Annotated in this window: 51 protein-coding genes, 1 tRNA gene and 2 pseudogenes (1 of these 54 running past the window's edge); 22 read left to right on the top strand and 32 right to left on the bottom strand. The window is 71.1% G+C overall.

Going from position 1 to position 56,429, the window contains the following annotated elements:
* Window positions 1-613 carry the 5' portion of a carbon-nitrogen family hydrolase gene (locus tag AC07AZ_RS05240; protein ID WP_478843969.1) on the bottom strand. 200 nt of this gene lie to the left of the window's left edge, so only the first 613 of its 813 coding nucleotides appear in the window; its start codon is at window positions 611-613; its stop codon lies beyond the left edge, outside the window.
* A 181-nt stretch (window positions 614-794) separates the two neighbouring features.
* On the opposite strand from AC07AZ_RS05240, the gene AC07AZ_RS05235 reads away from it, so the two are divergent.
* Window positions 795-1,619 carry a maleylpyruvate isomerase family mycothiol-dependent enzyme gene (locus AC07AZ_RS05235; RefSeq protein WP_478843967.1) on the top strand — a complete coding sequence of 275 codons (825 nt, stop codon included), beginning with the start codon at window positions 795-797 and terminating at the stop codon, window positions 1,617-1,619.
* Window positions 1,620-1,801: 182 nt separating this feature from the next.
* Here AC07AZ_RS05235 and AC07AZ_RS05230 read toward each other — a convergent pair whose 3' ends face one another.
* Both AC07AZ_RS05230 and AC07AZ_RS05225 read right to left on the bottom strand, forming a co-directional pair.
* A complete protein-coding gene (locus tag AC07AZ_RS05230) occupies window positions 1,802-3,118 on the bottom strand; it encodes an MFS transporter (RefSeq protein WP_478843965.1) in 1,317 nt (438 codons plus the stop codon).
* Window positions 3,115-3,789, bottom strand: a complete 675-nt coding sequence (locus AC07AZ_RS05225) for a GntR family transcriptional regulator (protein WP_478843963.1) — start codon at window positions 3,787-3,789, stop codon at window positions 3,115-3,117. The genes AC07AZ_RS05230 and AC07AZ_RS05225 overlap by 4 nt, the downstream gene beginning before the upstream one ends.
* Before the next feature lie 211 nt (window positions 3,790-4,000).
* Between AC07AZ_RS05225 and AC07AZ_RS05220 the strand changes: the two genes are divergently transcribed.
* Window positions 4,001-4,903, top strand: a complete 903-nt coding sequence (locus AC07AZ_RS05220) for a D-alanyl-D-alanine carboxypeptidase family protein (protein WP_478843961.1) — start codon at window positions 4,001-4,003, stop codon at window positions 4,901-4,903.
* A gap of 185 nt (window positions 4,904-5,088) precedes the next feature.
* Window positions 5,089-5,604 (top strand): annotated as a pseudogene (locus tag AC07AZ_RS05215) (BRO-N domain-containing protein); the annotation flags it as partial.
* A gap of 122 nt (window positions 5,605-5,726) precedes the next feature.
* Here the strand turns inward: AC07AZ_RS05215 and AC07AZ_RS05210 are convergent.
* From AC07AZ_RS05210 to pdhA (AC07AZ_RS05200), 3 genes are read right to left on the bottom strand one after another with little or no spacing between them, the layout of a single operon-like run.
* Window positions 5,727-7,112, bottom strand: a complete 1,386-nt coding sequence (locus AC07AZ_RS05210) for a dihydrolipoamide acetyltransferase family protein (RefSeq protein ID WP_478843959.1) — start codon at window positions 7,110-7,112, stop codon at window positions 5,727-5,729.
* 10 nt (window positions 7,113-7,122) lie between these two features.
* Window positions 7,123-8,115, bottom strand: a complete 993-nt coding sequence (locus AC07AZ_RS05205; RefSeq protein ID WP_478843957.1) for an alpha-ketoacid dehydrogenase subunit beta — start codon at window positions 8,113-8,115, stop codon at window positions 7,123-7,125.
* A 1-nt stretch (window position 8,116) separates the two neighbouring features.
* A complete protein-coding gene (gene pdhA / locus AC07AZ_RS05200; RefSeq protein ID WP_478843955.1) occupies window positions 8,117-9,298 on the bottom strand; it encodes a pyruvate dehydrogenase (acetyl-transferring) E1 component subunit alpha in 1,182 nt (393 codons plus the stop codon).
* A gap of 379 nt (window positions 9,299-9,677) precedes the next feature.
* Here pdhA (AC07AZ_RS05200) and AC07AZ_RS05195 point away from each other — a divergent pair.
* Window positions 9,678-9,782, top strand: a pseudogene (locus tag AC07AZ_RS05195) (aminoglycoside phosphotransferase); the annotation flags it as partial.
* A 75-nt stretch (window positions 9,783-9,857) separates the two neighbouring features.
* On the opposite strand, the gene AC07AZ_RS05190 reads toward AC07AZ_RS05195, so the two are convergent.
* Window positions 9,858-11,456 carry a protein kinase domain-containing protein gene (locus AC07AZ_RS05190; protein WP_478843953.1) on the bottom strand — a complete coding sequence of 533 codons (1,599 nt, stop codon included), beginning with the start codon at window positions 11,454-11,456 and terminating at the stop codon, window positions 9,858-9,860.
* A 335-nt stretch (window positions 11,457-11,791) separates the two neighbouring features.
* Between AC07AZ_RS05190 and AC07AZ_RS05185 the strand changes: the two genes are divergently transcribed.
* On the top strand, window positions 11,792-13,432 hold the full coding sequence (locus AC07AZ_RS05185) for a protein kinase domain-containing protein (RefSeq protein WP_478843951.1): 1,641 nt from the start codon (window positions 11,792-11,794) through the stop codon (window positions 13,430-13,432).
* A 248-nt stretch (window positions 13,433-13,680) separates the two neighbouring features.
* Here AC07AZ_RS05185 and AC07AZ_RS05180 read toward each other — a convergent pair whose 3' ends face one another.
* On the bottom strand, window positions 13,681-14,223 hold the full coding sequence (locus AC07AZ_RS05180) for a bacterial proteasome activator family protein (protein ID WP_478843949.1): 543 nt from the start codon (window positions 14,221-14,223) through the stop codon (window positions 13,681-13,683).
* Between the two features lie 136 nt (window positions 14,224-14,359).
* Between AC07AZ_RS05180 and AC07AZ_RS05175 the strand changes: the two genes are divergently transcribed.
* The gene (locus tag AC07AZ_RS05175) at window positions 14,360-15,151 is read left to right on the top strand and encodes a hypothetical protein (protein WP_478843947.1); all 792 of its coding nucleotides are present in this window, start codon (window positions 14,360-14,362) and stop codon (window positions 15,149-15,151) included.
* Window positions 15,152-15,170: 19 nt separating this feature from the next.
* Here AC07AZ_RS05175 and AC07AZ_RS05170 read toward each other — a convergent pair whose 3' ends face one another.
* From AC07AZ_RS05170 to pdhA (AC07AZ_RS05140), 7 genes are all read right to left on the bottom strand, one after another.
* A complete protein-coding gene (locus tag AC07AZ_RS05170; RefSeq protein ID WP_478843945.1) occupies window positions 15,171-16,151 on the bottom strand; it encodes an NAD(P)H-quinone oxidoreductase in 981 nt (326 codons plus the stop codon).
* A 119-nt stretch (window positions 16,152-16,270) separates the two neighbouring features.
* On the bottom strand, window positions 16,271-17,368 hold the full coding sequence (locus tag AC07AZ_RS05165) for a potassium channel family protein (RefSeq protein WP_478843943.1): 1,098 nt from the start codon (window positions 17,366-17,368) through the stop codon (window positions 16,271-16,273).
* Entirely contained in the window at window positions 17,365-18,870 is a 1,506-nt protein-coding gene (locus AC07AZ_RS05160; protein WP_478843941.1) for a molybdopterin molybdotransferase MoeA, read from the bottom strand. Before AC07AZ_RS05160 ends, AC07AZ_RS05165 begins: the two co-directional genes overlap by 4 nt.
* Window positions 18,867-19,976 (bottom strand): NTP transferase domain-containing protein, encoded by a 1,110-nt coding sequence (locus AC07AZ_RS05155; protein ID WP_478843939.1) that lies wholly within the window; start codon window positions 19,974-19,976, stop codon window positions 18,867-18,869. Before AC07AZ_RS05155 ends, AC07AZ_RS05160 begins: the two co-directional genes overlap by 4 nt.
* 54 nt (window positions 19,977-20,030) lie before the next feature.
* Entirely contained in the window at window positions 20,031-21,521 is a 1,491-nt protein-coding gene (locus AC07AZ_RS05150; RefSeq protein WP_478843937.1) for a dihydrolipoamide acetyltransferase family protein, read from the bottom strand.
* A complete protein-coding gene (locus AC07AZ_RS05145; protein WP_478843935.1) occupies window positions 21,521-22,525 on the bottom strand; it encodes an alpha-ketoacid dehydrogenase subunit beta in 1,005 nt (334 codons plus the stop codon). The genes AC07AZ_RS05150 and AC07AZ_RS05145 overlap by 1 nt, the downstream gene beginning before the upstream one ends.
* Window positions 22,522-23,658 carry a pyruvate dehydrogenase (acetyl-transferring) E1 component subunit alpha gene (gene pdhA / locus AC07AZ_RS05140; RefSeq protein ID WP_478843933.1) on the bottom strand — a complete coding sequence of 379 codons (1,137 nt, stop codon included), beginning with the start codon at window positions 23,656-23,658 and terminating at the stop codon, window positions 22,522-22,524. Before pdhA (AC07AZ_RS05140) ends, AC07AZ_RS05145 begins: the two co-directional genes overlap by 4 nt.
* 174 nt (window positions 23,659-23,832) lie before the next feature.
* Between pdhA (AC07AZ_RS05140) and AC07AZ_RS05135 the strand changes: the two genes are divergently transcribed.
* On the top strand, window positions 23,833-24,342 hold the full coding sequence (locus AC07AZ_RS05135; RefSeq protein WP_478843931.1) for an Lrp/AsnC family transcriptional regulator: 510 nt from the start codon (window positions 23,833-23,835) through the stop codon (window positions 24,340-24,342).
* A gap of 10 nt (window positions 24,343-24,352) precedes the next feature.
* Here AC07AZ_RS05135 and AC07AZ_RS05130 read toward each other — a convergent pair whose 3' ends face one another.
* Window positions 24,353-24,943, bottom strand: a complete 591-nt coding sequence (locus AC07AZ_RS05130; RefSeq protein WP_478843929.1) for a TetR/AcrR family transcriptional regulator — start codon at window positions 24,941-24,943, stop codon at window positions 24,353-24,355.
* Entirely contained in the window at window positions 24,940-26,457 is a 1,518-nt protein-coding gene (locus AC07AZ_RS05125; protein ID WP_478843927.1) for a 3-hydroxyacyl-CoA dehydrogenase, read from the bottom strand. The genes AC07AZ_RS05130 and AC07AZ_RS05125 overlap by 4 nt, the downstream gene beginning before the upstream one ends.
* 148 nt (window positions 26,458-26,605) lie before the next feature.
* Here AC07AZ_RS05125 and paaN point away from each other — a divergent pair, with 148 nt between their 5' ends.
* Window positions 26,606-28,297, top strand: a complete 1,692-nt coding sequence (gene paaN, locus AC07AZ_RS05120; protein ID WP_478843925.1) for a phenylacetic acid degradation protein PaaN — start codon at window positions 26,606-26,608, stop codon at window positions 28,295-28,297.
* A 15-nt stretch (window positions 28,298-28,312) separates the two neighbouring features.
* Here paaN and AC07AZ_RS05115 read toward each other — a convergent pair whose 3' ends face one another.
* Genes AC07AZ_RS05115 through AC07AZ_RS05105 form a run of 3 tightly spaced genes read right to left on the bottom strand, consistent with a single transcriptional unit; the run spans window position 28,313 to window position 31,133 of the window.
* Window positions 28,313-29,089 (bottom strand): TrmH family RNA methyltransferase, encoded by a 777-nt coding sequence (locus tag AC07AZ_RS05115; protein ID WP_478843922.1) that lies wholly within the window; start codon window positions 29,087-29,089, stop codon window positions 28,313-28,315.
* Window positions 29,086-30,303, bottom strand: a complete 1,218-nt coding sequence (locus AC07AZ_RS05110; RefSeq protein WP_478843920.1) for an HTTM domain-containing protein — start codon at window positions 30,301-30,303, stop codon at window positions 29,086-29,088. Before AC07AZ_RS05110 ends, AC07AZ_RS05115 begins: the two co-directional genes overlap by 4 nt.
* Entirely contained in the window at window positions 30,300-31,133 is an 834-nt protein-coding gene (locus AC07AZ_RS05105; protein WP_478843918.1) for a DUF5819 family protein, read from the bottom strand. Before AC07AZ_RS05105 ends, AC07AZ_RS05110 begins: the two co-directional genes overlap by 4 nt.
* 301 nt (window positions 31,134-31,434) lie before the next feature.
* Between AC07AZ_RS05105 and paaA the strand changes: the two genes are divergently transcribed.
* From paaA to AC07AZ_RS05075, 6 genes are all read left to right on the top strand, one after another.
* The gene (paaA, locus tag AC07AZ_RS05100) at window positions 31,435-32,460 is read left to right on the top strand and encodes a 1,2-phenylacetyl-CoA epoxidase subunit PaaA (RefSeq protein ID WP_478843916.1); all 1,026 of its coding nucleotides are present in this window, start codon (window positions 31,435-31,437) and stop codon (window positions 32,458-32,460) included.
* Complete coding sequence (gene paaB, locus AC07AZ_RS05095) at window positions 32,457-32,744, top strand: 1,2-phenylacetyl-CoA epoxidase subunit PaaB (RefSeq protein ID WP_478843914.1); 288 nt, start codon at window positions 32,457-32,459, stop codon at window positions 32,742-32,744. The genes paaA and paaB overlap by 4 nt, the downstream gene beginning before the upstream one ends.
* Complete coding sequence (gene paaC / locus AC07AZ_RS05090) at window positions 32,741-33,469, top strand: 1,2-phenylacetyl-CoA epoxidase subunit PaaC (protein WP_478843912.1); 729 nt, start codon at window positions 32,741-32,743, stop codon at window positions 33,467-33,469. The genes paaB and paaC overlap by 4 nt, the downstream gene beginning before the upstream one ends.
* On the top strand, window positions 33,463-33,993 hold the full coding sequence (paaD, locus tag AC07AZ_RS05085) for a 1,2-phenylacetyl-CoA epoxidase subunit PaaD (RefSeq protein ID WP_478843910.1): 531 nt from the start codon (window positions 33,463-33,465) through the stop codon (window positions 33,991-33,993). The genes paaC and paaD overlap by 7 nt, the downstream gene beginning before the upstream one ends.
* Window positions 33,993-35,057: a 2Fe-2S iron-sulfur cluster-binding protein gene (locus tag AC07AZ_RS05080; RefSeq protein ID WP_478843908.1), complete on the top strand. Its 1,065-nt coding sequence runs from the start codon at window positions 33,993-33,995 to the stop codon at window positions 35,055-35,057. The genes paaD and AC07AZ_RS05080 overlap by 1 nt, the downstream gene beginning before the upstream one ends.
* A 214-nt stretch (window positions 35,058-35,271) precedes the next feature.
* Complete coding sequence (locus AC07AZ_RS05075) at window positions 35,272-36,474, top strand: acyl-CoA dehydrogenase family protein (RefSeq protein ID WP_478843906.1); 1,203 nt, start codon at window positions 35,272-35,274, stop codon at window positions 36,472-36,474.
* A 215-nt stretch (window positions 36,475-36,689) separates the two neighbouring features.
* On the opposite strand, the gene AC07AZ_RS05070 is transcribed toward AC07AZ_RS05075, so the two are convergent.
* The 4 genes from AC07AZ_RS05070 to AC07AZ_RS05055 form a co-directional block, all read right to left on the bottom strand.
* Window positions 36,690-37,019 (bottom strand): rhodanese-like domain-containing protein, encoded by a 330-nt coding sequence (locus tag AC07AZ_RS05070; protein WP_478844177.1) that lies wholly within the window; start codon window positions 37,017-37,019, stop codon window positions 36,690-36,692.
* Between the two features lie 93 nt (window positions 37,020-37,112).
* Window positions 37,113-38,000, bottom strand: a complete 888-nt coding sequence (locus AC07AZ_RS05065) for a J domain-containing protein (RefSeq protein WP_478843904.1) — start codon at window positions 37,998-38,000, stop codon at window positions 37,113-37,115.
* 177 nt (window positions 38,001-38,177) lie between these two features.
* Window positions 38,178-39,614 (bottom strand): DUF2252 domain-containing protein, encoded by a 1,437-nt coding sequence (locus AC07AZ_RS05060; protein ID WP_478843902.1) that lies wholly within the window; start codon window positions 39,612-39,614, stop codon window positions 38,178-38,180.
* A 332-nt stretch (window positions 39,615-39,946) separates the two neighbouring features.
* Window positions 39,947-40,030: transfer RNA gene (locus AC07AZ_RS05055), tRNA-Leu, on the bottom strand.
* Window positions 40,031-40,525: 495 nt separating this feature from the next.
* On the opposite strand from AC07AZ_RS05055, the gene AC07AZ_RS05050 reads away from it, so the two are divergent.
* The 6 genes from AC07AZ_RS05050 (at window position 40,526) to pknB (ending at window position 48,685) form a co-directional block, all read left to right on the top strand.
* Window positions 40,526-41,371, top strand: a complete 846-nt coding sequence (locus tag AC07AZ_RS05050; protein ID WP_478843900.1) for an FhaA domain-containing protein — start codon at window positions 40,526-40,528, stop codon at window positions 41,369-41,371.
* A gap of 10 nt (window positions 41,372-41,381) precedes the next feature.
* Window positions 41,382-41,903 carry an FHA domain-containing protein FhaB/FipA gene (locus AC07AZ_RS05045; RefSeq protein ID WP_356031730.1) on the top strand — a complete coding sequence of 174 codons (522 nt, stop codon included), beginning with the start codon at window positions 41,382-41,384 and terminating at the stop codon, window positions 41,901-41,903.
* A gap of 98 nt (window positions 41,904-42,001) precedes the next feature.
* Window positions 42,002-43,561 carry a Stp1/IreP family PP2C-type Ser/Thr phosphatase gene (locus AC07AZ_RS05040; RefSeq protein WP_478844175.1) on the top strand — a complete coding sequence of 520 codons (1,560 nt, stop codon included), beginning with the start codon at window positions 42,002-42,004 and terminating at the stop codon, window positions 43,559-43,561.
* Between the two features lie 27 nt (window positions 43,562-43,588).
* On the top strand, window positions 43,589-45,034 hold the full coding sequence (locus AC07AZ_RS05035) for an FtsW/RodA/SpoVE family cell cycle protein (protein WP_478843897.1): 1,446 nt from the start codon (window positions 43,589-43,591) through the stop codon (window positions 45,032-45,034).
* Window positions 45,031-46,497, top strand: a complete 1,467-nt coding sequence (locus AC07AZ_RS05030) for a peptidoglycan D,D-transpeptidase FtsI family protein (protein ID WP_478843895.1) — start codon at window positions 45,031-45,033, stop codon at window positions 46,495-46,497. The genes AC07AZ_RS05035 and AC07AZ_RS05030 overlap by 4 nt, the downstream gene beginning before the upstream one ends.
* 169 nt (window positions 46,498-46,666) lie before the next feature.
* Window positions 46,667-48,685, top strand: coding sequence for a Stk1 family PASTA domain-containing Ser/Thr kinase (pknB, locus tag AC07AZ_RS05025; RefSeq protein ID WP_478843893.1), 2,019 nt, complete (start codon window positions 46,667-46,669; stop codon window positions 48,683-48,685).
* Between the two features lie 109 nt (window positions 48,686-48,794).
* Here the strand turns inward: pknB and AC07AZ_RS05020 are convergent, their stop codons facing one another.
* From AC07AZ_RS05020 to AC07AZ_RS04995, 6 genes are read right to left on the bottom strand one after another with little or no spacing between them, the layout of a single operon-like run.
* Window positions 48,795-49,535, bottom strand: coding sequence for a class E sortase (locus AC07AZ_RS05020; protein WP_478844173.1), 741 nt, complete (start codon window positions 49,533-49,535; stop codon window positions 48,795-48,797).
* Between the two features lie 12 nt (window positions 49,536-49,547).
* Complete coding sequence (locus AC07AZ_RS05015; RefSeq protein ID WP_478843891.1) at window positions 49,548-50,621, bottom strand: class E sortase; 1,074 nt, start codon at window positions 50,619-50,621, stop codon at window positions 49,548-49,550.
* The gene (locus tag AC07AZ_RS05010; RefSeq protein ID WP_478843889.1) at window positions 50,618-51,256 is read right to left on the bottom strand and encodes an aminodeoxychorismate/anthranilate synthase component II; all 639 of its coding nucleotides are present in this window, start codon (window positions 51,254-51,256) and stop codon (window positions 50,618-50,620) included. The genes AC07AZ_RS05015 and AC07AZ_RS05010 overlap by 4 nt, the downstream gene beginning before the upstream one ends.
* The gene (locus AC07AZ_RS05005; protein ID WP_478844183.1) at window positions 51,253-51,450 is read right to left on the bottom strand and encodes a hypothetical protein; all 198 of its coding nucleotides are present in this window, start codon (window positions 51,448-51,450) and stop codon (window positions 51,253-51,255) included. The genes AC07AZ_RS05010 and AC07AZ_RS05005 overlap by 4 nt, the downstream gene beginning before the upstream one ends.
* 16 nt (window positions 51,451-51,466) lie before the next feature.
* Complete coding sequence (locus AC07AZ_RS05000) at window positions 51,467-52,174, bottom strand: class E sortase (RefSeq protein ID WP_478843887.1); 708 nt, start codon at window positions 52,172-52,174, stop codon at window positions 51,467-51,469.
* Between the two features lie 28 nt (window positions 52,175-52,202).
* Window positions 52,203-52,982, bottom strand: coding sequence for a DUF881 domain-containing protein (locus tag AC07AZ_RS04995; RefSeq protein WP_478843885.1), 780 nt, complete (start codon window positions 52,980-52,982; stop codon window positions 52,203-52,205).
* A 142-nt stretch (window positions 52,983-53,124) separates the two neighbouring features.
* Here AC07AZ_RS04995 and crgA point away from each other — a divergent pair, with 142 nt between their 5' ends.
* Window positions 53,125-53,379 (top strand): cell division protein CrgA, encoded by a 255-nt coding sequence (gene crgA / locus AC07AZ_RS04990; RefSeq protein ID WP_478843883.1) that lies wholly within the window; start codon window positions 53,125-53,127, stop codon window positions 53,377-53,379.
* A 267-nt stretch (window positions 53,380-53,646) separates the two neighbouring features.
* Here the strand turns inward: crgA and AC07AZ_RS04985 are convergent, their stop codons facing one another.
* Together AC07AZ_RS04985 and AC07AZ_RS04980 are read right to left on the bottom strand one after the other, a co-directional pair.
* Window positions 53,647-54,555, bottom strand: coding sequence for a rhomboid family intramembrane serine protease (locus tag AC07AZ_RS04985; protein ID WP_478843881.1), 909 nt, complete (start codon window positions 54,553-54,555; stop codon window positions 53,647-53,649).
* A 115-nt stretch (window positions 54,556-54,670) separates the two neighbouring features.
* Window positions 54,671-55,198 (bottom strand): peptidylprolyl isomerase, encoded by a 528-nt coding sequence (locus tag AC07AZ_RS04980; protein WP_478843879.1) that lies wholly within the window; start codon window positions 55,196-55,198, stop codon window positions 54,671-54,673.
* Between the two features lie 366 nt (window positions 55,199-55,564).
* Between AC07AZ_RS04980 and AC07AZ_RS04975 the strand changes: the two genes are divergently transcribed.
* Window positions 55,565-56,266, top strand: coding sequence for a DUF5324 family protein (locus AC07AZ_RS04975; protein ID WP_478843877.1), 702 nt, complete (start codon window positions 55,565-55,567; stop codon window positions 56,264-56,266).
* The last annotated feature ends 163 nt before the right edge of the window (window positions 56,267-56,429 follow it).

Here is a 56,429-nt window from a genome sequence, read left to right as displayed (position 1 = left end):
GGTTCTCCACCGCCCGCGCCTGGGCCAGCAGCGTCCAGTGCGACCGGCGGCGCTCCGGCCAGCCCGCCGAGACGACGAAGGTCTCGGCGCCGGCGTCGACGAGACCGCGGAAGAGTTCGGGGAAACGGAGGTCGTAACAGGTGGCCAGGCCAAGGATGGTGGCGGGCAGACGCACCGTCACCAGGTCCCGCCCCGCGCCCATCAGCACGGCCTCGCCCTGGTCGAAGCCGAAGCGGTGGATCTTGCGGTAGGCGGCGGCCAGTTCACCGGAGGGGGAGAAGACGAGAGACGTGTTGTAGAGCGTGCCCTCGCCCGCGGGTGAGCCGCCGGGAGACCCGTCGCCGTCCGGCGTCGCGCGTTCCGGGATGGAGCCCGCGTGCAGCCAGACGCCCGCGTCGCTCGCCGCCTTGGCCATCGCCTCGTAGGTGGCCCCTTCGAGCGGCTCGGCCTCGCGCCCGAACTCCTCGTACGCGAAGGCGCCGGTCGTCCACAGTTCCGGCAGGACGACGAGGTCGGCCCCGGCCTGATCCCGTACCAGGGAAGCCGCCCGCTGCCGCCGTTCGGCGACCGGTTCGGTCTCGTCCACGGTGATCTGGATCAAAGAGGCGCGCACACTACCACCGTCCTGGCATTCGAGTCGTTCACACGGGCCTACGATCGTCACACGAAAGCACTGCCGGGGTGCCTCACAGCAGCGTAACTTAGCGTTCCAAGACACCCGCCGACAGCAGCCGCCTCCCGCTGGCAACGCCGCCACAACCACCCGTGTACCGACCGCCGAGGGGTCCCGTTCCGTGAGTCTGCATCCCGCCCTCCAGCCCTACGCCGACGCCTGGACCCACTCCATCGAAGCGATATCCGCGCTGGTGCAGCCGCTCGCGGAGAACGAGTGGAACCGGCGCACCCCGTGCCCAAGCTGGTCGGTCCGGGACGTCGTCTCCCATGTCATCGGCCTGGACAACGAGATGCTCGGCGATCCGCGTCCCATCCACACGCTGCCGCGCGACCTGTTCCACGTCACCAACGACCACCAGCGCTACATGGAGATGCAGGTCGACGTCCGCCGTCATCACACGGCACCGGAGATGACGTCCGAGCTGGAGTACACGATCATTCGCCGCAACCGGCAGCTGCGCAACGACTCGAGGGACCCCGGTACCAAGGTGCGCGGCCCGCTGGGCACGGAGCTGACCCTCGAGGAGTCCATGCGCGCCCACGCGTTCAACGTGTGGGTGCACGAGCAGGATCTGCGCACCGCGCTCGGCAGCCCGGGCAACCTCGACTCCCCCGGCGCGCACGTCGCCCGTGACGTGCTGCTCGCCCGGCTCCCGCGGCTCATCGCGGAGGACGCGGGCGCCCCGCGCAGCTCGGCGATCATCATCGACGTGCACGGGCCCGTCGAGTTCCTGCGCACGGTCCGCGTCGACATCCAGGGGCGCGGCACCCTGGAGACGGCCCCGGCTCTCGGCCCGGCCGCGGTCTTCACGCTGCCCTGGGACACGTACGTCCGCCTGGCCTGCGGCCGCACCACGCCGGAGGCCGTGTCGGACCGGCTGAAGGCGGACGGGGACCCGGCTCTGGTCAAGTCGATCCTGGACAACTTCACGGTGACGAACTAGCGGCACCAGCGATCGGCCAGCGGAAGCAGGGGCTGTTCGGCCGGCGTACGCGCGAGCTGGGAGGAGAGCCGGCCGGGGTCGAAACGGGGTGCGGCGGGGCGGGCTTCCGGGGCGGAAGCCGGTCGGGCCGGCTCCCGTACGGTGCCGGGCCGTACGGGTCGGCACCCCCGGCACCGCTCCCGTCACGCCGGGACGTGCACCGTCTCCACCCGGCTGGCCACCAGCCGCTCGCGTTCCCGCCGGGCCGCGCGCCCGCGCAGGCGCAGGATCTGGCTGACGCCGACCGCCTGGAGCACGAACACCGCGGAGAACGCGACCGTGTAGTCGCCGCCTGTGGCGTCCAGCAGCACGCCGACGGCGAACAGGGTGGTCATGGAGGCCACGAAACCACCCATGTTGGTGATTCCCGACGCCGTCCCCTGACGCTCCGGCGGGTTCGCCGGCCGTGCGAAGTCGAAGCCGATCATCGAGGCGGGCCCGCAGGCGCCCAGCACCGTGCACAGCACGATCAGCAGCCACATGGGCACGTGCTCGGCGGAGGACACCACCGGATAGGCCAGCGTCACCGCCCACAGCGTCGCCGTCGCCACCACCGTGCCGAGCGCGAGCGGCAGCCGCGCCGCGTGGTGCCGGGCGATGACCTGGCCGTAGACCAGTCCGACCACCATGTTCGACAGCACCACCAGGGTGAGCAGTTCCCCGGCCGTGGCGCGGGACAGGCCCTGCGCCTCCACCAGGAAGGGCAGGCCCCACAGCAGCAGGAACACCATCGCCGGGAACTGGGTCGTGAAGTGCACCCACAGTCCGAGCCGCGTGCCCGGTTCCCGCCAGGAGGCGGCGATCTGGCGGCGGACGTAGGCGGCCCCCTGGTGCGGGAACGGCTCCGGTTCGTGGCCCTCGGGGTGGTCCTTGAGGAACAGCAGGAGCAGGACGAGCACCACGACGCCGGCGACCGCGCTGCCCGCGAACGCCGCCGTCCAGCCGACGCCGTGCAGCAGCCGGGCCAGCACCAGCGTGGAGACCAGGTTTCCGGCCATTCCGGCCAGCCCCGCGAACTGCGCGACCTGCGGACCGCGCCGGGCGGGGAACCAGCGGGTGCCCAGCCGCAGCACGCTGATGAACGTCATCGCGTCGCCGCAGCCCAGCAGCGCGCGCGAGGCGAGGGCGGTGCCGTACGACGGGGAGAAGGCGAAGCCCAGCTGCCCCGCGGTGAACAGCACGGCGCCGATGCCGAGGACCCTTTTCGTGCCGAGCCGGTCCACCAGCAGGCCCACGGGGATCTGCATGCCCGCGTAGACGAGCAGTTGGAGGATCGAGAAGGTCGACAGGGCGGAGGCGTTGACGTGGAAGCGGTCGGCCGCGTCGAGGCCGGCCACGCCCAGGGACGTACGGAAGATGACGGCGACGAAGTAGACGCAGACTCCGATGCCCCAGACGGCGACCGCGCGCCGGCCGCCCGGCGGATCACCCGGCAGTGTGACGGACGAGGAGCTGCTCATCGCACCTCTCCCCGCGCCAGGTGGGAGAACCAGCCGACGTGCCGGTGGACGACGGCGACGGCGGCCTCCGCGTCCCCGGAACGCAACGCGTCGAGGATCTCCCGGTGCTCGGTGAGCGTCTTGGCGATCCGATCGGGGTGCGAGTGCAGTACGGCGACGCCCATCCGCAACTGCCGGTCGCGCAGCTGGTCGTAGAGGCGGGAGAGGATCGCGTTGCCGCCGCTGCGGACGATCTCGGCGTGGAAGCAGCGGTCGGTGACGGCGGCCGCGGCCAGGTCACCGGCGGCGGCCTGCTCCTTCTGCCGGACGAGCAACTCCTCCAGCCGGTCGATGAGCCCGGCGGGCGCCGGTACGGCCTTGCGGGCGGCGTGCTCCTCGACCAGCAGGCGGGTCTCCACCACGTCCGCGATCTCCTGCGCGGAGACGGGCAGGACCAGCGCGCCCTTCTTCGGGTACAGCCTGATCAGGCCCTCGGCCTCCAGCCGCAGCAGCGCCTCGCGGACCGGCGTGCGGGAGACCCCCACGGCCTCGGCGAGTTCACCTTCGGTCAGCAGGGTCCCGCCCTCGTAGCGGCGGTCCAGGACACCCTGCTTGACGTGTCCGTAGACGCGGTCGGCGGCGGGGGGCTGCCTGACGGGGGCGGGAACGGCCGGCGGGGCGGAGGAGGGCATGCACACATCTTAGATACATCACGTACGCATGACCCGGCCCCGTCCACGATACGGACCGCACGCGGAGCCGCCGGCGAAAAAATTCAGACCCGCCTCAGCGGCCGCACAACCTTCTGTGCTACTTACGTGTCACACACATGCGGCCCCACCTAATGCGCCACCTCAACTCGGCCGCACCTCAGGGGCATTCAACGTATTCGGGGTATCTGACTTGATAAACGGCATTCAAGGCGTCCGCGTTCGCCGAGCCGCCGCCGTCGCCGTCACGACCGGCGCGATGCTCGCGACAGGCGCGCTCACCGCTGCGCCCGCGCAGGCCGTCACCACACCCACGATCGTGGCCAAGACCGGCTACGTGATGAACAACGCCAACGGCTCGTCGCTCTACACCAAGGGCGCGACCACCAAGATGTCCACCGGCTCCACCACGAAGATCATGACCGCCAAGGTCGTGCTGACGCAGTCGAACCTCAACCTCGACGCCAAGGTCACGATCCAGAAGGCCTACAGCGACTACATCGTCGCGAACACGGCCTCGTCGGCTCATCTGATCGTCGGCGACAAGGTGACCGTGCGTCAGCTGCTGTACGGGCTGATGCTGCCCTCGGGTTGCGACGCCGCGTACGCGCTGGCCGACAAGTACGGCACGGGCTCGACGCGGGCCGCGCGGGTGAAGTCGTTCATCGGCAAGATGAACACCAAGGCCGCGCAGCTCGGCCTGACCAACACCCACTTCGACTCGTTCGACGGCATCGGCAACGGCGCCAACTACTCGACGGCGAAGGACCTGACGAAGCTCGCCAGCAGTGCGATGAAGAGCTCCACGTTCAGGACGGTCGTCAAGACCAAGTCGTACACCGCGAAGACCATCACCAAGACGGGCAGCACCCGCACGATGGGTGCCTGGACCAACACCAACACGCTGCTCAGCAGTTACAGCGGCACGATCGGTGTGAAGACCGGTTCCGGCCCCGAGGCCAAGTACTGCCTGGTCTTCGCCGCGACCCGTAACGGCAAGACGGTCATCGGCACGGTGCTCGCCTCCACCTCGGTTCCCCAGCGCGAGACGGACGCGAAGAAGCTCCTCAACTACGGCTTCGCCAAGCTCGGCTGACACCCGACACCCGACACCTGAAAAGAGAAGGGGCCTGCCGCGGTGCACGCGGCAGGCCCCTTTGCCGTACCCGGGACCGCCTCGCAAGCCGAATCGAAGCCGTTACCCCGCAATGGTGAACATCATTGCGCTGGCTGGCATATTCGATTTCCTCCGCCCTACGTTCCGCTGCGGAGGTGGTTCACATGAACGAACCCAGCAGGATGCCCGACACGGGTGAGCGGCACGAGGCGATCGACGTCAGCGACTTCGTCTACGCGGCCACGGGAGACCGGGTCCGACGACTGACCATGCCGGACGGAGCGCACTGGTTCCCGGCGGTGGACGTGTGCAAGCGGTTGGGTCACAGCAACCCGCAGAAGGCGCTCTCCGACCACGTCCCGGAAGACCAACGAGACATTCTCGAGACCCTAACTGGAGGTTATGGTCTCAGCATTCCCGCAGGCAGGGAGTGGCGCCGAGACCTGAATGTCATCTCGCTCCAAGGTCTCATCCTCCTTGTCAACGCCTGCACCAAGCCCGCTTGTGCCCCCTTCAAACAGTGGGCAGCCGAGGTGATCGAGACCGTTCAGCGAGAGGGTTCCTACACCCTCCAGGAGGCCGAGGTGCAGCCCGTCGGCCCGGGTGCCCCCGTGGCGTACGCCATGCCTGATCAGGTGGCCGAGGCCATCGTCCGGCTGGAGGACACTCGCGTGGCGGCAGCGAGGAGGGGGCGCCGGTCTACGTGCTCAACCGGTCCTGACCGGATGACGAGAGGAAGGGGCGGCCGCAATCACAAGTTGCGGCCGACCCTTCGCCGGTCAACCTAGCGCCTCGCGAGCCGTCACGCCCACGTGATCAGCCTTTTGGGTTGTTCCAGGACCGCTGCCACGTCCGCGAGGACCCTGGAGCCCAGTTCTCCGTCGACCAGGCGGTGGTCGAAGGACAGGGCGAGGGTGGTGACCTGGCGTGGCTTCACCTTGCCCTTGTGGACCCACGGCTGGAGCCTGATCGCACCGACCGCGAGGATCGCGGCCTCGCCGGGGTTGAGGATCGGCGTGCCGGTGTCGACGCCGAAGACGCCGACGTTGGTGATCGTCACCGTGCCGCCCTGCATGTCGGCGGGAGACGTGCGACCCTCGCGTGCCGTGGAGACCAGCTCACCCAGGGACCGGGCCAGTTGCGGCAGCGTCTTGGCCTGCGCGTCCTTGATGTTCGGGACGATCAGACCGCGGGGGGTGGCAGCCGCGATGCCCAGGTTGACGTAGTGCTTGACCACGATCTCCTGGTTGGCCTCGTCCCAGGACGCGTTGACGTCGGGGTGCCGCTTGACCGCGACCAGCAGGGCCTTGGCGATCAGCAGCAGCGGGTTGACCCGCAGGCCCTGCATCTCCTTGTCCTGCTTGAGCTCCTCGACCAGCTTCAGCGTGCGGGTCACGTCGACCGTCACGAACTCCGTGACGTGCGGCGCGGTGAACGCCGAGCCGACCATCGCCGCCGCCGTCGCCTTGCGGACGCCCTTCACCGGGACGCGGGTCTCACGGCCCGTGTCCTGGGTGACAACCGGCGCCTGGGACGCGACGGGCACCGGGGCCACGACGGGCTCGGTGACCGGCGCGGGCGCGGGTGCCGCCGCCGCGTGGACGTCCTCGCGGGTGATGACGCCGTCCGGGCCGGAGGGCACCACCGCCGCCAGGTCGACGCCGAGGTCCTTCGCCAGCTTGCGCACCGGCGGCTTGGCCAGCGGGCGGGAGCGCACCCCCGTCGTCCCGTGACCGTTGAGCTCGGCCAGGACGGCCGCCGCCGCCTCCTGGACCGGGATCTCGGGGCCCTTGCGGGGACGGCGCCGGGTCGAGGACGCGGCGACTCCGTAGCCCACGAGGACCGGCTGGCGGGCCGGCGGCTTGGCCTCCTCCGCCTGCCGCTCGGCGGGCGCGGGAGCCGGTTCGGCGGCCGGAGCGATGCCCCCGCCGGCCACGGCCACCGCGATGATCGGCGTGCCCACGTCCACCGTGGTGCCCTCGGCGAAGTGCAGGTCGCGGACCACGCCGTCGTAGGGGATGGGCAGTTCCACCGCCGCCTTGGCCGTCTCGACCTCGCAGACGACCTGGCCGTCGGTGACGGTGTCGCCGGGCTTGACGTACCACTTGAGGATCTCGGCCTCGGTGAGCCCCTCGCCCACGTCGGGCATCTTGAACTCGCGTACGGACGCGTCAGTCATCGTCGTCACGACCCTCTCCTCAGTACGCCAGGGCACGGTCGACGGCGTCGAGCACCCGGTCCAGACCCGGCAGGTACTCCTCCTCCAGACGCGCCGGCGGGTACGGGGCGTGATAGCCGCCGACCCGCAGCACGGGGGCCTCCAGGTGGTAGAAGCAGCGCTCCGTGATCCGGGCGGCGATCTCCGCGCCCGAGCCGAAGAACACCGGGGCCTCGTGGACGACGACCAGGCGGCGGGTCTTCTCGACCGAGGTCTGGATGGAGTCGAAGTCGAGCGGGGAGATCGAGCGCAGGTCCAGGACCTCCAGCGACCTGCCCTCCTCGGCTGCCACGTCGGCGACCTCCAGGCACGTCTTCACCATCGGGCCGTAGGCGACGAGGGTGAGGTCGCCGCCCTCGCGGACGACACGGGCCTTGTGCAGGGGGCCGGGGATGGCCTCCGTGTTGACCTCGGCCTTGTCCCAGTAGCGCCGCTTGGGCTCGAAGAAGATCACCGGGTCGTCGCTCTGGATGGCCTGCTGCATCATCCAGTACGCGTCCGCCGCGTTCGACGGCGAGACGACCTTCAGGCCGGAGACGTGCGCGAAGAGCGACTCGGGGGACTCCGAGTGGTGCTCCACCGCGCCGATGCCACCGCCGTAGGGGATGCGGACGACGACCGGGAGCTTGACCTTGCCCAGCGAGCGGGCGTGCATCTTCGCCAGCTGGGTGACGATCTGGTCGTACGCCGGGAAGACGAACCCGTCGAACTGGATCTCGACGACCGGGCGGTAGCCGCGGAGGGCCAGGCCGATCGCCGTGCCGACGATGCCCGACTCGGCGAGCGGGGTGTCGATGACCCGGCTCTCCCCGAAGTCCTTCTGCAGGCCGTCCGTCACCCGGAAGACACCGCCGAGCTTGCCGACGTCCTCCCCCATGATCAGGACCTTGGGGTCGGCTTCCAGGGCGCGGCGCAGCGACTCGTTGATCGCCTTGGCCACGGCCATGCTGGTGGATGTCACGGGCGCCGCCATGTCACTTGCCCCCCTCTTCGTCCGCGAACGACGCCTGGTAGGCGGCGAACTGGGCTCGCTCCTCGTCGACGAGCGCGTGCCCGTCCGCGTACACGTTCTCGAAGATGGCGAATCGGTCCGGGTCCGGCATGGCGCGGACCGCTTCGCGCACTCGCCTGCCCAACGCTTCGCTCTCGGTCTCGAGTTCCGCGAAGAATCCCTCGTCCGCGTGGTTTGCGGACTCCAGGTAGGCACGCAGACGCAGGATCGGGTCCTTGGCCTCCCATGCCTCGCGCTCCTCGTCGGCCCGGTACTTGGTGGGGTCGTCGGAGGTGGTGTGCGCGCCCATACGGTAGGTGTACGCCTCGACCAGGGTCGGGCCCTCACCGCGGCGGGCTCGCTCCAGCGCCCACCGCGTCACCGCGAGGCAGGCCAGCACGTCGTTGCCGTCCACGCGCACACCGGGGAAGCCGTAGCCCTGCGCGCGCTGGTAGAGCGGGACGCGGGTCTGCCGCTCGGTCGGCTCGGAGATCGCCCACTGGTTGTTCTGGCAGAAGAACACCACCGGGGCGTTGTAGACCGCGGAGAAGGTGAACGACTCCGCGACGTCGCCCTGGCTGGAGGCGCCGTCGCCGAAGTAGGCGATCACCGCGCTGTCCGCGCCGTCCTTGGCCACGCCCATCGCGTAGCCGGTGGCGTGCAGGGTCTGCGCGCCGATGACGATCGTGTACAGGTGGAAGTTGTTGCCGTTGGGGTCCCAGCCGCCGTTGTTCACCCCGCGGAACATGCCGAGCAGGTTGGTCGGGTCGACCCCGCGGCACCAGGCGACGCCGTGCTCGCGGTAGGTCGGGAAGACGTAGTCGTCGTCGCGCAGGGCCCGGCCGGAGCCGATCTGGGCGGCCTCCTGGCCGAGCAGCGAGGCCCACAGGCCCAGTTCGCCCTGGCGCTGCAGGGCGGTGGCCTCGGCGTCGAAGCGGCGGGTGAGCACCATGTCGCGGTACAGGCCGCGGAGCTCATCGGGGGTGATGGCGGCGACGTACCCGTCGTACACCGCGTTCTTGACGCGCTTGCCCTCGGGCGTCAGCAGTTGTACGAGCTCGGGCTCGGTGCCCGGCGGCTTCTTCGCGGTCGTCCGCTTGCCGGCCGTGCTCTTGGTACTGGCGCTGCGTCGCGGTGTGCGCGCGGCAGTGCTCTCCACGGTCACGTGTGCTCCTCCGTCGGTCCGGCTACCCGGGTTCGCCGGGCGCCAGTGCGGCTCACCCATAGCCCCAGGGGCGCACAGGGTGGGCGCGCACGGTGGGGAAACAGGCGTGACAGGTGCCCCGGCGAGCATCCTGCACGAGGCACGTTACCCAGTGCTTCACATTTCTGTGAAACCCCTCCTGACCTGCGATTTTGCTTGGATTTCCAAGTAAATCGCGAAATCGGGAACAATTCCTGGTCACAGCCTTGCAGGGGGCCGGAACAACGGCACGTTATCCCGGTGACCCAGTTCACGGGAAGAGTCTGCCCGGGCGCGGCTCTTGATCAGGGGCAAGAGCGGCATTCGGGAGCAAGGGTGGGAAATCCGGTGATTCCCCCCGGAGCGCGGCGACACCCGCGCGGACCCGCGGTTCCCGGCGGCCTCGGCGCTCGCCGTGCGGTGGACGCGGGAGTACGAGGCGGTGTGCGGCGTCTTCGCCGACTGAGCGCCCCGGACGCGAAGCAGGGCTCCACGCGCGCGTGGAGCCCTGCTTTCCGCGAGATCAGCCGACCGGTGCCGGTCAGAGACCGTCGTTCCCGGTCGTCGTACCGCCGTCGGCGCCACCGACGCCGCCGCCGTCCGTGGGGTCTGCCGTCACGGGCGGGTCGGTCTCCGGCGCACTCGACTCCTGCGTCGGCGCCACGCTCGACGCCGGGGCGGAGGGCTCTTCGCTCGGCTCGCTGCTGTAGCTCTTGGAAGGCGTGTACGACGGGCTGTACGACGGCGTCCAGTCCGAGTTGGAGCCCGTCCCCGAGTCGTCGTCGGAGGACGAGCCCGTTTCCGGGTTCGTCGCCTTATCGCTCGGCGTCGCGGTGTCCTTCTCGTCCTTCGCGGACCGAGAGGTGGTCGGGGAATGGGTCGTGCCCGCGCCGCCACCGCTCCCGCCGCCGTTGTTCAGCGCCAGCGCGACACCCGCGGCGATGGCGACGACCGCGAGGACCGCGAGGATCCACAGCTTGCCGCGCCCGCTGCCCCTGTTGCCGTGCCCCTCGAAGCCGCCCTCGTCCCCACCTCCGTAACCGCCTCCGTACCCGGCGGGCAGGATCGGCTGCGGGATCTGGGTGGTGCCGGAGGAGTCACCGGAGTGCGGCAGCGCCGTGGTGCTCGCGAAGCCCGCCGCCGGCGTGTTCCGGCCGTCGTGCACACCCACCGGGCCGGTGTTCCAGGTGCCGGTGTGGCCGCCCTGGTCGTACAGCATCTGCAGGGCGTACTGGACCAGCCCGCGCATCTCCTCCGCGGTCTGGAAGCGGTCGTCCGGATCCTTGGCGAGGGAGCGCATGACGAGTCCGTCGAGCTCCGGCGGGCACGCGCCGTCCGAGGTCTCGGACGGGGGCACCGGGATGTCCTGGACGTGCTGGTAGACCACCGACAGCGGGGTCTCGCCGGTGAACGGCGGGCGCAGCGCGAGCAGTTCGTAGAGGAGACAGCCGGTCGCGTACAGGTCGGAGCGGTGGTCGACGGCCTTGCCGAGCGCCTGCTCCGGGGAGAGGTACTGCGGGGTGCCCATGACCATGCCGGTCTGCGTCATCGTGGTGGACGCGCCGTGCAGGGCGCGCGCGATGCCGAAGTCCATCACCTTGACGGCACCGTTGTCGGTGATGATGACGTTCGCCGGCTTGATGTCGCGGTGCACGATGCCGTGCTGGTGCGAGTAGGCGAGGGCCTCCAGCACCCCGGAGACGATGATCAGGGCCTGCTCGGGACCGGGAGCCTCGGCGTTGAGGAGCAGGTCGCGGATCGTGCGGCCCTCGACGATCTCCATCACGATGTACGGCACCGACTGGCCGCCCACGAAGTCCTCGCCGGAGTCGTACACGGCGACGATGGAGTGGTGGTTGAGGCCGGCCACCGACTGTGCCTCGCGGGTGAAGCGGGCCTTGGAGACGGGGTCCTCGGCGAGGTCCGCGCGCAACAGCTTGACCGCCACGGTGCGTCCGAGACGGACGTCCTCGGCGGCGAAGACCTCCGCCATACCGCCCCGGCCGAGTCTGCGGGTGAGGCGGTACCTGCCGTCACCGACCAGTCCGCCGTTGCCCCACAGCTCCGGCGCATCCGACATCCCGCCGCCGCCAGTCGCCTCGGGGTCGGACGGGCCCTGAGCGCGCTGCTGCTGTGCCATCAGTCCTCGCCGTCGTTTCTGCCCGCGGTGCGCGCGGTGTTGTCACGGTCTCCGTCGGCCACGCTACAGCCTCCGCGCAAGCAGCCGGCCCGGGAAGAGCCCGGCACCCCGTCCACGACGGACCGGCCATCAAACCCGTAGTACCCGCGGGCGAGCAAATCGTGTGTACCGGCCGTGGGGCACCTGTAACGCTTCCGCGACGCTTCTTTCGCGTACGGTCACGGATCGGGCACCGAGCTTGACGTGTCAGTGCCCTCCGGCACACTTGGCCGGGAATCACCCTTTCGATCAACACGATCAGCGACGGCGTCTGAGGGCTACGGGGGACACGGGACATGAGCCAGGACGGCGCTCAGGGCCGGTACGCGGGGCGCGCACTCGCCGGTGGCCGCTACCAGCTGCGCGACTTGCTCGGCGAGGGTGGCATGGCCTCGGTGCACCTCGCGTACGACACCGTGCTCGACCGGCAGGTCGCGGTCAAGACGCTGCACACCGAGCTGGGCCGCGAGCAGGCGTTCCGCGAGCGGTTCCGCCGTGAGGCCCAGGCCGTGGCCAAGCTCACCCACACCAACATCGTCTCGGTCTACGACACCGGCGAGGACGACCTCGGCGGCGCGACCATGCCGTACATCGTCATGGAGTACGTCGAGGGCCGCCCCCTCGGTTCGGTCCTCGACGAGGACGTACGGCAGCAGGGCGCGATGCCCGCCGACAAGGCGCTGAAGATCACCGCGGACGTGCTGGCCGCGCTGGAGATCAGTCACGAGATGGGCCTGGTCCACCGGGACATCAAGCCGGGCAACGTGATGATGACCAAGCGCGGGGTCGTCAAGGTGATGGACTTCGGCATCGCCCGCGCCATGCAGTCCGGCGTCACGTCGATGACGCAGACCGGCATGGTCGTCGGCACCCCGCAGTACCTGTCGCCGGAGCAGGCGCTGGGCCGCGGCGTGGACGCCCGTTCCGACCTGTATTCGGTCGGCATCATGCTGTTCCAGCTGGTCACCGGGCGGCTGCCGTTCGACGCGGACTCGCCGCTGGCCATCGCGTACGCGCATGTGCAGGAGGAGCCGGTCGCGCCCTCCTCGGTCAACCGCGCGCTGCCGCCGGCCGTCGACGCACTGGTCGCCCGCGCCCTGAAGAAGAACCCGAACGAGCGCTTCCCCAGCGCCGAGGCCATGCGCGACGAGTGCCTGCGGGTGGCCGCGTCCCTCCAGGCGGCGGCGCCCAGCATCGTGCCGGGGACCCCCGCCCCGAGCGGCTCCGGGGTCGGCTCCGCGGTCTTCCCGCCGGTCGACCAGGCGGCCCAGGCCCCGCCGGGGAACGTACAGACGCCGTACCAGCCGCTGCCCGGCCCGTACGGCACCCCGCCGCCCGCGACGCCCGCCCCGGCGTACGGCTATCCGCAGCAGGCCGGCTACCAGGCGCCCGGCCCGTCCGCCTACGCGCCGCAGCACCAGGCCGGCTCGACCCCGCCGCCGTACAACCTCACCCCGCAGCCCGCCACGACCGCGTCACCGGCCGGCGGCAGGAGCGGCAGGCCGGTGGTCATCGGCTCGATCGTCGTGTCGCTGGTCGCGGTCGGCGGCCTGATCACGGCCCTGATGATGAACGGCGGCAGCGGCGACGACAACAAGGGGGGCGGGGGCAGCAGTACCAGCGCGTCCACGTCGGCGGTGTCCGGTCACCGCGGCCCCGACCTGTCGAAGACGATCGACAAGACCGAGTGCACCGAGCCGCAGGAGTCGTACAACGACCCCGACAAGGTCAAGATGCCCGACTTCGGGTTCAAGAACTGGACCTCTGTCCTCGCCTGTCTCCAGGCGGCCGGCTGGCACTACGCGAAGCATCCGGTGGACGAGAACACCTACGGCGAGGACACCGTCATGCGGCAGTCCCCGCAGGCGGGCACGGACTTCGACCCGGACAACCCGCCGGAGATCCAGTTCGACATCTCTACGGGGGACCCGGCCTGAGGGCGGTGCCGCCACCTCCGGGGCGGGCGGTCAGGTGAGAGGCCCGGCAGCGTGAGCTGCCGGGCCTGGTGCGTTCGGTCGGTGGGTGTCCGCGTCCGGTCGGTGGACGCCCGTGGTCGGCTGGTGGGTGTCCGCCCAGGTCCGGACCGGTCCGGTGGTCCGGACCGTGGCCGGTCCGGTCCGGTGGCCGGTCCGGTCCGTTCCGTTCCGGTCCGGTGGCCGGTTCCGTCCGGTCGGGGGCGGGCGGCTTACAGGTACGGGCCGCCCGAACGGCCACCCGTCCGCGGGTCGTCGCCTCCCTCGGCACCGCCGACCCCGGGCGGCAGGGCGCGGCGCATCTGCTCCAGCTGGGCCCGCGCAGCCATCTGCTGGGCGAACAGGGTGGTCTGGATCCCGTGGAAGAGCCCCTCCAGCCAGCCGACCAGCTGGGCCTGCGCGATGCGCAGTTCCGCGTCACTGGGGGTGGCGTCGTGGGTGAAGGGCAGGGAAAGCCGCTCCAGCTCCTCGACGAGCTCCGGCGCCAGGCCGTCCTCCAGCTCCTTCACCGAGCTGGAGTGGATCTCCTTCAGCCGGACTCTGCTCGCCTCGTCGAGGGGAGCCGCACGCACCTCCTCCAGGAGCTGCTTGATCATGCTGCCGATCCTCATGACCTTCGCGGGCTGTTCCACCATCTCCGTCACCGGGACCTCGCGGGAGTCCTCGTCTCCGGTGCCACCGAGCGCCATTCCGTCCTGGCCCAGGACCAGGATCTGGGGGTTCTCCGGTGACCTTTCGTTCCTCGGCATCTCCATGCAGCCATTCTCTCGCACCCGTACGTGTCGTCAGTGTGGTGCCCCCCTCGGAGGGTGATCCACCGTCCACGGTCCGCGTCGACCTGCCGGCCGAACCCGGAATGCCGGAATTGTCGCGCGGTGTGAGGCTTGTTCCGTGACTTCATGGCTGTGGAGACCCGACCGGCCACGCGGACCGCACGGACGGCGTCCGTCGGGGCTTCGGCCGGCAGGGTGGCTGATCGTCCTGGCGGCGTGCGCCGTCGTACCGGTGTACGGGGGTGGCCCGTCGTACGGCGCCGAATCGCCTTACCGCACCGAACAGTTGTCCCCCGCCGATTCCTCGCCCGGTGCCGAGTCCCCGCGACGCGAAGGCGCGGGGTCCCGGCACCGGGCCGGGTCGCCGTCGTACGGCGCCGGGTCCCCGTACCGTGCCGGGCCCTCCCACCATGTCGGGTCGCCGCCCGCGGGCCCGTCGCCGGATTCGTCGTCCGCGGGTCCGTCCTCTGATTCCTCCCGCGCCGTCCCGCGCCACGCGTCACCCTCGGCGTCCGAGTCGGCGTCCGCCGAACCGAGCCTGGCCGGGAGCCGCGCGGGTGAGGGGCGGCAACGACCGGGTCGGCACGAGGAACCCACCCCGACGGAGGACGAGGACCAGGGCGAGCACGACGTCCTCGGGGCGGACCCGGGCGACGGAGGCGACACCGCGGCGGACGCGGACACCGCGGACCCGGATACGGACGACGGGGCCACCGCCGAGGAAGAGCCGCCGCAGCAGACCGCCGAGACGCCCGCCGCGTCCCCGACCGAGGCCGTCCGGCAGAACATGGCACAGGCCGGGCGCGCGGCCGGGTCCACCCTCCCGATCCTGCCGCTGGGCGGCGGGCTGATCCTGGTCGGCCTGGGCCTCGGCCTCGCCTTCCTCGGCCTGCGCCTGCGCCGCGGCTAGTGCGGCGACCTGGGGGCTCCTAGGACGTCACCAGCAGGACCTTGCCGATATGACCGCTCTCCTCCACGACCCGGTGCGCACCGGCCGCGTCGCTCATCGGGATCTCGCGGTCCACGACCGGCCGGACGTGGCCCGCCTCGATCAACGGCCAGACGTGCTCGCGCACGGCCGCCACGATGGTCGCCTTCTCGCCCAGCGGGCGGGCCCGCAGCGAGGTCGCGCTGATCGCGGCCCGCTTGCCCAGCAGCGCGGCGAGGTCCAGCTCGGCCTTGGCACCGCCCTGCATGCCGATGACGGCGAGCCGGCCGTTGACAGCGAGCGCCTGGACGTTGCGGTCCAGGTACTTGGCGCCCATGTTGTCGAGGATGACGTCGGCGCCGGCGCCGTCCGTGGCCTTCCTGAGCTCGGCGACGAAGTCCTGCTCCCGGTAGTTGACCAGGATCTCGGCGCCCAGCTCGGCGCAGCTGTCCAGCTTCTCCCGCGTGCCCGCCGTCACGGCGACCTTCGCGCCGACGGCCTTGCCGAGCTGGATCGCCATCGTGCCGATGCCACTGGAACCACCGTGCACGAGGAGCGTCTCGGCCGGACGCAGGTGGGCGATCATGAAGACGTTGGACCACACCGTGCAGGTCACCTCGGGCAGTGCCGCGGCCTGCCTGAGATCGACGCCCGTCGGCACGGGCAGCAGCTGACCGGTCGGAACGACGACCTTCTCGGCGTAGCCGCCGCCCGAGAGCAGGGCGCACACCTCCTCGCCGATCGACCAGCCGGAGACGCCGGGGCCGACTTCGGCGATCCGTCCCGAGCATTCGAGGCCGGGGTAGGGGGACGCGCCGGGCGGGGGGTTGTAGAAGCCCTGCCGCTGAAGGATGTCGGCCCTGTTCACGGCGCCGGCCACCACCTCGACCAGCACCTCGCCCTCGCCGGGCACCGGGTCCGGGACCTCCGCCCACACCAGCGCCTCGGGTCCGCCAGGTTCGGGAATCGTGATCGCATACATGGGAGGGACGCTACCCCTCGCTACCCATCGCACCCCAGGTCTGCCCCGCCGAGTCGCCGCAGTCACCTCCGTCGCCGTCGTGGGACGGACGCGCGGGCTGTGGGACTACGGACAGGACGTCAGTCCCTGCGCAGCGGGCGGACGTCGGGTGCGATCTGCGACCCCGGCGACGTCCGCACGATCGTGATGAGCCGGTCCGTCAGCTCCAGCGTGCCGACGACCGGATCGTCGTAACCGAGCACCCGGTGCCCGCGTACGACGCTGACCACCAGATCCTCGGTCTCCCGCGGCTTCCTGCCCACCTCGGCCTTTATGACGGGGCGTTCGACGATGTCCAGTCCGCTGCCCTGCTGGATGAGGTCCTCCATCACCATGCCGGCCGCCGGACTCAGCACGGACAGGCCGAGCAACCGGCCGGCCGCGCTGGCGCTGGTGATGACCGCGTCGGCGCCCGACTGTCTCAGCAGCGGGGCGTTCTCCTCCTCGCGCACCGCGGCCACGATCTTCGCGTTCCGGTTGAGCTGGCGGGCCGTCAGGGTCACCAGGACGGCGGTGTCGTCGCGCTGGGCCGCGATGACGACCTGCCGCGCCCGGTGCACCTCGGCCCGCTTGAGCACCTCGCCGCGCGTCGCGTCCCCGACCACACCCGCATAGCCCTCGGCGGAGGCCTGGTCGATCGCCTTGACGCTGAGGTCGACCACCACGACCTGCTCCTTCCGCAGTCCCGTCGCACAGACGGTCTGGATCGCGGAGCGCCCCTTCGTGCCGAAGCCGACGACGACGGTGTGGTCGCGCAAGGTGGACCTCCAGCGATTGAGCCGCCATTCCTCACGGGTGCGTTCCGTGAGGACCTCGAGGGTGGTGCCGACGAGGACGATCAGGAACAGCACCCGCAGGGGTGTGATGACGAAGATGTTGGTGAGCCGGGCGGCATCGCTGACGGGCGTGATGTCGCCGTATCCGGTGGTCGAGAGCGTGACCGTCGCGTAGTAGAAGGCGTCGAGGAGGTCGACCGAGCCGTCCGAGGTGTCGTTGTAGCCGTCGTGGTCGGCATAGACGATCAGCGCGGTCACGACGAGCACGAACAGTGCCAGGGACAGCCGCTTGGCGACCTGCCCGTACGGATGCACCACCACTTTTCTCGGCAGTCTCACGCGATGGGTCACGACAGGTTCGTCCGCCTGGCCGGCGATCCCGTCATGGCCCGAACGTTTCACGTGAAACACACCCCGATTCCCGCGGCGGCCCAGGGCAGGTCGAGCAGTTCGGTCTCCTGTCCCGCCCGGGCCCCACCCGGCGGTACGACGGCGAGGGCATCGGCCGCGGCGATGCCACGGAGCATGGCGGGGCCGTTGTAGTGCAGCGGCGCCGCCCGGTCACCGCGCAGCACCACGGGGATCAGCCGCGTGTCGTACGGATGCCCGTGCACGCCGTCCTGGAGGGGCAGCGTGTACGGCTCCGGGGCGGGGCGTGCCGCGAGCGTCCGCAGCAACGGCTCGGCCAGGGTGAGCAGCCCGGAGACGGCCGCCAGGGGGTTGCCCGGCAGGCCGACGAGATGCTGGTCCTCCTTGGTGCGGGCCAGCAGCATCGGGTGCCCCGGTCGCACCGCGACGCCGTCCACCAGGAGTTCGGCGCCGATGCGGTTCAGGGTGGGGTGGACGTGGTCGACCGGACCGGACGCGGTGCCACCGGTGGTGACGATCAGGTCGGCCCGGGACGACGTGACCGCCTTGTGCAGCGCCTTGGCGTCGTCGCCGAGCCTGCGGACGGCTGTGACCTCGGCGCCGAGCGCGCGCAGCCAGGGCGGGAGGAGCGGGCCGAGGGCGTCGCGGATCAGACCGTCGTGCGGCAGCCCCTCGGTGAGCAACTCGTCGCCGAGGACGAGGACGTCGACCCGGGGGCGGGGGACCGCGGTGAGGGTGTCGTATCCGGCGGCGGCGGCCAGACCGAGCACGGCGGGGGTCACGAGGGCGCCGACGGGGAGGAGCTGGTCGCCGCTACGGCATTCCTGGCCGCGCGGGCGGATGTCCTGGCCGTGCTGCGGTTCACGGGTCGCGTGCAGCCGGCCCCGGTCGTCGGCGCGACCGTGCTCACTGCGGAGCACTGCGGTGGTGTCGAGGGGGATGCGGGCGCCGGTGGCGATACGGGCGGCCTCGCCGTCGGTGAGGGGTGCCGGCTGGGCGTGCCCGGCCAGGACGCCTTCGTCGCGTACGTCCCAGGGGCCGGGGCCCGACACCGCCCAGCCGTCCATCGCGGAGGTGTCGAAGGAGGGCAGGTCGGTGAGCGCGGTCAGGGGGGCGGCCAGGCTGAGTCCGAGGGCACCGTCGAGGGGCACGGAGACGGGCTGGCGGCGGGCACCCGGCGTGCCGGGACGGGCTCCGGCCCGTTCGGCGATGACTCTGGCCCGGGGCCAGGGGGTGGCCTTGTGTGTCTGCTCGCGGGCGGGGGCTTGGGCGGCTTCGGGGCGCCTTCCCGACCGGTGGCCATCCTGCGGGGCGGACGCGGGCGCGGGCACCTGGTCGCCGGGCGGGCGGCCGTCGCCGGCGGAGGCGCGGCCGTTGTCGCCGGAGGCGCGGCCGGTGTCGGCAGAGGCGCGGCCGGTGTCGGCAGAGGCGCGGCCGGTGTCTTCCTTCACGAGGGCGAGCGCCTCCTCGACGTCGAGGTCGTCGGGTTCGAGGCGTCCCGCGTTTCCGTCGACCCGGGTGCCGCGGGCGGTCATCCGGCGTCCGGACCGGTACCGGGGGTGGCGTCGGGGGCCGCGTCCGTCTTGGCCTCGCCGGCCTCGTCCGCCCAGCGCAGGGCGAGGGCGGCGGCCCTGCGGGACACCTCGGCGACGGCCTCGGGGCCTCCTCCGGCCCGCGCGGCGGCGTAGCCGACGAGGAACGTGGTCAGCGGTGCCGCGGGCCGGGCCACGCCGTGCGCGGCGTCGCGGGCCAGATCGAGCAGCGCGCCGGTGTCGACGTCGAGGTCGATGCCGAGTTCGTCCTTGACTGCGGAAATCCATTCATCCAACACGTGCCCATGCTCCCTGATGCGTGCCCTGGCGGTGGCGATGTCGTCCCAGGTGTCGCAGTCGAAGGACGCGACGGGGTCGGGGACGCGGGTGAGGTCGAGCCGCGCGATCAGCCGGCGCAAGGGCAGCCCACTCAGACCACCGCCGGCGGGGGAACGCACGGTGGGCGGGGCGTCGGTGAGCGGGACGTCGGCCGGTAGGGCTCCGGTGGCCGGGGCGTCTGTGACCGGGGTGTCTGTGACCGGGACTCCCGTGGCTGTGGCGTCGGTGGCCGGGGCGTCTGTGGCTCCGGCTCCGGCGAGGGTGGCCAGTTCACGGCGCAGCGCCTGGGTGCGGTAGGCGGCCACCAGGGGCTGGTCGCGGCCGTCGGCGTCGGTGAGCAGCACACCCTCGGCGCCACTCGTCCGGAGCACGGCCAGCAGCCGCCGTACGGTCCGTTCGGCGAGGAACGGGAGGTCGGCGGAGACCACCACGACCTGCTCCGCGGTGGTGTGCCGCAGCCCGGCGTCGAGCGCGGCCAGCGGGCCGCCGCCGGGCGGGTCCTCGCGGGCCCAGGTCACCGGCCGCGCGGTCGGCCGGGGGTCGGCTACGACGGTGACGGTACGTGCCCCGGCGCAGGCGGCCAGGACCCGGTCGAGCAGCGCGCGCCCGCCCACACGCACACCGGGTTTGTCCGCGCCGCCGAGCCGCCGGGCGGCGCCCCCGGCGAGCACGACGGCATCGTGGACTTCGGCGTCCGGTGCTCCGGCACCGGGGATGCCGGGGCCGGGAGCGTCGGCGTCGGGGGCGGCGGAGGGCTCGTGCGCTGTCACCCCCCGAGTATGCGTCCCGGCCTGATCACAGGGAACGCGCGGGAGCCGCCGTGGTCACAGGGTGCGCAGCAGGACCGCCGGCTCTTCCACGCAGTCCGCCACGTACCGCAGGAAACCCCCCGCCGTACCGCCGTCGCACACCCGGTGGTCGAAGGTGAGCGAGAGCTGGACGACCTGCCGGACCGCCAGCTCGCCCTCGTGCACCCAGGGTTTGGGGACTATCCGGCCGACGCCGAGCATGGCCGCCTCGGGGTGGTTGATGATCGGCGTCGATCCGTCGACCCCGAACACGCCGTAGTTGTTCAACGTGAAGGTGCCACCGGTGAGTTCCGCGGGGGTCAGCCTCCCCGCCCGGGCTGCCTCGGTCAGCCGGGCGAACTCCGCGCCGAGCGACTCGGCGGACCGGGCGTGCGCGTCCCGGACGACGGGTACGACGAGCCCGCGCTCGGTCTGCGCGGCGAACCCGAGGTGCACCGCGTCGAGTCGGACGATCTCCCGGGCCTCCATGTCGACCGTCGAGTTGAGCTCGGGGAACCGGGCCAGCGCGGCGGTACAGATCCGCGCCAGCAGGGCCAGGAGGGAGACCTTCGGTCCGCCGGCCGCGTTCATCGCCTTACGCGCCCGCATGAGCTCGGTGGCGTCGGCGTCGACCCAGCAGGTCGCGTCCGGGATCTCCCGGCGACTGCGGGAGAGCTTGTCGGCCACGGCCCCGCGGACACCCTTGAGGGGGACACGGGTGCCGGTGCCGGAAGCGACACCGTTGCCGGACACGGAGCCGGAGCCGGGAACGAAGGCCGGTGCGGGCTGCACAGGCCCGGAGGGCGCGGGGGCGGTCACGGGCTCCGTCACCGTGCCCGGGCCGGCGGCCGCACGCAGCGCGTACTCCACGTCGGCCCGCAGGATCAGCCCGTCGGGGCCGGAACCGGTCAGTTCCCTGAGGTCCAGGCCGTTCTCCCGCGCGAGCCTGCGCACCAGCGGCGAGATCACGGGCACCGGCCCGTCCACCGTCCTGGTGACACCCTCCGCGGGGGCGCCGGGGATGCCGGTGGGGTGGGCGGCGGGGATCTCTACGCCCGGACCCGTGGTCCCGGACGGGAGGGCGCTCCCGTTCGCCTTCGCAGCGCGCGAGGGCGCGGGTGCGGGCGTGCCGGGTGCGCCGGGTGCGCCGGGTGCGCCGGAGACCGTCGGCGCCGGCCGGACCCGGCGCCTGCGCGCGGGTGCCTCGGAGGTGCCGTATCCCACCAGCACGTTGCCCGAGCCCTCGGTCGGGCCGCCGGCGGGCGGTGCGCCGACCGCCACGGTGATCAGCGGTGCCCCGACGGGCAGTTCCGTGCCCTCCTCGCCGAAGCGGGCGGTGACGACACCGCCGTAGGGGCAGGGCACCTCGACCATCGCCTTGGCGGTCTCGACCTCGACGACCGGCTGGTCGACCGCGACGAGGTCGCCGACCTCGACCAGCCAGCGGACGATCTCCGCCTCGGTGAGGCCCTCCCCGAGGTCGGGGAGCCTGAACTCCAGGCTGTGCATGTCGGAAGCGTGCGCCATCAGCTCTCGGCCTCCCACTGCAGGCGCCCCACGGCGTCCAGGACGCGGTCCACACCGGGCAGGTGGTGACGCTCCAGCATCGGCGGCGGGTAGGGGATGTCGAACCCGGCCACGCGCAGCACCGGCGCCTCCAGATGGTGGAAGCAGCGCTCGGTGACGCGGGCCGCGATCTCCCCGCCGGGGCCACCGAAGCCACCCGACTCGTGCACGACGACCGCGCGTCCGGTCCGCCGGACCGAGGCGCAGACCGTCTCGTCGTCGAACGGCACCAGGGAGCGCAGGTCGACGACCTCGAGGTCCCAGCCCTCCTCGCGCGCTGCCTCGGCGGCTTCGAGGCAGACGGGGACCGACGGGCCGTAGGTGATGAGCGTGGCGCTCCGGCCGGAGCGCCGCACCACCGCGCGGCCTATCGGCTCGACGGCCTGCGGCTCCTCGGGGTTCCAGGAGTCCTTCGACCAGTACAGGCGCTTGGGCTCCAGGAAGACGACCGGGTCGTCGGAGGCGATGGCGTCGCGCAGCAGCCCGTAGGCGTCGGCGACGGTGGCGGGTGTCACGACGTGGAGGCCCGGGGTCGCCATGTAGTAGGCCTCGGACGAGTCGCTGTGGTGCTCGACCCCGCCGATGCCGCCGCCGTAGGGCACGCGGATGGTCAGCGGCAGGGGCATCGCCCCGCGGGTGCGGTTGCGCATCCGGGACACGTGCGAGATCAACTGCTCGAACGCCGGGTAGGCGAAGGCGTCGAACTGCATCTCGACGACCGGCCTGAGCCCGTACATCGCCATGCCGACGGCGGTGCCGAGGATGCCCGCCTCGGCCAGCGGGGTGTCGGTGCAGCGGTCCTCGCCGAACTCCTTCACGAGCCCGTCGGTGACCCGGAAGACACCGCCGAGGGCGCCGACGTCCTCACCCATGACATGGACGGTCGGGTCGGCGGCCATCGCGTCGCGCATCGCGCGCGTGAGGGCCTGCGCCATGGTGGCCGGCTTGAGGGCGACGGTCGTCATCGGCGCGTCTCCTCCTGTTCCGCGTCGAGCTCTGCCCGCAACTGGGCCTCCTGCTCACGCAGCTGGGGCGTGGGCCGGGCGTACACGTGGGCGAAGAGGTCCATGGGGTCGAGCGCCGGGTCCTGGTTCATGCGGGCGCGCAGGTCGGCCGCCATGGTCTCGGCGGCGTCGCGGGCGGCCCGGATGCCGTCCTCGTCGATGAGACCGCGCTCGGTCAGTTCGTGCTCCAGCAGGACGATGGGGTCGTGCTCGCGCCAGGCGGCCACCTCGGTGTCGCCTCGGTAGCGCGTCGCGTCGTCGGCGTTGGTGTGGGCGTCCACGCGGTAGGTGATCGCCTCGACGAGCGTGGGCCCGCCTCCTGCGCGCGCGTGCCGGACGGCGTCGGAGAGGACCTCGTGCACGGCGGCCGCGTCGTTGCCGTCGACCAGGCGGCCGGGCATGCCGTAGCCGACGGCCTTGTGGGCCAGCGACGGTGCCGCGGTCTGCTTGGCGAGCGGGACGGAGATCGCGAAGCCGTTGTTCTGGACCAGGAAGACGACCGGGGCCTGCCAGACGGCGGCGAAGTTCAGTGCCTCGTGGAAGTCGCCCTCGCTGGTGCCGCCGTCGCCGACCATGGCCAGCGCGACCACGTCGTCGCCCTTGAGGCGGGCGGCGTGCGCGAGGCCGACGGCGTGCGGAAGCTGGGTGGCGAGGGGGGTGCAGAGCGGTGCGATGCGGTGTTCGCGCGGGTCGTAGCCGGTGTGCCAGTCGCCGCGCAGCAGGGTGAGTGCCTGGACCGGGTCGAGACCGCGGGCGACGGCGGCGAGCGTGTCGCGGTAACTGGGGAACAGCCAGTCGCGGTCCTCCAGGACGAGCGCGGCGGCGACCTCGCAGGCCTCCTGGCCGGTGCTGGAGGGGTAGACGGCGAGCCGGCCCTGCTTGGTGAGGGCGGTGGCCTGGGCGTTGTAACGGCGGCCGCGCACCAATTCGGTGTGCAGCCGGCGCAGCAGGGCCGGGTCGGCCTGGGCGGCCGCGTCGGTGCCGAGGACGCGGTACGGCTCCGCGTCGGGCAACAGCGGCGCGGGGTCGGTACGGGGCTGCCAGGCGGGCGGCGGCGCCGGGCGGTACGCGCCGCGCTGCTCCATGACCGTCATGACGGCACCTCCTCGTGGGAGCGGCTTCGGACGCGTCACGGGTGTGACGCGCCTCACCTACCGATTGTTCGGTCGTCGGCACATTTTGGCTACAGGCACCTTCAGGCTGTGGACAAACGGTTCTCCACAGCCTCAGATGGACGCAGTACGTCCATGGTAGGGAGGCGGGGGGACATGGCACCTGAACAAATGGCCGAAGGCGCGGAGAGCGGCACCACGCCGCCACCCCCGCCGCCCCCGCGGCCGCTGGACGCCATAGACCAGGACATCCTGCAGATGCTCCAGGCGGACGGCCGCGCCTCGATACGGTCGGTCGCCGAACGGGTGCACGTCTCGCGCGCCAACGCCTACGCGCGTATCAACCGACTCGTCGAGGACGGTGTGATCCGCGGCTTCGGCGCCCGCGTAGACCACGAACGGGCGGGTCACGGGACGTCGGCGTACATCACCCTGAAGATCGTCCAGAACTCCTGGCGCACCGTGCGCGAGGCGCTCAGACAGCTTCCCGGCGCCTCCCACATCGCGCTGGTCGGCGGCGACTTCGACGTGCTGCTCCTGGTGCACACGCCCGACAACAGGGCGCTGCGCGAACTGGTCCTCACCCGGCTCCAGGCGATGCCCGAGGTGCTGAGCACGCGCACCCTGCTGGTCTTCGAGGAGGAGGACCTGGAACCGCAGGGCTGAGGCCCCCGGATCAGGGCTGCCGGCGCAGCCCGGAGAACACCAGCCGCGCCACCGCGTCGGCCACCTCGCGCTCGGCCGCGCCCCGGCCGTCAGGCCGGTACCACTCGACGATCGAGTTGATCATTCCGAAGACGAGCCGGGTGGCGAGCCGCACCTCCACGTCACCGCGCACCTCCCCGTCGGCGGCGGCCGCCCGCAGCAGCGCGGCGACCCGGTGGTCGAAGTCGCGGCGCCGCTCCAGCGCCCACCGTTCGGTGTCCGTGTTGCCGCGCACCCGCAGCAGCAGCGTCACGTACGGCAGTTCCGCCATCAGCACCTCGACCATGCGCCGCACGACGTACTCCAGGCGCTCCACGGCACGCCCCGCGCGCGCGTGCTCCTCGTCGAGGATCCCGAAGAGGCCGTCCAGGGCCCGGCTGACGGCGCGGCGCAGCAGCTCCTCCTTGCCCGCCACGTGGTGGTAGATCGAGGACTTGGAGATGCCGGCCGCCTTGGAGAGGTGCTCCATGGAGGTGCCGTCGTAGCCGCGCTCGATGAAGACCTGCACGGCGACGGACAGAAGCGTCTCCGGGGTGTACGTGTCGCGCTTGGCGGTGGTCATGAGCTGCTGCCTTCCCGCTTGTCGCTGGCGTACCGGTGACGGTAGAGCGCGAGGGACGGCGCGTAGCGGCCCGAGGGCTCGCGCAGGTGCAGGTCGTCCAGGAGGTCGTAGGCCCATTCCCTGCCGAGTCTGCGGCTCCACTCGAAGGGGCCGAGCGGGTAGTTCACGCCCTGGCGCATCGCGGTGTCGACATCCTCCTCGGTCGCCACGCCCTTGGCGACGGCGTCGTGCGCGAGGTCGATGATCCGGGCGACCGTGCGGGCGACGATCATGCCGGGGACGTCCCCGATGACGCTGACCTTCTTGCCGAGGGCCTGGAACAGGCCGATGGCCTCGGCGAGGGTCTGCGGGGCGGTGTCCTGGGAGGCGGACAGGGCGATACGGGTGGCCCTGCGGTAGTCGAGCGCCAGGTCGAAGTAGACGACGTCGCGGAACTCCACGGAGGTCTGGCCGTCGGCGAGCGCCAGCTGCCCGCCGCTGGGCAGGACCAGCCGCGTCCCGTGGTCCTCGTCCTCCGTGCGCACCGGGATGCCCGCCTCGCCGATCAGCGTGACGAGTTCGGAGGCGGGGCCCAGATCGCCCTCGGCGACCACGTAGGCGGGCGGCCGGGAGTCCTCCGCGGTGTGCGGCTCGGAGCGCTCGGCGCCGTCTCCGTGGTCGTACCAGCCCTGTCCGGTCTTGCGGCCCAGCCGGCCCGCCTCGACGAGCCGCTGCTGGGCCAACGAGGGCGTGAAACGGACGTCCTGGAAGAAGGACCGCCACACGGAGTGCGTGACGGACTCGTTGACGTCCTGGCCGATGAGGTCGGTCAGCTCGAAGGCGCCCATCCGGAAGCCGCCCGACTCGCGCAGCACCGCGTCGATGGTGGCCGGGTCGGCGCCCTGGGCCTCGTACACCGCGAACGCCTCGGCGTAGAAGGGGCGCGCGATGCGGTTGACGATGAAGCCGGGAGTGTCGGCGCAGGCGACCGGGGTCTTGCCCCAGGCGCGCGCCATCCCGTACGCGCGCGTGGCCGAGGTGACGTCGGTGGCGAACCCGGAGACCACCTCGACGAGCGGCAGCAGCGGGGCGGGGTTGAAGAAGTGCAGGCCGACGAAGCGGCCGGGGTTGCGCAGCGCCCCGCCGATCGCCGTCACGGACAGGGAGGAGGTGTTGGTGGCGAGCAGGCAGTCCTCGCCGACGACGCCTTCCAGCTCCCTGAACAGCTCCTGCTTGACGTCCAGCCGCTCCAGGACGGCTTCGACGACCAGCGCGCAGTCCGCGAGGTCGGCGATGTGGTCGGCGGGCAGCAGCCGGGCCCGAGCGGCGTCCCGGGCGGAGGCGGCGAGCCGCTCCTTCTCGACGAGCCGGTCGAGACGGGCGCCGATCGCCGCGGCCGCTTCCCGGGCACGCCCGGGGACGGCGTCGTACAGCCGTACGCGATGGCCCGCGACCAGCGCGACCTGGGCGATGCCCTGACCCATGGTGCCGGTGCCGACGACGGCCACGGGGCTGCTGAGGTCGAGTCCTGTCATGTGCGCGATCCTCCCGCACGGGGATTTCCACAGATGCGGCGGTCCCCCTTGTCCCGACCGATCGTTCGGTTACTCTAACCCTGTCCGACTGTTCCCGCCCAGGTCATGAGCTCAAGGAAGAGTTCTTGAAACGAGGAGTTGGTCCCTGATGGCCGCCGAACTCACCGCGCACCAGCTGATCGCCCAGCACCGGCCCACCCTCGACCAGGCGCTGGAAGCGATCCGCACGCGCGCGTACTGGTCCCCGCACCCCGAGCACCCCAAGGCCTACGGCGAGAACGGCAGCCTGGACATGGCGGCGGGCAAGGCAGCCTTCGACGCCCTCCTCGGCACCCGCCTCGACCTGGACCAGCCCGGCACCGACGACTGGACGGGCGGCGAGATCTCCCCGTACGGCCTCGAACTGGGCGTGAGCTACCCGCACGCGGACATCGACGTGCTGCTGCCCGCGATGAGGGCCGGGCAGCGCGCCTGGCGCGACGCCGGCGCGGAGACGCGCGCGATGGTATGTCTGGAGATCCTCAAGCGGATCAGCGACCGGACGCACGAGTTCGCGCACGCGGTCATGCACACCAGCGGCCAGGCCTTCATGATGGCGTTCCAGGCGGGCGGCCCGCACGCGCAGGACCGCGGCCTGGAGGCGGTTGCCTACGCGTACGTGGAGCAGGTCCGCACCCCCGACACCGCGGAGTGGACCAAGCCCCAGGGCAAGCGCGACCCGCTCGCCCTCACCAAGCAGTTCACGCCGGTCCCGCGCGGCATCGCGCTGCTCATCGGCTGCAACACCTTCCCGACGTGGAACGGCTACCCGGGACTGTTCGCGTCCCTGGCGACCGGCAACGCCGTCCTGGTGAAGCCCCACCCGCGCGCGGTGCTGCCGCTCGCGCTGACCGTGCGGGTCGCGCGCGAGGTGCTCGCCGAGACCGGCTTCGACCCCAACCTGGTGGCCCTGGCCACCGAACGGCCCGGCGAGGGCATCGCCAAGACGCTGGCCACCCGCCCCGAGATCAAGATCATCGACTACACCGGCTCGACCGCGTTCGGCGACTGGCTGGAGGCCAACGCCCGTCAGGCGCAGGTCTACACGGAGAAGGCCGGCGTCAACTCGGTCCTCGTGCACTCGGCCGGCGACTACAAGGGCATGCTGTCCAACCTCGCCTTCTCGCTCTCGCTGTACAGCGGCCAGATGTGCACCACCCCGCAGAACCTGCTCATCCCCCGGGACGGCATCCGCACCGACGAGGGCCCCAAGTCGTACGACGAGGTCGTGGCCGACCTCGCCCGCGCGGTCGACGGCCTCCTCGGCGACGACGCGCGCGCGAACGCCCTGCTCGGCGCCATCGTCAACCCGGACGTGAAGGCCCGTCTTGAGGCCGCGGCCGGCCTCGGCGAGGTCGCCCTCGCCTCACGGGAGATCGCCAACCCCGAGTTCCCGGGCGCGGTCGTGCGCTCGCCCGTGATCGTCAAGCTCGACGGCGCCAAGCCGGACGACGAGGCCGCCTACATGAGCGAGTGCTTCGGGCCGGTCTCCTTCGCCGTCGCCGTCGACTCGGCGGCGGACGCGGTCGGACTGCTGCGGCGGACCGTCCGCGAGAAGGGCGCGATGACGGTCGGCGCGTACACCACCGACGAGGAGGTCGAGGCCGAGGTGCGCGAGGTCTGCCTGGAGGAGGCCGCCCAGCTCTCGCTGAACCTCACCGGCGGGGTCTACGTCAACCAGACGGCCGCGTTCTCCGACTTCCACGGCTCGGGCGGCAACCCGGCGGCCAACGCGGCCCTGTGCGACGGCGCGTTCGTGGCCAACCGCTTCCGCGTGGTCGAGGTGCGCCGGGAGAACTAGGGTCCGTCTCCCGGCTCAAGCCGTGGGGGCGCCCCCGGTGGCGCTCCAGTGGTACAGCGTCATGGCCACACTGGTCGCGAGGTTGTAGCTGGAGACCTGGGGACGCATCGGCAGCGACACCAGGTGGTCGGCCCGCGCGCGCAGCGCGGCGGAGAGCCCGCCGCGCTCCGAGCCGAAGGCCAGCACCGCGTCGTCCGGCAGTTTCATCCCGCGGATGTCCTGGCCTTCCGGGTCGAGGGCGAACACCGGCCCGGGCGGCACTTCGTTGACGGTGAGCCGTTCCACGGCGGTCGCGTAGTGCAGCCCGGCGCCGCCGCGCACCACCGTGGGATGCCAGGGGTCGAGGGTTCCGGTGGTGACCACGCCGGTCGCCCCGAAGCCGGCCGCCAGCCGGATCACGGCTCCCGCGTTGCCCAGGTTGCGCGGCTGGTCGAGGACCACGACGGGCGCCCGGCGGGGCACGCGCGCGAGCCGCTCCAGGTTGGCCTCGCGCGCGGGACGTACGGCCAGGGCTGCCACCGCGGTCGGGTGCGGTCGCGGCACCAGGGAGATGTACGTCGCCTCGGGCACCTCGGTCAGCAGCCCGGCCAGCGTCTCCCGTACGTCCGGGGCCAGTTCGTCGGCGAGGGCCAGCGCGGCCGCCCGGTCGCCGGTGACCGCCACCGGGATCTCGGCCCCGAAACGCGCCGCGTGCTTGAGGGCGTGGAAGCCGTCGAGCAGCACGCAGGAGCCGGCGAGCCGGTGCCAGAGACTGACGGAAGCGAGGACGGGGTCGGGGGCCGGTTCGGTCATGTCGTGAAGCCTACGTGCGACTCCTCGGCGCCCTCGGGCGCGCTGCGCGGCCCGGGCAGTGCCGTACGGCGTCGCCGCGTCGCCGTCCGCGCACGCGCGCGTGCCGCCCACTCGCCCAGCCGGCGCAGCACGGACGTCGGGAGGAACACGGCGTCTGCGGCGATCATCGCCAGCGAGAAGAACGGCAGCCCGAGCACCACGGCGATCACGGAGTGCTCCATGATCATGGCTGCCAGCAGGACGTTCTTCACCCGCCGGTTGAACAGCGTGAACGGGAAGGCGACCTGCACGAGGACGGTCCCGTAGGTCACCAGCATCACCATCGTGCCGCTGGACGACAACAGGTCGGCGAGGGCGGGCCAGGGGGAGAAGGAGTCGAGGTGCAGGGGGTAGTAGACGGCCGTGCCGTCCTGCCAGCGCGATCCCTGGATCTTGTACCAGCCTGCCGTCGCGTAGATCAGACACGCCTCGGCCATGATCACGAGCAGGGCGCCGTTGTGCACGACGTTGGCGACGACGTCGAGCAGGATCCTCGGCTGGGCGGTCCTCGCGCGGTGCCCGACCACCCACCACACGGCGGACGCGAGCCACACGGTCCACAGCAGCAGCGGCACGAACAGGTCGCCGTCGAAGAGCCACCCGGCGCTGGTCACCGTGACCAGCGTCGCGCCGAGTACCCCCCACAGGGCCGGACCCGTCCGGTCCACGACCCACTCCCCGCGCCCGCGTGCCTCCCGCGTCCGCCGGACCCGCCGTGCGTCCAGCGACCAGACCTGGGCGCAACGCGTGAACACGAGGTAGATGCACATCAGGTGCAGGACGTTGTCGCCGCCGTCCCCCATGAAGACGCTGCGGTTCTGCAGCGACAACACGCCGACCATGAAGAGCACGGACAGCGCGCGCGTGCGCCAGCCCAGCAGCAGCAGGACGCCCGACAGCACGGCGAGCGCGTAGACCAGCTCGAACCACACCGGGGAATCCGACCAGATCAGTGCCGTGAAGGCGCCGTTGTTCGCGATCAGCTGCTGGGCGAGGCCCCAGCTCCACGGTCCGTCGGGGCCGTACAGCTCCTGGCGGTGGGGGTATTCGCGCAGCAGGAACAGCAGCCAGGTGGCGCTGAAGCCGATACGGACCACGGCCGTCTGGTAGGGGCCGAGGGCGGACTCGGTGGCGCGGGCGATGCCGCGGGAGACCGACAGAGCGAACCGGTTCACCGCACGCCTCCCGCTGCTTCGCCGTCCGGGACGGACCACCAGGACAGCTCGCGGTACACCGGGTTGTCCGGGACCTGCTCCTTGCTCCACTTCGGCGGGCGCACGTTGGTGGTGCGGGAGCGAGCCTGCACCCGCTCGATGACTCCGTCCGGCCCGGCCGCGCCCGAGCGGTCCAGACGCAGCACCAGGATGCGGCGCAGATACGTCTCCGACAGGGAGCCGCGCACGTTCGTGGCCCGGTTCCGGCCGTCGTGCGTGGAGACGAAGAAGTCCCAGGCCCGGCGCAGCTCGTTCTGCTCCGTGTGGCTCGGCAGCAGGTTGCCGTCGACGGCCCGGCCGTCCTGGGCGGACAGGTCGTACCAGCGGGTCGTCCGCGTCCCGCCGTCCGCGGTGCCGACCTGGGCGCGGACCTGCACCGCGATGTTCTGCTGGAGCGGATTGGGGGCGAACAGCATCCAGTTCTGCTCGAACTCGGGATTGATCCAGTCGTAGACGACCTTGCCGTGCTGCTTCGTCAGCGTGTTCGACGGGGCGACGTGCAGGAAGACCATGCCGACGTGGACACAGACAGCGATCGCGACGACCGCGAGGGTCAGCGCCACGGCGATCTGGTAGCGGAGGGACAGAGCGGCGACGCTGGTGCGCGGCCCGTCGTGGGGGGGCGGGTGATGCGGGGGTGCGTCGTGCGGGGGCCCGTTGTGCGGGTCCGGTGCCGTCGGTTCGGCGGGTGCCGTCGGTTCGGCCTGTGCCGGCCGTTCAGCCGGCGCCGTCGGTTCAGCGGGTGCTCTCGGCTCGCGGGGGGCGTTCGAGCCTCCGTCGTACGCGTCCATTCCGCCCCGTTCCCCGATCCCGGTCCGCCCACGGCCGCCTTGCCGCGCCGCACCACCGCTCACACCGCACCCACGGTGCTCGCACGGAACGGTACTCAGGCGCGCCCGCCGGGCACAGCCCCCGCCGCGACCGCCTCACCGTGACCGCCGCCACCCGCCGCCGCCAGTCGGTTGTCCACAGGCGCCGCCCGGAGGTTATCCACAACGGTTGACACCTTACGGCGCCCGTCACACCATGGAATCGCACGAACCGAACGATCGGTCGGGAGCATTCCGGCAGAGACCAGGTCGAGGGGACCTCATGGCGACAGCAGCCGCGCACCAGACGGCCCACACACCGGCGGACGACCCACAGGCGTACGTCCCGGAGGGCGGCGCGCCCGACAGTGACGCGTACGCACGCGCCTTCGACGCCGCCGTGGCCGCCGACGAGCGCATCGAGCCGCGCGACTGGATGCCCGACGCCTACCGGGCGACGCTGGTCCGCCAGATGGCACAGCACGCCCACTCCGAGATCATCGGCATGCAGCCGGAGGCCAACTGGATCACCCGCGCGCCCTCGCTGCGCCGCAAGGCGATCCTCATGGCCAAGGTCCAGGACGAGGCCGGCCACGGCCTGTACCTGTACAGCGCGGCCGAGACCCTCGGCACCGGCCGGGACGAACTCCTCGACAAGCTCCACACCGGCCGCCAGAAGTACTCCTCGATCTTCAACTACCCGACGCTGACCTGGGCGGACGTCGGTGCCATCGGCTGGCTGGTGGACGGCGCCGCGATCACCAACCAGGTCCCCCTGTGCCGCTGCTCCTACGGCCCCTACGCCCGCGCGATGGTCCGTATCTGCAAGGAGGAGTCCTTCCACCAGCGCCAGGGCTACGAACTGCTGCTGGCCCTCAGCCGCGGCACCGCCGAGCAGCACGCCATGGCGCAGGACGCGGTCGACCGCTGGTGGTGGCCGTCGCTGATGATGTTCGGCCCGCCCGACGAGGAGTCCGGGCACTCCGCGCAGTCGATGGCCTGGAAGATCAAGCGGCACTCCAACGACGAGTTGCGGCAGCGCTTCGTCGACATCTGTGTCCCCCAGGCCGAGTCCCTGGGCCTCACCCTGCCGGACCCGGACCTGAAGTGGAACGAGGAGCGCGGACACCACGACTTCGGTCCGATCGACTGGACGGAGTTCTGGGAGGTCCTCAAGGGCAACGGCCCGTGCAACGACCAGCGGATCAACCAGCGCAGGCAGGCCCACGAAGAGGGCGCCTGGGTGCGCGAGGCGGCCGTGTCCTACGCGGCCAAGCACACCGGCGAGACAGGAGCGACGCGAGCATGACGAACACCGACTGGCCCCTGTGGGAGGTCTTCGTGCGCTCGCGCCGCGGCCTCTCCCACACCCACGCCGGCAGCCTGCACGCGCCGGACGCGGAGTTCGCCCTGCGCAACGCCCGTGACCTGTACGCCCGGCGCGGCGAGGGCGTGTCGATCTGGGTCGTCCCGTCGTCGGCGGTCACGGCGTCCTCCCCGGACGAGAAGGACCCGTTCTTCGAGCCCTCCGCCGACAAGCCCTACCGGCACCCCACGTTCTACGAGATCCCGGAAGGGGTGAAGCACCTGTGACCACCACGGTTCCCGCCGTCCCCACCGCGGCCGCCCTCGCCCTCGGCGACGACGCACTGGTGCTGTCGCACCGCCTGGGAGAGTGGGCGGGCCACGCACCCGTCCTCGAGGAGGAGGTCGCCCTCGCCAACATCGCGCTGGACCTGCTGGGCCAGGCCCGGCTCCTGCTGTCGATGGCCGGCGACGAGGACGAACTGGCGTACCTGCGTGAGGAACGCGCCTTCCGCAACCTCCAGCTCGTCGAGCAGCCGAACGGCGACTTCGCCCACACGATCGCCCGCCAGCTCTACTTCTCCACCTACCAGCACCTCCTGTACGCCGAACTGGCCGCGTCGGACGGCCCGTTCGCGCCGCTCGCCGCGAAGGCCGTCAAGGAGGTCGCCTACCACCGCGACCACGCCGAGCAGTGGACCCTGCGGCTCGGCGACGGCACGGAGGTCAGCCACGAGCGGATGCGGCGGGCCTGCACGGCACTGTGGCGGTTCACCGGCGAGCTGTTCCGGCCGGTCGAGGGTCTGGGCGTCGACGGACAGCGGCTGGAGGCCGCCTGGCTCATCTCCGTCGGGGACGTGCTGCGGCGCGCCACGCTGACCGTCCCCGAGGGGCCGCGGTCGGGGGCGTGGGCCGCGGGCGCCGGCCGCGAGGGCCTGCACACCGAGTCCTTCGGGCGGATGCTCGCCGAGATGCAGCACCTGCACCGCAGCCACCCGGGGGCGTCATGGTGACGCTCACCCCGCTGGAGGCGGAACTCCTGGAGGTCGCCGGTTCGGTGCCCGATCCCGAACTGCCGGTACTCACCCTGCACGAGCTGGGCGTGGTGCGCGCGGTGCACGTCCGGGGCGCGGACTCCGTCGAGGTCGAGCTGACCCCGACATACACCGGCTGCCCGGCCGTGGAGGCCATGTCACTGGACATCGAGCGGGTCCTGCACGACCACGGAATGCGCGAGGTCACCGTCCGCACGGTGCTCACACCCGCCTGGTCGACCGACGACATCTCGCCCGAAGGGCTGCGCAAACTGCGCGAGTTCGGCATCGCCCCGCCGCGCAGGCACCTGCCGTCCGAACCGGTCGTCCTCCGGCTGGGACCGACCCGCATGACCGCCGGCGCCGAACCGGACCCGATCCGCTGCCCGCACTGCGGATCGGCCGACACCGAGCTGCTCAGCCGTTTCTCCTCCACGGCCTGCAAGGCGCTGCGGCGGTGCCTGTCGTGCCGTGAACCGTTCGACCACTTCAAGGAGTTGTGATGGCCCGCTTCCACGCGCTCCCGGTGGCCGCGGTCGACCGCCTCACCGAGGACTCCGTCGCCGTCACCCTCACGGTGCCGCCGGCCCTGCGCGAGGAGTTCCGGCACGCACCCGGCCAGCACCTGACCCTGCGGCGCACTGCCGACGGCACCGAGACCCGGCGCACGTACTCGATCTGCTCGCAGGCGCCGGCCCCGGACGGAGAAGGACCGCGCACCCTGCGCGTCGGGGTGCGGCTGGTCGAGGGCGGCACCTTCTCGACGTACGCCTTCAAGGAGATCAACGTCGGCGACGAGCTGGAGGTGATGACCCCGGCCGGCCGCTTCACACTGGAGCCGTCGCCCGGCCTGTACGCCGCGGTGGTGGGCGGCAGCGGCATCACCCCGGTGCTGTCGATCGTCTCGACCTTGCTGGCGCGCGAGCCGGCGGCCCGGTTCTGTCTGATACGCGCCGACCGGACGTCCGCCTCGACGATGTTCCTGGAGGAGGTCGCCGACCTCAAGGACCGCTACCCGCAGCGGCTCCAGGTGGTGACCATGCTCTCCCGCGAGGAGCAGCAGGCGGGGCTCCCGTCCGGGCGCCTGGACCGCGAGCGGCTGACCGCGCTGCTGCCGGCGCTGCTGCCGGTCGAGCGGGTGGCGGGATGGTTCCTGTGCGGGCCCTACGGACTCGTACAGGGGGCCGAACAGGCGCTGCGCGGACTGGGGGTGGCGCGCTCGCGCGTCCACGAGGAGATCTTCCACGTCGACGCGGGCACCACCACCGCACCGGTCCGCCCGGCCCCCGCGCACAGCACGGTGACGGCCCGGCTCGACGGACGCGGCGGGAGCTGGCCCGTCCAGGCCGGCGAATCCCTCCTGGAGACAGTGCTGCGCAACCGGCCCGACGCGCCTTACGCCTGCAAGGGCGGGGTGTGCGGTACCTGTCGGGCCTTCCTGGTCACCGGCGAGGTACGCATGGACCGCAACTTCGCCCTGGAGACGGAGGAGACGGAGGCGGGGTACGTACTGGCGTGCCAGTCGCATCCGGTGACGGAGAAGGTGGAACTGGACTTCGACCGCTGAGGACCTACCACCACGACCGGCCCGGCCGCCACCACGACCGGCCCGGCCGCCACGACGGCCATCGCCCCGCCGCCCGCGAGCCCCGCCCGTCTGCTCCGTCCCGTTCCCTTCTTGTAGAACCTGTTCTATCTTGACGCACCGTCAGACCAGCGGGTCGGGCCGGGATCGCGCCGGTCCGGCCGGCGGCCGGTGTGCGCGTGGGAGGGCAGGGATCGTGGACTTCACCTTCAGCGAGGAGCAGCAGGCGGCGGCCGAGGCGGCCCGGGGGGTGTTCACCGGTGTGGCACCGGACGGGGTCCCCAGCCCCGCCCTCACCCCGGGGGCCGTCGCCGACGACTTCGACCGTGCCCTGTGGGCCAGGCTCGCCGAGGCGGACCTGCTGAGCCTTCTGCTGGACGCCGAGTACGGCGGGGCGGGGCTGGACGCCGTCGCGCTGTGCCTGGTGCTGAGCGAGTCGGCGAAGGTGTTGGCGCGGGTGCCGCTGCTGGAGAGCAGCGCCGCCGCAGCGGCCGTCCAGACCTACGGAGGACCGGAGTTGAAGTCCGCTCTGCTGGCGCGGGCGGGCCGCGGAGAGGTCGTGCTGACCGTCGCCGCGAGCGGCCGGACCGGTCACGACCCGGCCGAACTCGCCGTGACCGCCCGGCGGGACGGCGACGCACGGGACGCGATCACCACGGGGCAGGGACGGGAGAACGGCGGCGGCGCCCGGGACGGCGAGGGCACCGGATGGATCCTCGACGGGGTGCAGACGGCGGTGCCGTGGGCGTACAACGCCGACTTCGTTCTCGTGCCCGCCCACACGGCCGACGACCGCACGGTGCTCGCCCTGGTGCCCCGTGTCCACGAGGGGGTCGCGCTCGCCGAGCAGATCTCCACCACCGGCGAACGGCTCGGTGAACTGCGCCTGGAGTCGGCGCGGATCGCGGCGCGGGACGTCATCGACGCCGAGGGCGCCTGGGAGTGGCTGCGCGAACTTCTGACCACCGGAACCTGTGCGCTGGCGCTCGGCCTCGGCCGGCGGGTGCTGCGGATGACCGGCGACTACACCAGCAAGCGCGAACAGTTCGGGCATCCGGTGGCCACTTTCCAGGCGGTCGCCGTACAGGCCGCCGACCGATACATCGATCTGCGCGCGATGGAGGCCACGCTGTGGCAGGCCGCGTGGCGCATCGGTTCGGGGGCGCAGGGGGCGCTGCCCGCCTCGGAGGACGTCGCGGTCGCCAAGATCTGGGCGTCGGAGGGGGTACGGCGGATCGTGCAGACCGCTCAGCACCTGCACGGCGGCTTCGGCGCCGACGTGGACTACTCCCTGCACCGGTACCACGCCTGGGCCAAGCACCTTGAGCTGTCGCTCGGTCCGGCGTCCGCGCACGAGGAAGCCCTGGGCGACCTGCTGGCGGCCCATGCACCGGCCTGAGCGCTCGTCCACGAGGCCGCCTCCGCGAGGCCGCCTTCCGAGGCCACCTCCGCGAGGCCGTTCTTCCGAGGCCGCTGCGCGAGCCTTCCGAGGCCGCCTTCCGAGCCGCGAAGCCGCTCCGACGCCGCCCGCAAGATCAGCCGGGTCACCGAGTTCCCGGAGGACCGGAGGACCGGATGCCTTGGCGGCGTCGGCCTCAAAAGACCCCGGACGACCTAGAGGACGAACCCCGGCTGTCCCTCGTCGGTGACCACGGGACGCCCGGCGGCTGCCCACACCTGCATGCCGCCGTCGACGTTCACGGCGTCCAGGCCCTGCTGGACGAGGTACGTCGTGACCTGGGCCGAGCGGCCGCCGGACCGGCAGATCACGTTGATCGTGCCGTCCTGCGGGGCGGCCTCGGTCAGCTCGCCGTACCGGGCGACGAACTCACTGATGGGAATGTGCAGTGCCCCTTCGGCGTGACCGGCCCGCCACTCGTCGTCCTCGCGGACGTCCAGCAGGAAGTCGCCGTCCTTGAGGTCCGTGACCTCGACCGTGGGCACACCAGCTCCGAAATGCATGCCCCCGACGCTACCGGACCCACCCGCGCCCCGACCCGGCCACCCGAAGGACGACGGCACCCCCGCCGGCCCGCGCTACTTGCCCTGTTCGCCGTGTTCGCCCTGCCCGCTCGGTTCGTCCGGTCCGTGCTGCCCGTGCAGTTCGCTGTCGCGCTGCCCGTGCAGTTCGCTGTCGCGCATCGAGGCGAGTTCCGCCTCACGTTCGGAGACCTGGGCGAGGAGCTGCTCGGCGATCTCCTCCAGCAGCCGGTCGGGGTCGTCCGGCGCCAGGCGCAGCATCCCGCCGATCGCGCTCTCCTCCAGCTCCCGCGCGACATGGGCGAGGAGTTCCTTGCGCTGGGCGAGCCACTCGAGGCGGGCGTAGAGCTCCTCGGCGGGGGTCGGGGGCGGCTCCTTGGGCACGGGACCCGCCGCCCACTCCTCGGCCAGTTCCCTCAGCAGTGCCTCGTCGCCGCGGGCATAGGCGGCGTTGACCCGGGTGATGAACTCCTCGCGCCTGGCCTGCTCGGACCGGTCCTGCGCCAGGTCGGGGTGGGCCTTGCGCGCCAGCTCGCGGTAGAGCTTGCGGGCCTCGTCGCTGGGACGCACCCGCTGCGGGGGCCGGACCGGCTGGTCCGTGAGCATCGCGGCGGCCTCCGGGAAGAGGCCGTCCCCGTCCATCCAGCCGTTGAACAGTTCCTCGACGCCGGGCATGGGCATCACGCGGGCGCGCGCCTCGTCCGCCTTGCGCAGGTCCTCGGGGTCACCGGTGCGGGCGGCCCGGGCCTCGGCGATCTGCGCGTCCAGCTCGTCGAGGCGGGAGTACATCGGGCCGAGCCGCTGGTGGTGCAGGCGGGAGAAGTTCTCGACCTCGATGCGGAACGTCTCCACCGCGATCTCGTACTCGATCAGCGCCTGCTCGGCGGCCCGCACGGCGCGCTCCAGCCGCTCCTCGGGGCGGGGAGCGCCATCCTGCGGTGTCACCGGCGTTCCACCGGCGGCACCGTCCTGCTCAGTCTCCGGGCTCGTCACCCGACCAGCGTAGGCCACGCCCGGCCCGGCCGACCGTCGCTTCCACCACGGGCGGACGGCTCACGCACCGCCCGCCTCCACCGCCTGTCCCTTCCGGCCGTCCGTCACCGCTTCCCGCTGCCCCGCCCCTCAGACGCCCAGTTCCGCGGGGATCCGTCCCGAGCGCACCGCGGTCACGAGGTCCGCGTGGTCGGCCTCGGTCCGGTCGGCGTAGGAGACGGCGAAGGCGGCGATCGCCTCGTCGAGTTCCTCGCTCTTGCCGCAGTAGCCCGCGACGCGGCGCGGGTCGGCGCTGTGGGAGTGGGCGCGGGCCAGCAGGGCGCCGGTCATGCGGCCGTAGTCGTCCAGTTGGTCGGCGGCGAGGGCCGACGGGTCGACGCTGCCCTTGCGGTTGCGGAACTGCCGTACCTGGAAGGGGCGTCCGCCGACCGTCGTCCAGCCCAGCAGGATGTCGCTGACGACCTGCATGCGCTTCTGCCCGAGGACGACACGGCGGCCCTCGTGCGCCACCTCGGGCGTATCGAAGCCGGCGCCGGCCAGGTGCGGCAGCAGCGCGGAGGGGCGGGCCTCCTTCACCTGGAGGACGAGGGGCTCGTCCCGGTGGTCCAGGAGCAGCACGACGTACGACCGGGTGCCGACGCTGCCGGTGCCGACCACGCGGAAGGCGACGTCGTGCACGGCGTGCCGGGCCAGCAGGGGCAGGCGGTCCTCGGAGAGCGTGGTCAGGTACTCCGCGAGGGACGAGGCGACGGCCGCGGCCTCCGCGTCGGACACGCGCCGCAGGACCGGCTGGGCGTCGACGAAGCGGCGCCCGCCGTCCTCGGACGGTTCCGTCGACTTGGCCGCGAAGCGTCCGCTGGTGTTGGCGCGGGCCTTCTCCGAGACGCGCTCCAGCGTGCCGAGCAGGTCGTGGGCGTCGGTGTGGGAGACGAGTTCCTCGTCCGCGATGGCGTTCCACGCGTCGAGGACGGGGAGTTTGGCGAGCAGGCGCATGGTGCGGCGGTAGGCGCCCGCCGCGTCATGTGCCGCCTTGTGGCAGGTGTCCTCGTCGGCGCCCGCGGCGCGCCCGGCGAGCACGAGGGAGGCGGCGAGCCGCTTGAGGTCCCACTCCCAGGGGCCGTGGACCGTCTCGTCGAAGTCGTTCAGGTCGATGACCAGGCCGCCGCGGGCGTCGCCGTAGAGGCCGAAGTTCGCCGCGTGGGCGTCGCCGCAGATCTGGGCGCGGATCCTGGTCACGGGGGTGCGTGCCAGGTCGTAGGCCATCAGGCCCGCCGACCCGCGCAGGAAGGCGAAGGGCGTGGCCGCCATCCGTCCGACCCGGAGCGGGGTGAGTTCGGGCAGTCGGCCGTGACCGGACTCCTCCACCGCGCTCACCGCGTCGGGCCGGGCGGGGTCGGGTTCGAACGTGGCGTGCGCACCGCGCGGGATCTGTTCGCGCAGGGCCTTGCCCTCGCTCTTGGGCGACCCGCCGGCGGGCCACTCGGCGAAACCCCGCACCCGGGGAAGCCGCCGGGGCGCCGACTCCCCCGACTCCCGTGCCGCTTCCTCCGCATCGACCTGGCTCACGCCGACCGCCTCCCCCGTACCGCCCGCACGAACATCAACTCGTGCGAACCGTACAGCCGGTGGCCGAAACACGTCAGACCCTGTGGACAACTCCGCGACGGCTCGTGTGATTGTCCTCACCAGGTAATCCCGGTCACCCGCCCGGCGCCGCCCGGACCCCGGCCCGCAGAGCCCTCGTGCGATCCGGCTCGCCCCCCGGCCATCGGCCGAAACAGGCCCCCGGCCACCGGTCGGCACAGGCCCCCGGACACCTGACCCAGCAGGTCATGGCCGGACCGCCGCGCGGCAACGCGAAAGCCCCGCAGGTCCGAGACCTGCGGGGCTTTCAGCTGTGCGCGAGGGGGGAGTTGAACCCCCACGCCCTTTCGGGCACTGGAACCTGAATCCAGCGCGTCTGCCTATTCCGCCACCCGCGCATTGGGTGTGTTTTCCGGCTCCGACCCCTTGGGGGCGGCGCCTTCCGACAGCCAGAACATTAGCACGCTGGCAGCGGTGGGTTCACATCGCTTACGGCGGGGCAGCCGCCCACCAGCACCTTCGTCACCGGCCGCCCCCTCCCCGGGCGACCCGCCGGGCATCCGGCCACGTATCAACGTCGGCCGGTTCACGTATCAACCTCGTACCGGTACCGCTCGTCTCCCCTGGAGCAGGGCGGGGTCCACAGTCAGGTGCGGGACACTGGTCTGCGGCCGCCTCTACGATCCTTGGCAGGACCGGGGCCCCAAGGAGTTCGAAGACGAGCTCCGGCGGGAACGTCGTCAGGCGTCGACACCTGTCGACCGGGCCGACAGGGGGAACCAGCCGATTTACCGGCGCGTGGATACGATCAGTAAGCAGTATCGGCAGTACAAGGCAGGGCAGGGTCCGCTCAGCGGGCCGCAGGACGTCGGCGACTACGGAGGAGGTGCCCCATGGGAGTCCTGAAGAAATTCGAGCAGCGTCTCGAAGGTCTGGTCAACGGCACCTTCGCCAAGGTGTTCAAGTCCGAGGTGCAGCCCGTGGAGATCGCGGGAGCGCTCCAGCGGGAGTGCGACAACAACGCGACCATCTGGAACCGCGACCGGACCGTCGTCCCCAACGACTTCATCGTGGAGCTGAGCACGCCGGACTTCGAGCGGCTCAGCCCCTACTCCGGGCAGCTCGGCGACGAGCTCGCCGGCATGGTGCGCGACTACGCGAAGCAGCAGCGCTACACCTTCATGGGCCCCATCAAGGTCCACCTGGAGAAGGCCGACGACCTCGACACCGGTCTGTACCGGGTCCGCAGCCGTACGCTCGCGTCCTCCAGCAACCAGCAGGCGGCCCCCGGGCCCGCCGCGGCGAGCCCGGCCCCCGGCCGGCCCGGGGGCTACGGCTACCCGCCGGCCGCCGCTCCAGCCGGCGCCCCGCCCATGCCCGCCGCACCGCCGCCCGGCGGCCGTCCCGGCGCCGCGCCGCACGGCCAGCGGCCCGCCGCCGCGGTCCCCACAGGCACCCGCACCCGCCACTGGATCGAGATCAACGGCACCCGCCATCAGATCTCCCGCGCGACGCTGGTGCTGGGGCGCAGCACCGAGGCCGACGTGCGGATCGACGACCCCGGCGTCTCGCGCCGGCACTGTGAGATCCGGACCGGAACGCCCTCGACCATCCAGGATCTCGGGTCCACCAACGGCATCGTGGTGGACGGGCAGCACACCACCCGCGCTACGCTCCGCGACGGCTCGCGGATCGTCGTGGGCAGTACCACCATCATTTACCGGCAAGCCGAAGGGTGAAGCGGGGGCAATGTCAGAGCTGACCCTCACGGTCATGCGGCTGGGTTTTCTGGCCGTTCTGTGGCTGTTCGTGATCGTGGCCGTGCAGGTCATCCGCAGCGACCTGTTCGGAACGCGCGTCACTCAGCGCGGGTCGCGACGGGAATCCGGCCGGCCGCAGCAGCAGGCCGCCCGGCAACAGGCGGCGGCACCGCCGCCGCAGCGCCAACAGGCATCGGGCGGCCGCCAGCGCCGTAACGCGCCCACCAAGCTGGTCGTGACGGAGGGCACCCTCACCGGCACCACCGTCGCGCTGCAGGGCCAGACCATCACGCTGGGCCGGGCGCACGACAGCACGATCGTGCTGGACGACGACTACGCCTCCAGCCGCCATGCCAGGATCTACCCGGACCGCGACGGCCAGTGGATCGTCGAGGACCTGGGCTCCACCAACGGCACGTACCTCGACCGAACGCGGCTGACGACCCCCACGCCGATCGCGCCCGGCGCGCCGATCCGCATCGGCAAGACCGTCATCGAGCTGCGGAAGTAGTACTACGTCATGAATGAGTGCGAGCGGAGCGAGCACGCCGCGGAGGCCGGCACCCCGGGCCCCGGCGTGCTCCCGACCGGAGGGTGGGCACCGTGCGGATGTACCCGGAGCCGACGGGCGAGGTGCGCATGAGTCTGTCACTGCGCTTCGCCGCCGGATCGCACAAGGGCATGATCCGGGAGGGCAACGAGGACTCCGGATACGCCGGTCCGCGTCTGCTCGCCATCGCCGACGGCATGGGCGGCGCCGCGGCCGGCGAGGTCGCCTCCTCCGAGGCCATCTCGACGATCGTCGCCCTCGACGACGACGTTCCCGGCTCCGACGTCCTCACCTCGCTCGGCACCGCCGTCCAGCGCGCCAACGACCAACTGCGCTCCATGGTCGAGGACGACCCCCAGCTCGAAGGCATGGGCACCACGCTCACCGCGCTGCTGTGGACCGGCCAGCGCCTGGGCCTCGTACACGTCGGCGACTCGCGCGCCTACCTGCTGCGCGACGGCGTCCTCACCCAGATCACCCAGGACCACACCTGGGTGCAGCGCCTCGTCGACGAGGGCCGCATCACGGAAGAGGAAGCCACCACCCACCCGCAGCGCTCCCTGCTGATGCGCGCGCTGGGCAGCGGCGAGCACGTCGAGCCCGACCTCTCCATCCGCGAGGTCCGCGCCGGCGACCGCTACCTGATCTGCTCCGACGGCCTCTCGGGCGTCGTGTCCCACCAGACCCTGGAGGACACCCTCGCCAGCTACCAGGGCCCCCAGGAGACCGTGCAGGAGCTGATCCAGCTCGCGCTGCGCGGCGGCGGCCCCGACAACATCACGGTGATCGTCGCCGACGTCCTGGACCTCGACACCGGGGACACCCTCGCCGGGCAGCTGTCCGACACCCCGGTCGTCGTCGGCGCCGTCGCCGAGAACCAGCAGCACCCCGGCCACGACAACGGCATCATGCAGACGCCCGCCGGCCGCGCCTCCGGCCTCGGCCGCCAGGTGCCCGGACAGGGCGGCGCGGGCGGGTTCGGCCCGCCCGGCTCAGGCGACACCACCGGTTACATCCAGACCGGCGGCTTCGACGACTACACCGACGACGACTTCGTCAAGCCCCGCAAGGGCCGCAGGTGGCTGAAGAGATCCTTCTACACCGTCCTCGCCCTCGCCGTCGTCGGCGGCGGCCTCTACGGCGGCTACCGCTGGACGCAGACGCAGTACTACGTCGGCGCCCACGGCGAACACGTCGCGCTGTACCGGGGCATCAGCCAGGACCTCGCCTGGGTGTCGTTGTCGAAGGTGGAGAAGGACCACCCCGAGATCGAACTCAAGTACCTGCCGCCTTACCAGCAGAAGCAGGTCAAGGCGACGATCGCGGAGGGCGGCCTGCCGGACGCCCGGTCGAAGATCTCCGAGCTCGCGGTGCAGGCCTCCGCCTGCCAGAAGCAGGCCGAGCGCGCCGGCGCCGCGAACAGCTCGAAGACCAGCACGGGCAAGACCGCTGGCACCACGGGAACCACCAGTACCTCCCTCACGTCCAAGGCGTCGCCGAGCCCGAACGCGTCGGGAACGGCCTCACCGTCCCCGACCACGACCGCGCCCACCCCCAGCCCCGGCCCCAGCCTCTCCGACCAGGAGCAGAAGGTCGTCTCGCTGTGCGACAAGCAGTAGCCAAGCCGTGAGAGGCCCTGTCACACGATGAGCAGTACTACCAACACACCGACGCACCACACGTCCACCATCGGCTCCATCGGTACCCCGAGCCGGCGCAACACCGAGCTCGCGCTCCTGGTGTTCGCGGTGGTCATCCCGGTCTTCGCGTACGCCAACGTGGGACTGGCCATCAACGACAAGGTCCCCGCCGGCCTGCTCAGCTACGGCCTGGGCCTCGGCCTGCTGGCCGGCATCGGCCATCTCGTCGTACGGAAGTTCGCGCCGTACGCGGACCCGCTGCTGCTGCCGCTGGCGACGCTGCTGAACGGACTCGGTCTGGTCATCATCTGGCGCCTGGACCAGTCCAAACTGCTCCAGTCGATCGGCCAGGCAGGTCACGCGGCCTCACGGCAGCTGCTGTACACGGCCCTGGGCATCGCGCTCTTCGCCGTCGTGCTGATCTTCCTCAAGGACCACCGCGCCCTGCAGCGCTACACCTACATCTCGATGGTCGGCGCGCTCGTCCTGCTCCTGCTGCCGCTGGTGCCGGGCCTCGGCAAGAACCTCTACGGCGCCAAGATCTGGATCTCGGTCGCCGGCTTCTCCATCCAGCCCGGCGAGTTCGCGAAGATCGTCCTGGCGATCTTCTTCGCCGGCTACCTGATGGTGAAGCGGGACGCCCTCGCGCTCGCCAGCCGCCGCTTCATGGGTCTCTACCTGCCGCGCGGCCGCGACCTCGGACCCATCCTGGTCGTCTGGTTCGTCTCGATCCTGATCCTGGTCTTCGAGACGGACCTCGGTACGTCGCTGCTGTTCTTCGGGATGTTCGTCATCATGCTGTACGTCGCCACCGAGCGGACCAGCTGGATCGTCTTCGGTCTGCTGATGTCCTCGGCCGGCGCCGTCGGCGTGGCCAGCTTCGAGTCGCACGTCCAGCAGCGCGTCCAGGCCTGGCTCGACCCGATGAAGGAGTACACGCTCAGCCGCACCCCGGGCGCCACCGGAATCCACTCCGAGCAGGCCATGCAGGCCCTGTGGGCCTTCGGCTCCGGCGGCACCCTCGGCACCGGACTGGGCCAGGGCCACTCCGAACTCATCCGCTTCGCCGCCAACTCCGACTTCATCCTCGCCACCTTCGGCGAGGAACTCGGCCTCGCCGGGGTCATGGCGATCCTGATGCTCTACGCCCTGATCGTGGAGCGCGGCGTACGCACCGCCCTCGCCGCCCGCGACCCCTTCGGCAAGCTGCTGGCCATCGGCCTGTCCGGCGCCTTCGCCCTCCAGGTGTTCGTCGTCGCCGGCGGCGTCATGGGCCTGATCCCGCTGACCGGTATGACGATGCCGTTCCTGGCCTCCGGCGGCTCCGCCGTCATCGCCAACTGGGCCCTCATCGGCATCCTGCTGCGCATCAGCGACACCGCGCGCCGCCCGGCGCCGACCCCCGCCCCCAGCCCCGACGCCGAGATGACCCAGGTGGTCCGCCCGTCATGAACAAGCCCCTGCGCCGGATCGCGATCTTCTGCGCTCTGCTCGTCCTCACACTGCTGCTGCGCGACAACTGGCTCCAGTACGTCAAGGCCGACGAACTGCGCACGGACACCAACAACCGCCGGGTGGCGATCGAGCAGTACGCCACCCCGCGCGGCGACATCATCGTCGACGGCAAGTCCATCACCGGCTCCAAGAAGACCTCCAGCGGCGACTTCGAGTACAAGCGCACCTACAAGGACGGCGCCATGTGGGCGCCCGTCACCGGGTTCGCCTCGCAGGCGTACGGCACCAACCAGATCGAGAACATCGAGGACGGCATCCTCACCGGCACCGACGACCGGCTGTTCTTCCGCAACACCCTCGACATGATCACGGGCAAGCCGAAGGAGGGCGGCAACGTCGTCACCACCCTCAACGCCGCCGCCCAGAAGGCCGCCTACGACGGCCTCTCCAAGCGCGGCAAGGGCGCCGTCGCCGCCATCGACCCGTCCACCGGCGCGATCCTGGCCCTCGCCTCCTACCCGTCGTACGACCCCTCCACTATCGCCGGGTCCAACGACGGGGATGCCTGGAACAAGCTCCTCAAGAAGAACAACCCCAACGACCCGATGCTCAACCGGGCGCTGCGCGAGACCTACCCGCCCGGCTCCACCTTCAAGGTGGTCACCGCCGCCGCGGCCCTGGAGAACGGCCTGTACACCTCGGCCGACCAGAACACGAAGTCGCCGCTGCCCTGGACCATGCCCGGCACCACGACCCCGCTGAAGAACGAGGGGAACATCCCCTGCAAGAACGCGACGCTGCGGATCGCCCTGCGCTACTCCTGCAACAGCGTCTTCGGCAAGGTCGGCTCGGACCTCGGCAACGACAAGATGCTCGCGGAGGCCAAGAAGTTCGGCTTCGACTCCGAGCAGTTCACGCCGGTCCGCTCCAACGCGTCGGTCTTCTCCGACAACATGAACCCGTCGCAGACCGCGCTGTCCTCGATCGGCCAGTACAACACCGCCGCGACCCCGCTGCAGATGGCCATGGTCGCCTCCGCGGTCGCCAACGACGGCAAGCTGATGAAGCCCTACATGGTCGACAAGCTCCAGGCGCCCAACCTCGACACCCTGGAACAGACCGACCCCCAGGAACTCAGCCGCCCCCTGTCCTCCAAGAACGCCCAGATCCTGCAGTCGATGATGGAGACGGTCGTCAAGGAGGGCACCGGTACCGCCGCGCAGATCGACGGCGTCACCGTGGGCGGCAAGACGGGTACCGCCCAGCACGGCGTGGACAACAGCGAGAAGCCGTACGCCTGGTTCCTCTCCTACGCCAAGCTCAGCGACAACAGCTCGCCGGTCGCCGTGGCGGTGGTCGTCGAGGACGACAACGCCAACCGTGACGACATCTCCGGCGGCGGTCTCGCGGCCCCCATCGCGAAGAGCGTGATGGAGGCGGTCATCAACAGCAAGCAGTGACCCCGATCACGTCCCCCTCACATCGGTGCACGTTGCGATACCGGTCCTGTATCGGGTGACGGGCTTGGCCAGGTCACACAGTGCGATCCGGGTACGGTATGCCCGGACGGCAGCCTCCGGCCGCACACACGTGCAGGCCGGGACCGACGGAGAGGGCTGGTAGGGAACTATGGAAGAGCCGCGTCGCCTCGGCGGCCGGTACGAACTGGGCCATGTGCTCGGCCGCGGTGGCATGGCGGAGGTCTACCTCGCCCATGACACCCGCCTCGGCCGTACCGTGGCGGTGAAGACGCTGCGCGCGGACCTCGCGCGCGACCCGTCCTTCCAGGCCCGGTTCCGCCGGGAGGCCCAGTCGGCCGCCTCGCTCAACCATCCCGCGATCGTCGCGGTCTACGACACGGGCGAGGACTACATCGACGGGGTCTCGATCCCGTACATCGTCATGGAGTACGTCGACGGCTCCACGCTCCGTGAGCTCCTCCACAGCGGCCGCAAGCTGCTGCCGGAGCGGACCCTGGAGATGACCATCGGCATCCTCCAGGCCCTGGAGTACTCCCACAGAGCGGGCATCGTCCACCGCGACATCAAACCGGCGAACGTCATGCTGACGCGCAACGGCCAGGTCAAGGTCATGGACTTCGGCATCGCCCGCGCCATGGGCGACTCCGGCATGACGATGACGCAGACGTCCGCGGTGATCGGCACCGCCCAGTACCTCTCCCCGGAGCAGGCCAAGGGCGAACAGGTCGACGCCCGTTCCGACCTCTACTCGACGGGCTGCCTGCTCTACGAACTCCTCACGGTCCGACCGCCGTTCGTCGGGGACTCCCCGGTCGCGGTCGCCTACCAGCACGTCCGCGAGGAACCGCAGCCGCCGAGCGTCTTCGACGCCGAGATCACGCCCGAGATGGACGCGATCGTCCTCAAGGCCCTCACCAAGGACCCCGACTACCGCTACCAGTCGGCCGACGAGATGCGCATCGACATCGAGGCCTGCCTCGACGGCCAGCCCGTCGCGGCCACCGCCGCCATGGGATCCGTGGGCTACGGCGGCTACCCGGACGACCAGGCGACGACGGCCCTGCGCTCCACGGACGCCGGCGCCACGTCGATGCTGCCGCCCATGAACCCCGACGACGGCGGTTACGGCTACGACGACCGCCCCGACCGGCGCCGCCAGAAGAAGTCGAACACCTCGACCATCCTGCTGGTCGTGGCCGGCGTCCTGGTGCTCGTCGGCGCGATCCTCATCGGCAAGTGGATCTTCGGCGGCGACGGGGTGAGCAACAGCACCGTCGCGGTGCCCCCTCTCGTGGGCCAGAGCAGGGCCGACGCCACGAAGCTGCTGACCAACAGCGACCTCAAGGTCGGCACGATCTCCCAGAAGCCCTGCGAGGCCCAGAGCAAGGGCAAGGTCTGCTCGTCGGACCCGGCCGAGGGCACCAAGGTCGACAAGAACACGAGTGTCAACCTGGTCGTCTCCACCGGGGCGCCGAAGGTCACCGTGCCGAGCGTGATCGGCCTGAAGCTGGACGAGGCCACCTCGCAACTCGAGGGCGACGACTACCAGTTCCAGGTCAAGACGGTGACGCGGGAGTCCACGGACGACCCGAACACCGTGCTGGACCAGAACCCGATCAAGGGCAAGGAGGTGGAGAAGGGATCGACGATCACCCTCACCATCGCCAAGGCCGCTGAGAAGGCCACCGTCCCGGACGTCATCGGCCAGTCCTGTGACGCCGCCAAGGCGCAGATGTCGGACAACGACCTCTCCGGCAACTGCACCGAGGTCGAGACCGACGACCAGAACCAGGTCGGCAAGGTCATCGCGACCTCACCGCAGGCGGGCACCCAGGCCGACAAGAACTCGACGGTCACCATCCAGATCGGGAAGGCGAAGCAGCCGCAGAAGGTCGCGGTCCCCAACATCCAGGGGCAGACCCTCAAGGACGCCAAGAACCTGATCCAGCAGGCCGGGCTGAAGGTCGGCAACATCACCGGTTCGAACGACGACAACTCCGTCGTCTTCACCTCCAACCCCGCCCAGGGCACCCAGGTCGACCAGGGCAGCTCCGTCGACCTCGTGACGGTGGGCGGCCAGAACAACGGCAACAACAACGGCGGCAACGACGGCGGCACCAACTTCTTCGGAGGCGTCACCGGCACAGCGTTCCGCCAGGAGGACTGACCTCCCCCGGCGGCACGACGTGACACGCGAGAGCCCGGCCCCTGTCCGCAGGGGCCGGGCTCAGTCGTCGTGCAGCGGGGTTCCGCCGGGCTCTCACCCGGGAGTCCGCTCAGCCCAGTTCCCTCGGCGGTGTCCGGTTGCCGTCCACCTTCTGGACCCGCACCAGCTCACCCCACACCACGTACCGGTACCGGGACGTGAACACCGGCGTGCAGGTCGTCAGGGTGATGTAGTGGCCGGCCTTCTTCCTGCCGGACTCGCGGGGGACCGCGCCGAGGACCCCGACGTTGTACTTCGACGTCTCGGGAAGGATGTCGTAGACCTTGTAGACGTACCACTCGTCCTTCGTCTCGAAGACGATCGGGTCACCCTTGCGGATCTTGTCGATGTCGTGGAACTTCGCCCCGTGGCCGTCGCGGTGGGCGGCGAGGCTGAAGTTGCCCTTCCGGCCGGTGGTCGGCAGCGTCGCTTTCACCGGGTCGGTGTAGTAGCCGGCGACCCCGTTGTTGAGGATCTTCGTCGACGTGCCCTTCTCGACCAGCACCTCGCCGCTGCCCATCGCGGGCACGTGCAGGAACCCGATACCGCTCCGGGTGTTGAGCGCGCCGGGGCCGCGCACCTGCGCCCACGTGTCACGGACCTTGTCGCCCTGCCGGTCCGCCTTGCGGTCCGCGACGACGTTCGTCCACCACAGCGAGTACACGACGAACAGACCCAGCACCAGACCCGCGGTGATGAGCAGTTCACCGAAGACACTGGCCGCCAGGGCGACCCGTCCGGCACCCCGGCGCGGCACTTGCGCGCCGGCCCGCTCGTCCTGCCGCTCGCTCTCGTCGGTGGTCGCTGCCACGTTCATCCGCCCCTACTCGACGAGCGCATCCGGCTTGCCCTTGCTGCGCGGCCGTTCCTCGACCATCTTGCCCCAGACGATCAACCGGTACTTGCTGGTGAACTCCGGCGTACACGTGGTGAGCGTGATGTAACGACCGGGCGCGGTGAAACCGGACCCCTTGGGGATGGGCTCGATCACCGTCGTGTTGCTCGGGGCCGTCACCGGCAGCATCGACGACATCTTGTAGACGAAGTACTCGTCCTGCGTCTCGACGACGATCGCGTCGCCCGCCTTCAGCCTGTTGATGTACCGGAACGGCTCGCCGTGGGTGTTCCGGTGCCCCGCCAGCGAGAAGTTGCCCGTCTTCGCGTCCGGCATCGCCGTCTTCAGCGCGCCCTCGCCGTAGTGACCGACCATGCCCCGGTCCAGCACCTTCTTGTTGCTGACACCCTCGGCGATCGGCACCACCACGTCCAGCTTCGGAATGTGCAGGATGGCGAAGCCCTGCCCCGGCTGGAAGTCGCCCGGAGCGCGCTTGCCGTTCGCCCAGTCGTTCTGGAGACTGCTCGTCTCCTTGTCCGCCTGCGCGTGCGCCCGGACGTTCGTCCACCACAACTGGTAGGTCACGAACAGCAGCATCAGCACCCCGGTGGTGATGAACACCTCGCCTATGGCCCGGCTCGCGACGACCGCCGCGCCGGGCTTCCGCGCCCGCGCCTGGCGCCGCGCCTCCATCCGGGACCTCGGCGCCGCGGCACGCCCCTCCTCCCGCCCGTCGGCGGCGGAGGACGCGGAGGATGCGGCGGACGCGGCGGACGCGGAAGACTCGGACACACCCCCATGGCGCCCACCGCGGCGCTTGGCGGCCCTTCTGCGGGCCGCACGGCCACCCGCTGGGGTTCCTGTGGCAGGCGAGACCGGCGAGGCGCCAGACACGGATCTGGAGCCACCGGCCAGGGGCCGCGGTTCCGGAATCCGCAGCGCCACGGTCTCCTCGTCGATCGGCGGTTCGTACGGCACCCCGCCGTACGCGTCACCGCCGTAGGCCCCGTACGACGCGTCACCGCCGTACGCGTCCTCGCGCTCGGGGCGCAACGCGGTCACGCCGAGGCCCTGCCCACCACCGGGGCAAGCCCCGCCGACCTCGCCACCGCACCCTGGTCACCGCACTCCAGCAACCAGTTGGCCAGCATCCGGTGCCCGTGCTCGGTCAGCACCGACTCGGGATGGAACTGCACACCCTCCACCGGCAGTTCACGGTGACGCAGCCCCATGATGATGCCGTCGTGCGTCCGCGCCGTGACCTCCAGCTCGGCCGGCACCGTGCCCGGCTCCGCCGCGAGCGAGTGATAGCGGGTCGCCGTGAAAGGCGACGGCAGACCGGCGAAGACACCCCGGCCCGCGTGCTCCACCGGCGACGTCTTGCCGTGCAGCAGCTCCGGCGCCCGGTTCACCACGCCGCCGTACGCCACCTGCATCGACTGCATGCCCAGGCACACCCCGAACACGGGCACCCCGGTCGACGCGCAGTGCCGCACCATCTCGACGCACACCCCGGCCTCCTCCGGCGTGCCCGGCCCCGGCGACAGCAGCACACCGTCGAAACCGTCCTGCGCATGCGCCGTCGACACCTCGTCGTTGCGCAGCACCTCACACTCGGCGCCCAGCTGGTACAGGTACTGGACCAGGTTGAAGACGAAGCTGTCGTAGTTGTCCACGACGAGAATCCGCGCACTCACTGGTTGTCCACCGTCACATCGTTGAAGGGAAGCAGCGGTTCGGCCCACGGAAAGACGTACTGGAACAAGGCGTAGACCACGGCCAGCACCAACATCAGGGAGAGGAACGCCTTCACCCACGCGTTCCCCGGCAGATGCCGCCAGATCCAGCCGTACATGCCGTCCCTTCCGTCGTACCACGGCACCAGACTCACGCCGTACCGCACCAGACTAACGGCGCAGAGCCCTTGGTTTCCCGGCCTCCACAGGCTGTGTGGAGTCCAGGTGCGCCCACACGATCAGCCGGTGACTGTGCCCCCACTCCGGATCGCACGTGGTCAGCGTCAGATACCGGCCCGGACGCGTATACCCCGACTTACGTGGCACAGCGTCGATCACCTCGACGTCCGTCGGAACGGTTTTGTACGGCCCTTTGTCGATCCGGTAGGTGAACCACGTCGACCCGTCCGTCAGCACCACCGCGTCCCCCCGCCGCAGCCTGGGAAAATCCTTGAACGGATCGCCGTACGTACGCCGGTGACCGGCCACCGAGAAATTGCCCCGCTGCCCCAGCCGCGCTGTCCGCGCGTAGTGGCCCAGCCCGTTCTTCAGCACCCCCGTACCGGTGCCCTCCAGCACCGGCTTGTTCCACGTGAAACCAAGGCGTGGGATGTACATGATCGCGAAAGGCTTCCCGTACGAGTACGAGGCGGGCGCCCGCGGAGCGACAGCGGCACCCGGTCCACCGCTCCCGGCGGACGCGGACGCGGCCGGCCGGACACTGCTCCTGGCCCACTGGTCCTGGAGGACGTCGATCTGGTGGTCCATCGCCCCGTCGGCCCGCACCCCGGTCCAGAAGAGCACGTACACCACGAACAGCACGATCAGGCTGCCGACGGTGATGCACAGTTCGCTGACGGTCCTGACCACCACGCGCACCGGCAGCTCCCCAGCGGGCTCGTACGACCTACTCGACGGGTTTGGCGTACTGCAGATCCACTGTGCCCGAGTAGCCGGGAAGAGTCACCGCCCCGTCCTCCTCGACTTTCCAGCCGAGCCCGTAGACGTTGACGTACACCATGTAGTTCTGGATCGCCGGCGCCTCCGCCAGCGCCTTCTGCAGCTTGTCGGGATCACCGACCGCCGTGATCTTGTACGGCGGCGAGTAGACCCGCCCCTGGAGGATCAGGGTGTTGCCCACGCAGCGCACGGCACTCGTCGAGATCAGCCGCTGGTCCATCACCCTGATCCCCTGGGCGCCCCCCTGCCACAGGGCGTTCACCACCGCCTGGAGGTCCTGCTGATGGATCACCAGGTAGTCCGGCTGCGGCTCGGGATACCCCGGGAGCTTCGCGGTGGCGTCCGGCGGAGCGTCGTTCAGCGTGACCGAGACGGCGTCACCCCTGAGCTTCTGCGTGCCCGCGTTCTTCTCCAGGGCGGCGAGCTTGGCGTCCTCGGCCTTGGTGCTGCCGTCGTCCCGCTCCGCCAGGGACTCGATGTCGCCCCGGAGCGACGCGTTGGAGTCGCCGAGCTGACCGTTCTTGCGGCTGCGCTCCTGGATGAGGTCGGAAAGCTTCAGCAGGGACGTGTCCGTGCGGATGTTGGTGCCCTTGGCCGTGTTGAAGCTGGTGAAGAAAATGAGTCCCGCGAGCGCGAAGACGCCCACCGTGAGGACCCGAACCGGCCGGAAACGGCGCACACGGGCAGGGCTGGCCTCCGTCCCCGGAGAGTCGGCAGAATTGCTCAACGTACCCTTATCTCCTTCGGCGGCGCGGAAGCACTACGCTAACGGACGCCCGGGGGAGCACTCAGTGTCCCCTTGTACGCTGCCCCGGAGCCCACGCCAGTTCCCTGCGCGGCCACGCAGCGCATCGACAGGAGAGACCCTCGTGCCGAAGTCACGTATCCGCAAGAAGGCCGACTACACGCCGCCGCCTGCCAAGCAGGCGACCGCGATCAAGCTGAACAGCCGCGCATGGGTCGCGCCCGTGATGCTGGCCCTGTTCCTTCTCGGACTGGCCTGGATCGTCGTTTTCTATGTGACCGACGGTTCGCTGCCCATCGACAAGCTGGACAACTGGAACATCGTCGTGGGCTTCGGCTTCATCGCCGCCGGATTCGGTGTCTCGACGCAGTGGAAGTAAGGGCCACGAGGTGGTGAACACACCTCTGCCCACGGCTATCCACTGAGTTATCCACAGGCCTTGTCCACACTGTCCACACGGTGGGGAAAAAGAACGACGATCTGTGGATAACCTCTCGGGTGTTGACGCCGGTGTGACTGACTGACTGGCAAGCAAGAGCTTGTTCGCCCCCTGCCTGACCTGCGGAAACACGGGCCGGCGACAGGGGGCACAGCTGTTCCCGCACACTATGCACAAGATCCGCCACACGCTGTGGAAAACGCCTGCTCAGGTCAGCTGTGCGGTGCGCAGAAGCGTCATGCCCGCGATCACGACGAGAACCAGGGCGCAGGTGCCGTACTGGATCAGCGCACGTCGCTCGCGGGGGGCGTGGACCATGGCGTAGCCGGTCACGACGCCCGCGACGAGGCCGCCGATGTGGGCCTGCCAGGCGATGTTGCTCCAGCCGAAAGTGATGACGAGGTTGATCACGAGCAGGGCGATGATCGGCCGCATGTCGTGGTTGAGGCGGCGCATGAGGACGGCGGTGGCACCGAAGAGGCCGAAGATCGCTCCGGAGGCGCCGAGCGAGGCGCTGGTCGGGGAGGCCAGCAGGTAGGTCAGGGCGCTGCCCGCGAGGCCCGAGACGAGGTAGAGGGTGAGGTAGCGGGCTCGGCCGAGGGCGGCTTCGAGGGGGCCGCCGAGCCACCAGAGGCTGAGCATGTTGAAGCCGATGTGCCAGACGGCCTGGTGGGTGAACATCGAGGTCACCATGCGGTACCACTCACCCTCGGCGACGCCCTGGTGGGGGGTGAAGGGCGCCGGCGGCCAGGAGCCGATGAGGACCAGGTCGTTCAGGAGCGAGGACCGGATGTGGACGGCGACGAAGACCGCGACGTTGATGCCGAGGAGGATCTTGGTGACGAGTCGGGGGTCGGCGGTGACGGTGCCGCCGGCGATGGTGCGGGGCCGGGCGGCCGTGGGGGCGGGGCCGGTGCCGGAGGTGCCGCGGACGCAGTCTGGGCACTGGAAGCCGACCGAGGCGCTGACCATGCACTCGGGGCAGACCGGGCGGTCGCAGCGGGTGCAGCGGATGCCGGTCGCGCGGTCGGGGTGGCGGTAGCAGCCGGGCGTGTTCTGCGCCGGCTGGGCGCTGTGGTCCTCGGGGCCCTGCGGGCTGCCTGGCGCCTGGTCCATGAGATCCCCTCAGTCGTCGTACACACGTGCATCGCCCCGCCCATCCTTACGGACGAGCGGGGCGAATGGTTCCCTTCGGGCGCGGGCCGGGGTTTCGGCCGGGGAACCGGGGTGTCTAGCGGGTCTCGATGACCACCGACTCGATGACGACGTCCTGGACGGGACGCTCGTTGGGGCGGCTGGTGGGGAGGGTCGCGATGGTGTCCACGACCTTCTGGCTGGCGGGGTCGGTGACCTCGCCGAAGATGGTGTGCTTGCGGTTCAGCCAGGCCGTCGGGGAGACGGTGACGAAGAACTGCGAGCCGTTGGTGCCCGGGCCGGCGTTGGCCATGGCGAGCAGGTAGGGCTTGTTGAAGGAGAGGTCGGGGTGGAACTCGTCCTCGAACTCGTAGCCGGGGCCGCCGATGCCGGTGCCGAGGGGGTCGCCGCCCTGGATCATGAAGCCGCTGATGACGCGGTGGAAGACCGTGCCGTCGTAGAGCCTGTCGGTGGACTTCCGGCCGGTGGCCGGGTGGGTCCACTCGCGCTCGCCCTGGGCGAGTTCGACGAAGTTCTTGACCGTCTTGGGGGCGTGGTTCGGCAGGAGCCGGACTTCGATGTCGCCGTGGTTCGTCTTCAGGGTGGCGTAGAGCTGCTCGGCCACGATCTGCCTTCCGTTGTGCTTCTGTGCCCCACCGATCCTTACACGGTTCGGGTGGGCGTCGCCCGGCGACAAGTGGTGCGGCGGGGGTGTCGGGGGCGGGTGGGCGTCATAAATCCGGCCGACTGGTGTCGGGGCGGGGGCGCGGCGCGAGGATCCGTGGCATTGTCGACGACAAGCTCCCGTTGCCCCGTATTCATCCGCTATTCCACATGATCGATTCTCAGGCGGTCGGTGATCGAAGGTGGGTTCGGCATCCTCTTGGGTGACCCGGATGCCCGCCCTGCATGCCCGGGGGGCCACCGACAGGCATGATCCGTAGAAGCGTGGAAAGTCGAAATACCATACGCCACCGAGGAGGAGGAACCCGTGACCCGCATTGAAAGCGTGCGCGCCGCGACCGGCTCGGCGAAGGACAGCGTGCTGCACGCCGCGGAAGTGGTGGCGCCGTACGCCGACACGGCCAAGGACAGGGCCGCGCACTACGCGAACGAGGCTCGCGTACGGCTCGCGCCCAAGGTGTCGCTGGCCGCCGAGCAGGCCCGCGTCCAACTCGACACGCATGTGGTGCCGCGTCTGGAGCAGGCGCGTACGCATGTGCCGCCGAAGGTCGACCAGGCCGCGCACGAAGCCGCCGTTCGAACCCGTAAGGCCGCCCGGCAGGCCGCCGACTATTCCCGGCCGAAGATCGAGCAGGCGGTGGCCGCGGCCGTGCCTGTGAGGGACGAGGCCGCCGCGCGATCCGCCGCGGCTCTGGTCGCCTTGCGTGGGCAGGTCTCACCCAAGGAGATCCAGAAGCTGGTGCGTAAGCACGAGCGGCGGGCCAGGTCCGGCCGCCTCGCGAAGCGGCTGGCGATTCTGGGGATTGTCGCGGGCGGTGCTTTTGCCGCCTGGAAGTGGTGGGACAAGCAGGCCAACCCGGACTGGCTGGTGGAGCCACCGGCCGCGACGGAGGTGCCGGAGTCGAGTCGGCTGACGTCGGTGGACGGCAGCGGCCAGTCGGTCCTGGACCCTGAGGTCCAGGCGAAGCAGGCGGAGGAGGAGTCGGCGGACCGCGACGATCGTCCCTGACGCCGGCGACTTTCGCCAACATGGCTGTGGGGGGGGGGGGGGGGGGGGGGCTGCCCCCCCCCCACCCCCCCCCACAACCCCCCCCGAAGGGAAGATCGTCGCGGGCCCCCGACCCCCCCCCCCCCCGCTTCCCCCTGGGATCCGAGGACAAGAAAGAACGGCC

It is taken from the genome of Streptomyces sp. NPDC043878 (genome assembly GCF_056435735.1).
This window is presented reverse-complemented; position numbering and strand designations above follow the sequence as displayed.

What these genes read in the sequence shown, in the direction of transcription:
- AC07AZ_RS05230 (WP_478843965.1), bottom strand. Translation starts at nt 3,118, where the DNA reads ATGAGCAGCTCCTCGTCCGTCACACTGCCGGGTGATCCGCCGGGCGGC.
- AC07AZ_RS05225 (WP_478843963.1), bottom strand. Translation starts at nt 3,789, where the DNA reads ATGCCCTCCTCCGCCCCGCCGGCCGTTCCCGCCCCCGTCAGGCAGCCC.
- AC07AZ_RS05205 (WP_478843957.1), bottom strand. Translation starts at nt 8,115, where the DNA reads ATGGCGGCGCCCGTGACATCCACCAGCATGGCCGTGGCCAAGGCGATC.
- AC07AZ_RS05190 (WP_478843953.1), bottom strand. Translation starts at nt 11,456, where the DNA reads ATGGCACAGCAGCAGCGCGCTCAGGGCCCGTCCGACCCCGAGGCGACT.
- AC07AZ_RS05185 (WP_478843951.1), top strand. Translation starts at nt 11,792, where the DNA reads ATGAGCCAGGACGGCGCTCAGGGCCGGTACGCGGGGCGCGCACTCGCC.
- AC07AZ_RS05180 (WP_478843949.1), bottom strand. Translation starts at nt 14,223, where the DNA reads ATGGAGATGCCGAGGAACGAAAGGTCACCGGAGAACCCCCAGATCCTG.
- AC07AZ_RS05170 (WP_478843945.1), bottom strand. Translation starts at nt 16,151, where the DNA reads ATGTATGCGATCACGATTCCCGAACCTGGCGGACCCGAGGCGCTGGTG.
- AC07AZ_RS05160 (WP_478843941.1), bottom strand. Translation starts at nt 18,870, where the DNA reads ATGACCGCCCGCGGCACCCGGGTCGACGGAAACGCGGGACGCCTCGAA.
- AC07AZ_RS05150 (WP_478843937.1), bottom strand. Translation starts at nt 21,521, where the DNA reads ATGGCGCACGCTTCCGACATGCACAGCCTGGAGTTCAGGCTCCCCGAC.
- AC07AZ_RS05145 (WP_478843935.1), bottom strand. Translation starts at nt 22,525, where the DNA reads ATGACGACCGTCGCCCTCAAGCCGGCCACCATGGCGCAGGCCCTCACG.
- pdhA (WP_478843933.1), bottom strand. Translation starts at nt 23,658, where the DNA reads ATGACGGTCATGGAGCAGCGCGGCGCGTACCGCCCGGCGCCGCCGCCC.
- AC07AZ_RS05135 (WP_478843931.1), top strand. Translation starts at nt 23,833, where the DNA reads ATGGCACCTGAACAAATGGCCGAAGGCGCGGAGAGCGGCACCACGCCG.
- AC07AZ_RS05130 (WP_478843929.1), bottom strand. Translation starts at nt 24,943, where the DNA reads ATGACCACCGCCAAGCGCGACACGTACACCCCGGAGACGCTTCTGTCC.
- AC07AZ_RS05125 (WP_478843927.1), bottom strand. Translation starts at nt 26,457, where the DNA reads ATGACAGGACTCGACCTCAGCAGCCCCGTGGCCGTCGTCGGCACCGGC.
- paaN (WP_478843925.1), top strand. Translation starts at nt 26,606, where the DNA reads ATGGCCGCCGAACTCACCGCGCACCAGCTGATCGCCCAGCACCGGCCC.
- AC07AZ_RS05115 (WP_478843922.1), bottom strand. Translation starts at nt 29,089, where the DNA reads ATGACCGAACCGGCCCCCGACCCCGTCCTCGCTTCCGTCAGTCTCTGG.
- AC07AZ_RS05105 (WP_478843918.1), bottom strand. Translation starts at nt 31,133, where the DNA reads ATGGACGCGTACGACGGAGGCTCGAACGCCCCCCGCGAGCCGAGAGCA.
- paaA (WP_478843916.1), top strand. Translation starts at nt 31,435, where the DNA reads ATGGCGACAGCAGCCGCGCACCAGACGGCCCACACACCGGCGGACGAC.
- paaB (WP_478843914.1), top strand. Translation starts at nt 32,457, where the DNA reads ATGACGAACACCGACTGGCCCCTGTGGGAGGTCTTCGTGCGCTCGCGC.
- paaD (WP_478843910.1), top strand. Translation starts at nt 33,463, where the DNA reads ATGGTGACGCTCACCCCGCTGGAGGCGGAACTCCTGGAGGTCGCCGGT.
- AC07AZ_RS05080 (WP_478843908.1), top strand. Translation starts at nt 33,993, where the DNA reads ATGGCCCGCTTCCACGCGCTCCCGGTGGCCGCGGTCGACCGCCTCACC.
- AC07AZ_RS05050 (WP_478843900.1), top strand. Translation starts at nt 40,526, where the DNA reads ATGGGAGTCCTGAAGAAATTCGAGCAGCGTCTCGAAGGTCTGGTCAAC.
- AC07AZ_RS05045 (WP_356031730.1), top strand. Translation starts at nt 41,382, where the DNA reads ATGTCAGAGCTGACCCTCACGGTCATGCGGCTGGGTTTTCTGGCCGTT.
- AC07AZ_RS05040 (WP_478844175.1), top strand. Translation starts at nt 42,002, where the DNA reads ATGTACCCGGAGCCGACGGGCGAGGTGCGCATGAGTCTGTCACTGCGC.
- AC07AZ_RS05035 (WP_478843897.1), top strand. Translation starts at nt 43,589, where the DNA reads ATGAGCAGTACTACCAACACACCGACGCACCACACGTCCACCATCGGC.
- AC07AZ_RS05030 (WP_478843895.1), top strand. Translation starts at nt 45,031, where the DNA reads ATGAACAAGCCCCTGCGCCGGATCGCGATCTTCTGCGCTCTGCTCGTC.
- pknB (WP_478843893.1), top strand. Translation starts at nt 46,667, where the DNA reads ATGGAAGAGCCGCGTCGCCTCGGCGGCCGGTACGAACTGGGCCATGTG.
- AC07AZ_RS04985 (WP_478843881.1), bottom strand. Translation starts at nt 54,555, where the DNA reads ATGGACCAGGCGCCAGGCAGCCCGCAGGGCCCCGAGGACCACAGCGCC.